Origin of the sequence: Achromobacter veterisilvae (assembly GCF_037619525.1) — a bacterium.
GTDB lineage: Bacteria > Pseudomonadota > Gammaproteobacteria > Burkholderiales > Burkholderiaceae_B > Achromobacter > Achromobacter veterisilvae.
In genome coordinates, this window is record NZ_CP148753.1 from 5,147,528 (window position 1) to 5,200,952 (window position 53,425).

Genomic DNA, 53,425 nt, shown 5'->3' on the forward strand with positions numbered 1-53,425 from the left:
CCAGTTGTTCGCGGTTGTGCACCGTGGCGCTCAGGTGGTAGCGGTCGACGATGTCCAGGTCGGACGGGTTGAAAAACCCTTCCAGCAGCAGGATCGGCCCGCCCCAGCCCGCCTCGCGGCAGCGCACGGCTTCGTCCAGGTCCAGCATCGCCAGCCCCTGCGCCTTCGAGAAGCCGGCCACCGCCTGTTCGATGCCGTGGCCGTAGGCGTTGGCCTTGATGACCGCCCAGATCGAAGGCGGCAGCCCCGACGCGGCGGCGGCGGTCTGGTCGAGATGGCGGCGCACGGCGGCAAGGTTGTGCGCGAGGGCGGAAACGGAGACGGAGGCTGAAATTGGGCGCGGCATGATGTGCAATCCTGTGGCGCTTAAGTCTAACTGATCCGCGCCCTCGCGGCATTGCGCCGCGCCAGGGAAAACGGCCGAGGCCCGTTCACCTTAAAATGGGCTGGTCAGGGTCCTTCGGGGCCGCAACCGCGCAGCCGCTTTATGTCCATCGATCACTACGAGAACTTCCCCGTCGCCTCGCTGCTGCTGCCGCGCAGGCTGCGCCGCGCCGTGACCGATATCTACCGGTTCGCCCGCGCCGCGGACGACATCGCCGACGAAGGCAGCGCCACCGACGAGGAACGGCTGAGCCAGTTGGCCGCGTTCCGCGCCGAACTGCACCGCATCGGCGCCGAGCCCGGCACGACGCCCGAGCCCGGCTCGCCCGAGCTGGCCGGCATCTTCGTGCCGCTGGCGGCCACGATCGCCCGCCACCAGTTGCCGATCACGCCCTTCTACGACCTGCTGTCCGCCTTCGAGCAGGACATCGGCGTCAAGCGCTACGAAGACTACGACACCCTGGCCGATTACTGCACCCGCTCCGCCAATCCGGTCGGCCGGCTGATGCTGCATCTGTTCGAAGCCACCAACCCGCAGAACGTGAGCGAGGCCGACGCCATCTGCACCGGCCTGCAGTTGGTGAACTTCTGGCAGGACGTGCGGGTGGACTGGCACAAGCACCGCGTCTACCTGCCGCAGGAAGACCTGCGCCGCCACGGCGTGACCGACGAGGACCTGGCCGCCTGCCGGCTGACGCCCGCGTGGCGCGACCTGATGGCGTTCGAGGTCGAGCGCGCCCGGGCGCTGCTACACTTCGGCGCTCCGCTGGCGCGCCGCCTGCCGGGCCGCATGGGCCTGGAGCTGCGCCTGGTGGTGCAAGGCGGGCTGCGCGTGCTGGAGCGTATCGAGGCGAGCGGCTACGATGTATTCATGAATCGCCCCGAATTGGGCGCCAAAGACTGGGCCATCATGTTGTGGCGCGCAATTACCTGATATGACCCCTGACGAATACTGCCAGGAAAAAGCCGCCAAAAGCGGTTCCAGCTTCTACTACGCCTTCCTGTTCCTGCCGCCCGAACGCCGGCGCGCCATCACGGCGCTGTATGCCTATTGCCGGGAGGTCGACGACGTCGTGGACGAATGCACCGACCCGTCGCTGGCCCGCGTCAAGCTGGCCTGGTGGCGCACGCAGATCGACCAGATGTACGACGGCAAGCCGGACCATCCCGTGACGCGCGCCCTGCAGCCGCACCTCGAAAGCTGTTCGATCACGCGCGAACGCCTGCAGGCCGTGGTCGACGGCATGGAAATGGACCTGGACCAGACCCGCTACCTGGACTGGCCCGGCCTGCGCAAGTATTGCTGGCACGCCGCGGGCGTGGTGGGCGAGCTGTCCGCCGGCGTCTTCGGCTACTCCGACCCCAAGACCCTGGTCTACGCGGAGAAGCTCGGCCTGGCGTTCCAGATGACGAACATCATCCGCGACGTGGGTGACGACGCCCGCCGCGGCCGCATCTACCTGCCCGTCAACGACATGCAGCAGTTCGAGGTCAAGGCCTCGGACATCCTGAACGGCGAATACTCCGACCGCTTCAGCGCGCTGATGAAGTTCCAGGCCGACCGCGCCCGCGGCCTGTACCGCGAAGCGATGAGCAATCTGCCCGAGGCCGACCGCCGTTCGCAGCGGCCCGGCCTGATGATGGCCGCCATCTATCACGCGCTGCTCGATGAGATCGAGCGCGACGACTGGCAGGTGCTGCACCAGCGGATCTCGCTCACGCCCCTGCGCAAGCTGTGGCTGGCCTGGAAGACCTGGGTGGGCGGCGGACGCGGACTCGTCCGCCGGTTGACGCGGTGAAGGCCGCGGTCGTCGGCGCGGGCTGGGCCGGCCTGGCGGCCAGCGTCGCCCTGCGCGAAGCGGGCGCCAAGGTCACGGTGTTCGAAGCCGGCCATACGCCCGGCGGGCGCGCCCGGCGCGTCTTCCACACCGAATTCGACTCGCCGCTGGACAACGGCCAGCACCTGCTGTCGGGCGCCTACACGCACACGCTGGCGCTGATGCGCCGGGTGGGCCGCAACCCGGACGCCCTGCTGATGCGCCGCCCGCTGCGGCTGGCCAGCCTGGACGGCCGCTTCCACCTGTCCGCCCCGCGCCTGCCCGCGCCGCTGCACATGGCCGTCGCCATCCTGCGCGCCCGCGGCCTGTCCTGGGCCGACCGCCTGGCCACCCTGCGCCTCATGCGCGGGCTGAAGGCCATGTCCTGGACGCCGCCGCGCGGCTGGACCGTGCAGCATCTGCTGCACTATCACGGGCAATCGGACGCGCTGGTCCGGCAGCTCTGGGAACCGCTGTGCCTGGCCGCGCTGAATACGCCGCTGGCCACCGCCAGCGCCGCGCTGTTCGCCCGCGTGCTGCGCGACAGCCTGGCGGGCAGCCGCGAGGACAGCGACCTGCTGCTGCCCTGCACCGACCTGTCGGCGCTGTGGCCGGACGCCGCCGCCCGCCAGGTCACCATGCGCTACGGCAACACGGTGCGCCAGATACGCCCGTCGGCCGAAGGCATCGACATCAACCAGGAACGCTTCGACGCGGCGGTGCTGGCGGTGCCCCCGGCCTTCGCGGCCCGGCTGCTGGACGCGCCGCTGCGCGAAGCCGGCGCCACCGGCCTGCTGGGGGCATTGAAGGCCTTCGACTACCTGCCCATCGCCACGCTCAACCTGCGCCTGGCGGAGCCCTGGCGCCTGCCCGAGCCCATGATGATGCTGCGCGAGGAGTCCGCCCGGGGCCACGTGGGCCAATGGGTGTTCGACCGCGCGCAACTGGCCGGCGACACCAAGGCGGGCGAACTGGCCGTGGTGGCCAGCGTCGCCACCGGCATCGCGGACCGCAACCGCCAGCAGACCATCGAGGCGCTGATCGACCAGGTGGCCGAACAGGCCTCGCGCCATCCCGCGCGCCTGCCTTCCATGCCGGAAGTGGCGGCGGCGGAACTGTTCATCGAAAAGCGCGCGACCTTCGCGGCGGTGCCGGGCCTGACCCGTCCGCTGAATTCCACGCCCTGGCCCACGCTGGCGCTTGCCGGCGACTGGACCGACACGGGCTACCCCGGCGTGCTGGAAGGCGCGGTGCGCAGCGGCCTGCAGGCCGCACGCGTGCTGAATCCCCGCGCGGACTGACGCGGACGGGGCGGGCATCCGCGCCCGCCGCCGTCCGCAAACCCGCGCGCAGGCGGCTCAGGCCGGGCCGCCGCCGAAAAGATCGGCCTGGCGCGGGTCCGCCGCCGCCAGGTCGTAGCCGATCTGCGCGGCCACCTCGCGCAGGATATTCTGGGCCAGGTTGAAGGCCGTGTTGGCGGCCGGCACGCCGGCGTAAATGGCGTTCTGCAGCAGCACTTCCTTGAGCTCGTCCGGCGTCAGGCGCGACGCGTCCGGCGCCGTCAGCGCGGCGCGCACATGCAGTTCGAACTCTTCCCAGCGGCCCAGCGACAGGGTCACCGCCAGCACCATCATGCGCCGCGCCTTGTGCGGCAGGCCCGGGCGGCTCCAGATGTCGTGCCAGGCGTAGCGCGTGATGAGGTTCTGGTAGTCGGCGGTGAACGTGGTGGCGCGCTCCAGCGAACGCTGCACCCACGCATCGCCCAGTACCGCGCGGCGGTTCGCCAGGCCGCGCTCGAAATCGTCTTCCCGGCTCATCTGATGGATCCCTCTTCGGTTCCTGGGGACGCGGGGAACGGGCGGGGGCCCGCTCTCCCGCGTGGATCAATTCACCGTGATGTTATTGGCTTTCACGACTTCCGCCCAGCGGACCTGCTCCGCGTCGACGAACCTGGCGAAGTCCGCGGCGCTGCTGCCCACCGGGGTCAGCCCCAGCTTGGCGAGCTTGTCGCGGGTCTCGGGGCGCGCCAGCGCCTTCTGCACCAGGTCCTGCAGCTTGGCCACCACCTCGGGATCGGCGCCGGCCGGCAGGAAAAAGCCGTTCCACTCGACCACGTCGAAGTCCTTGACGCCGCTTTCGCCCACGGTGGCCACGTCCGGCAGTTCCGGCATGCGCTTGGCCGAAGACACCGCCAGCGCCTTCAGCTTGCCGCCGCTGACGTAGTTCAGGCTGGACGCGGCATTGGCGAAATAGACATCGACCTGCCCGCCCATGACATCCACGATGGCCGGCGCGCCGCCCTTGTAGGGAACGTGCACCACGTCCACGCTCGTGTCCTTCTTGAGCAGTTCGGCGGCCATCTGCGCCAGGCTGCCGGGCCCGTACGACGCAAAGGTGTACTTGCCGGGATGGGCACGCGCGGCCTTGATGAAATCGGGCAGATTGTTGAAGGCCGAGGCGGGCGCCGCCACCAGGATGTTCGGCACGCTGACGGCCTGCGAGACCGGCACGAAATCCTTCTTCGCGTCGTAGGGCAATTTGCGCAGCACCGGATTGATGGCGAAGGCTGAGGCGTCATAGAGCACCGTGTAGCCGTCGGGTTTCGCGCGCGCCACGAAGGCCGCGCCGATGGAGCCGCTGGCGCCGCCCTTGTTCTCGATCACCACGCTCTGGCCGGCGACTTCGCCCATGCCCTGCGCGATGATGCGCGCGGCGTTGTCGGCGCCGCCTCCGGCGGAATACGGCACCACCACGGTGATGGGCTGATCGGGATAACCGGCGGCATGGGCCGCGCCCAACGCGCCGGCCAGGCCGGCGGCGGCGGCCAGCGGACGCAATGCGGCCAACGCCGTGTGACGGATGTTCTTCATCTGTGCTCCTCGTGCCTCCCCTAGGGGGATGTTGAAGTACTCATGGATCGCGGCGCGATCTGCCCGGCGGGGTCAGACGGTCGCGATGGGGTTGACCGGCGCGCCCACCAGACCGGGCACGTACATGGGCGCGGCGGTCAGGAAGAAGGCGTGGCGGCCATGCTGGCGCAGCCATCGCGCCAGCGGGGTCAGGTGCCAGAGCTCGCCCAGCGGCAAGCCCAGCTTGAAAAGGCATTGTTCGTGCAAGGGCAAGAGCGGCCCGCTGCCGGCGTCCAGGCTATGGTTGCGCAGTTCCACGGCGTGGTTGTCCGCGGCGATGGCGGCGATGCGGCTGTCCTTGATCCAGGCCAGCAGTTCCGCGTCGGCGCCATCCAGCACGCAGCAACTCGTCATGAGCCGTTCCTGTTCGTCGTCGCCCAGGGTCAGCGCCAGGTCCGCCAGCCCGGTATGCAGGCACAGCACGTCGCCCGGCCGGACCTGCACGCCGTCGGCGCGCATGACGTCCATCAGGTCGCCATAGGAGACCTTGCGGCGCGCGTCGCCAAAGCGGGCGCGCAGGTCCACCATCACGCCCCGCCCCTGGATGCCGTGGCGCGCCATCGGCGCGATGGACAGGTCGCGCGTGCCGGCAAAGCCCTCGGCCCGGGGCTCGCTGACCGCGAAGCCGTTGTAGCCCACGGGCTGCGCCTGCCCGGTGCCGTGCGCGTCGTACATCGAGCCGACGTGGCCCAGCGCATCCCACTGCGTGGAGTACTGGGGCGAGAGCGTGACGCGGTCGTCGCTGATGACGTCGGTGGCGCCCGGCACATCGCGCGCGAGCGGATACCGGTACACGGGCACGCCGTTCTTCTCGGCCGGCTGGATCACCGGCCCCTTGCGGCGCGGATTGAGCACGGGGACCCGTGGCACGGTCAGCGGCAGGCTGAGCGAAAACGAAAGCCCGGTCCGGATTTCGGCGGCGGCGGCCAGCCGCGCAGGACTGTCCAGGTGATTGAGCGTCCCGAGCTGGTCGTCATGCCCGAAATCGCCCCAGTTCGATCCGTCGGGGCGGCGGAGGTAGCGCTGCGCTTGACTCATGATTCTTGTCTCCTCGCCCGATTCCGGGCGATTCTTGTCATCGTTGTCGATGCCTATTGCACCACGGCGGACAACATCAATTGCTCCACTTCATCCGAGGTGTACCCAAGGGTGGACAGTATGTTCCGGCTGTGTTCGCCCTTCCCCGGCGCGCCGCGGCCCAGGGCCGCGCCGCCGGGCGCCGGGTCCGCGGCCGCCGGGCCGAAATGCGCCCATTGCGCCAGGCCCAGGTAGCCGCCGGCGTTTTCGTTGCGATACGGTTTGATGAACCCCATGGCTTCCACCTGCGGATGCTCGAACATGTCCTCGACCGGCCTGACCTCCGCGCAGGGCACGCTCTGGCCGAAACGTTCGGCCCACTCGCGCGCCGAGGCGCGCGCCAGCGCCTGGCGCACCAGCGGCACCAGCACCGCCGCCTGCTCCGCGCGCTTTTTCACCGTGTCGTAGTCGGGGTCGTCGGCCAGGCCGGGCAGGTCCAGATGGCCGCACAATGCGCGCCAGAAATGCGGCGTGTTGGCGGACAGGTAGAGATGGCCTTCCCGGGTGGGGTGGATGCCGGTGATGCCGCCTGAACGCATGTCGCGCTCGACGCGGCGGGGCTCGCCCTCGGCCCAGACCAGGCGGGCCGACTGCATGGCCAGCGCGCTGCCCAGCAGCGATACCTCGATGGCCTGTCCCCGCCCCGTCTTCTCGCGCCTGTAGAGCGCGGCCGAGACACTGTTGGAGATCAGCGAGGCGCCGTAATAGTCCACCACCGACCCATACAGCACTTCCGGCGGGCCGCCGGGCTTGGCCTGCGAGGCGCACATGCCCGTCATGGATTGCAGCACCTGGTCGTAGCCGGCATGGCCGGCCATGGGGCCGGCCGCGCCGTAGCCCGTCATCGCGCAATAGACCAGGCGCGGATTGATCCGCGAGAGCGTGGCGAAGTCGATCCGCAGGCGTTCCGGCACGCCCGGCCTGAAATTGTGGACCAGCACGTCGGCCTCGCGCACCAGCCTGACCAGGACTTCGTAGCCGGCCGCTTCCTTCAGGTTCAGGCACAGGCCGCGCTTGTTGCGGTTGATGCCCAGAAACGCGCGGCTCTCGGCGGCCAGGGTCGACGGATACTTGCGCAGATTGTCGCCCTCGGGGGGTTCGACCTTGATCACGTCCGCGCCCATGTCGCCCAGCAAGGTGCAGCCGTACGGGCCCGCGATGTAGGCGCTCAGGTCCAGGACCTTGATGCCTTCCAGCGGAAGTTGAGCGGGAGTTTCATGTTCCATCGTGACTATCACTCGAAAATAACGTTGGGCCGCGCCGCGCTCGGCATCGGCCCGGTTCAGGCGGGCCGGCCCGCGGCCAGCAATACGTCCTGCGCGCGGCGCACGAAAGGCGCATCGATCATCTTCCCGTCCAGCAGGAATGCGCCCACCCCGTCCTGTTCGCGGCTGGCGGCCACGATCCGCTGCGCCGCCTCGACCTCTTCGGCGCTAAAACCGAATACCTCGTTGGCGATGGCGACCTGACTGGGATGCACGCAGGATTTGCCCAGGAAGCCCAAGGACCGCGCCAGTTGCGCTTCGGCGCGAAACCCCTCGGCGTCGCGCACCCGGGCATAGGCGGCATCCATGGCGTACTTGCCGGCGCAGCCTGCGCCCAGCCGCAAGGCCAGCATCACGGCGCGCAGGGTCTCGGACTGGTAGCGGTCGATGCCCAGCGGCTCGAACAGATCGGCCAGCCCCAATTGCAGGCCCGCCACGCGCGGGTGCGCGCCCGCCAGTTCCGGCGCGCGGGCCAGCGCCAGCGGCGTTTCCACGGTGACCAGGAACTCGCCCTGGAAGCCGGCCGCGATGGCCTGGACGGCGGCGGCGTGCAGCCCGGCGGCGCTCTCGACCTTGGGCAGGTTCAGCACATCGACGGGCAGGCGGCCCAGCGCGGCCAGGTCGCCCGCAAAGTACGGGGTATCGGCCGCATTCACGCGCACGATAATTTTCTTGTGATGTCGGGCTTGCGCGGCGGCAAAGGCCGGCGAGGCGAGCCACTCTGCCAGGCCTTCCCGCGCGGCTTGCTTGCGTGCCGGCGCGACGGCGTCCTCCAAATCGAAGGACAGCGCATCCGCCTGGCTGGCGAAGGCCTTCTCGAATAATTCCGGGCGCGATGCCGGCACAAAAAGCTTGCTTCTCATTGATGTCTCCTGAACGCATTGTGATCCCGCCGGATCGCGTCAGGGGAAAGCCGGGATATGATAAGAAGATAGAATATCTATCATCATGAACACCGACTTCCTGCGCACGCTGGCCGCCGTGGCCCAGCACGGCTCCATGGCCGAGGCCGCCCGCCGCCTCGGGCTCACGCATGGCGCCGTCGCGCAGCAGGTGCGCAAGCTGGAACAGGAACTCGGGGTGCCGCTGGTCGCGCGCGCCGGCCGCACGGTGCACCTGACCGCCAAGGCGATCGAACTGATCGGACCGATGCGCGAGGTCCTGGAGCGCATCGAGAAGATCCGCTATCTGGCCAGGTCCGATGAAATGATGGGCGAGCTTCGGCTGGGCGCCGGCAACACGGCGCTGAACTCCATGGTGCCGGCCATCCTGGAACACCTGGTCAGGCGCCATCCGCTGATCAGCGTGGAAATCCAGCCCGGACACTCGGCGCGCTTCTATCCCGCCATCGAAAGCGGCGAACTCGACGCCGCCATCGCGCTGGAGGCGCCCTATCCCCTCTCCAAGAGCCTGGGCTGGCAGTTGCTGCGCGAGGAACCCTATGTGCTGGCGGCGGCTCCGCGCCACGCGGGCCGGCACCCGCACAACCTGCTGACCGCGGAGCCGTTCATCCGCTACCAGCGCAACGACTGGAGCGGGCGCCACGTCGAAGACTATCTGCGGCGCGCCGGCATCACGCCGCGCGAACGCTTCGAACTGAACGCGATCGAGTCGATCGCGGTCATGGTGAGCCGGGACCTCGGCGTCGCCATCCTGCCCCGCTCGACCAACGGCGCGATTGAACGCCTGGGCCTGCTGACGCTGCCGCTGCCGGCCCACTGCGAACCCCGCCGTTTCGGCCTGATCTGGTCGCGCGTGTCGCCGCGGCTGGCGCTGATCCAGGCCTTTCGCGACATCGCCGTCGTGGAATACGCCAAGGCGCAGGCGGCGCTCGAGCGTCCCTCGCGCTAGCGTCCCGTCCGGAAGACCTGGCGTCCAGGGGCCGGCCTCAATATACTTGTATTGTCATCAATACAACATATCAGGAGACAAATCATGCAGGGACTGCATCGCATCGGCGCGGGCTTCGCGCTGTGGGGCGCGCTGGCATTGCCGCTGGCCCCCGCCCTGGCGCAGAGTGACGCCATCAAGCTGGTCGTGGGCGCGCCGCCGGGCGGCACCACCGATACCGTGGCGCGCAGCATCGCCCAGCACATATCGCAGGACCTCTCCCGCACCGTGCTGGTCGAGAACAAGCCGGGCGCCGGTGGCAACATCGCCGCCGACTACGTGGCCAAGAGCAAGGCCGACGGCAGCACCCTGCTGGTCACGTTCACCAGCTTTTCCATCAACGCCTCCCTGTACCGCAGCCTGCCGTTCGACCCGGTGCGCGATTTCACGCCCATCAGCATGCTGGCCAACGTACCCAGCGTACTGGTCGTGCGCAAGGACTTCCCCGCCCGGTCCATGCCGGAGTTCGTGTCGGCGGTGAAGGCCAGCCCCGGCAAGTACACCATGGCGCTGGGCGCGATCGGTTCGTCGTTGCACATGGCCGGCGAACGCATGAAGATGATGGCGGGCCTGGACATCCTGAACGTGCCGTACAAGGGCACGGCCCCCGCCATCACCGACCTGCTGGGCGGCCAGGTGGACATGATGTTCGCCAGTTCGCTCAATGCCCTGCCGCATATCAAGAGCGGCGCGCTGCGGGCGCTGGGTGTCACCAGCCCGCAGGCGCTGCCCCAGTTTCCCGGCGTGCCGCCCATAGGCGATACCATCACGGGCTTCGAATCCAACGCGTGGTTCGCCCTGTTCGGTCCGGCCAGGCTGCCGCCCAAGACGCTCGCGGCGCTCAATGCCGCGGCGCGCAAGGCGGTCGATACGCCCGAGTTCCGCCAATTGCTCGAGCGCGAAGCCGCCAGCGCGGTCAGCAGCAGCCCGCAGGAACTGGATGCCTTCGTGCGCAAAGACATCGAACGCTACGCCGAGACCGTCAAGTTCACCGGCGCCACGGTCGATTGATTTTTCCCCTGACTGGAGCCCCCGCCGTGTCCGAAAGCCCGCTGCCTCTTTATCACAAGGTGTATCTGCTGCTGAAGCAACGCTTGCAGGCGGGCGGATTCGCCGAGGACACGGCCATGCCGGGCGAAAACGCCCTGGCGGCCGAATACGGCGTATCGCGCCTGACGATACGGCGTTCGCTCGATCTGCTGGAATCCGACGGCCTGATCCGGCGCCGCCAGGGGCGCGGCACCTATGCCGCCGGCCAGGCGCAGTTGTCGGCCCCGCAGAACGGTTCCGACATCGATTCCCTGATGGCCCACCTCGCCCGCATGGGCATGCACACCCAGGTGCGCCTGCTGGAACTCGATACCGCGCCGGCGCCCCCGCTGGTGGCGGCGCGCCTCGAAGTGGCTGCCGGCGCCCCGGTGCAGCGCGCGGTGCGGGTGCGCAGCCACGAGGGCCAGCCCTTCTCGCACCTGACCACCTTCGTGCCCGGCGACATCGGCCGGCGCATACGCCGCAAAGACCTCGGATCGAAACCGCTGCTGGCCATTTTCCGCGACCTGGGCTTGCGGGTGGCGCGTGCCGAGCAATCGATTTCGGCGGTGCTTGCCGAACCCGGCGTCGCCGAGCTGCTCGACGTGCCGGTGGGTTCGGCCCTGCTCAGCCTGCACCGCGTCGTGCGCGATGACTCGGACCGCCCGGTCGAATGGCTGCATGCCCTGTACCGGCCCGACCGCTATGAATACCGCATGAACATGCAGGCCCACGACACGTCCGGCCAACCCACCTGGCTGCCCGCCGCCTGCCCGGCGCCGGCCCGCAAGCCCGCCGGCGGCTAGCGCAGCAGGCTGGCGGTGGCCAGGCCCGCCGCCGTCAGCGCGAGCGAACCCGCCAGGCTGAAGCCGGCGTAGCTCAGCGCCGAGCCATAGGCGCCGCGCTCCAGCATGGACACCGTTTCCGCCGAGAACGTCGAAAACGTGGTCAAGCCGCCCAAAAAGCCCGTGACCGCGCCCAGCCGCACCCAGGCCGGCCACTCGGGATGCCCGGCCACGAGCGCCAGCACCAGCCCCACCAGGTAGCCGCCGGCCAGGTTCACCGCGAAGGTGCCCCAGGGCCAGGCCTCCACATTCAGCCACAGGCCGACCAGCCAGCGGGCCCAGGCGCCGAACATGGCGCCCAGGCCCACGGCCAGGAAGTTCAGGGGAATCAGGGTTTGATAGACGGACATCGGGTACTAGGCCGCGTTGTGCTGCCTCAGACGGAAGGAAAAGACCAGCAGCAGTATGCCGAAGAACACGGCATAGATGCCGATGACCCAGACCAGCGCCAGCGCGCCCGCGCCGGGCTGCATGATGAGCATGCCGCCGAACAGCACGGATACCAGCCCCGACAGGCCGAGCAGCCATTCGTTGCGGATTTCCTTGCGGAAGCGGATGGCGGCGATGATCTGGAACACGCCCGACACCAGCGCCCAGATCGCGATGATGTAGAGCAGGATCAGGGCCGTCAGGCCCGGCCAGAGAAAAGTGACGATGCCGGCCGCGATCCCCAGCAGGCCCACGACGATGAGCGCCCACAGCGGCTTGCCGCCGTCCCGGATGCGCACGCCGGCGACCAGCGCCAGCACGCCATCGGCCAGCGCGAAGGCGCCCCACACCAGCACCAGGGCGGACAACGTGATGGCTGGCATGAACATGGCCATGAGGCCGAACAGGATGGCGACGACGCCGCGCAATGCCACCCACCCCCAATGACGACCGATGCGATCCGCGACTTGCTGTTCGAGCATGACGACCTCCGGTGTTTGTAACGGGTGGCCTATCTTATCGCCGCCGGCGCGCGCGCGCCACGCCGGCCTGCCCCGCCCCCGGGGAGCGGCCCCGAAATGGATTGAAATTTCCTTGTGCGCCCGGCGGCGGCATTTATAAGAGTCATTCTCATTAAATGTTAGAATCCGCGGGCTTTCACCCGATACTCAATGGACAGTCAACCCACCCCTCGCCGCCGGGCCTACTGGCTCAAGACGCTGCACCAATGGCACTGGATCAGTTCGGCGCTGTGCCTGTTGGGGATGCTGCTGTTCGCGGTGACGGGGCTGACCCTGAACAACGCCTCGCACATCGAGGCCAAGGCGGTGGTGACCAGCCGCCAGGTCCAGTTGCCCGCCGCCGAGCTGGCGCAATTGTCCCCGCCGCCCGCGCAGAAAAAGGCGCCGCTGCCCGCCGCCGTGGCGCGCTGGCTGGACGACACGCTGGACGCCGCTTCCGCCGGCAGGGCGGCCGAATGGTCCCCCGACGAGATCTACCTGTCGCTGCCGCGCGCCGGCGGCGACGCCTGGCTGTCCATCGACCTGGCCAGCGGCGACGTCGAATACGAACGCACCGACCGCGGCTGGATCTCGTACCTGAACGATCTGCACAAGGGCCGCAACACCGGCCTGGCCTGGAGCTGGTTCCTGGACATCTTCGCCGCCGCCTGTCTGGTCTTTTCGCTGACCGGGCTGGTGCTGCTGAAGATGCACGCGGGCAATCGCAGCGCGACCTGGCCGATGGTCGGGCTCGGCGTCGTGATCCCGGTCGTGCTGGCCCTGCTCTTCATTCACTGATTCCATCGATCCGCCCTGGAGACCTCCATGCGCAAGCTATTGTTGTCGGCCCTGCTGGCCGGCCTGATCGCCCGAACGGCCCACGCGGCCGACATCGGCCTGTCCATCGAGGTGCCGCGCCTGGACGTCGCGGAATACCACCGCCCCTACGTGGCGATCTGGATCGAGAACCCCGACCAGAGCGTCGCCGCCGACCTGGCGGTCTGGTACGACGTGGCCAAGAAGAACAACGAAGGCACCGAGTGGCTCAAGGACATGCGCCAATGGTGGCGCCGCAGCGGCCGCAACCAGCAGTTCCCGGTGGACGGCGTGAGCGGCGCGACCAAGCCCGTGGGCAAGCACGCGCTGAGCTTCGACGCGGCCAGCAAGCCCCTGTCGCAGCTCAAGCCCGGCCAGTACGCCGTGGTGGTGGAGGCGGCGCGCGAAGTCGGCGGCCGCGAGCTGCTGCGCATCCCCTTCCAATGGCCGCCGCAGAAGGCCGAGCAATTGACCGCCCGCGGCGAACACGAACTGGGCGCCATCGCGCTCGACCTGAAACCCTGATGCCCTCAAGGAGCGCAACGATGAAATCCGCCGCCAAACTGGCCGCCGCCCTGGCGCTTTGCCTGCCCTTTGCCGCCCACGCGCATGACGTCTGGATCGTGCCGTCCTCGACGGTGCTGTCCGGCACCGATAGCTGGGTCACGGTCGACGCCGCCGTCGGCAACGACAAGTTCTATTTCAACCACGCCCCGCTGCGCCTGGACGGCCTGGCCGTAACGGCGCCGGACGGCAATCCCGCCGAAGCCGAAAACCTCAACCGCGGCAAGCTGCGCAGCACCTTCGACCTGCAGCTCAAGCAGAGCGGCACCTACCGCGTGGCCGTCGTCAACGACGGCGTGTTCGCGCGCTGGAAGGAAGACGGCAAGAACAAGCGCTACTTCGGCAAGGCCGAAGGCCTGGCGCAGGCCGTGCCCGCCAAGGCCGACGAACTGGAAATCTCCCAGAGCCTGGGCCGCGTCGAGACCTTCGTGACCGCCGGCAAGCCGACGGCCGTCAAGCCGGTCGGCCGCGGCCTGGAACTGGCCCCCGTCACCCACCCGAACGACCTGTTCACCGACGAGCCCGCCACCTTCCAGATGCTGCTGGACGGCAAGCCCGCCGCCGAGCTGGAAGTCAACGTCGTTCCCGGCGGCAGCCGCTATCGCGACAAGGTCGGCGAAATCAAGCTGAAGACCGACAAGGACGGCAAGTTCTCGGTGAAGTGGCCGCAACCCGGCCTGTACTGGATCGAGGCCGGCATGGAAGATGCCAAGGTCAGCGTGCCGCAGGCCAAGAAGCGCCGCCTGTCCTACGCGGGCACGGTCGAAGTGCTGCAACCCTAAGCCGCTCCCGGCCGGATGGCGAATCCCCCTTCCTACGCCCCGCGCGGCGCGGCAGTTCCCGCGCCCCGCGTCGCCTATGGCGCCATGCCGGCCCGGCCGGCGGCGCTGGCCGGCGCCACCATGGGCACCACCTGGTCGGCGCGCATGGCCCTGCCCGCCGGGCGCGCGGAAGCGGCCGCGCGGCAGGCCATCCAGGCCGCGCTGGACGAAGTAGTCGCCCAGATGAGCACCTGGGAAGCGGACTCCGACATCACGCGCTACAACCGGGCCGGCCCCGGCTGGCAAACGCTTCCCGCCGCATTCTTCCACGTGCTGGGCCACGCGCTGGCGCTGGCCGAGGATACCGGTGGCGCCTACGACCCCACCGTCGGCCCGCTGGTGAACGCCTGGGGCTTCGGCCCGCATCAGCGCGCGTTCGAGCCGCCCTCGCCCGCCGCCATCGAGGCCGCGCGCGAGCGCTGCGGCTGGCGCCGCTTGCGGCTCGACGCCGGGAGGCAGGCGGTGTGGCAGGAAGGCGGCACCTATCTGGATCTGTCCTCCATCGCAAAGGGCTACGGCGTGGACCGCGCCGCGATGGCGCTCGACGCGCTGGGCATCGCGGACTACCTGGTGGAAGTGGGCGGCGAACTGCGCGCGCGCGGCAGGCGGCCCGACGGCCAGCCCTGGCGCGTCGCCGTCGAAGTGCCCGACGCCAGCGACGGCCATGCGCTGACGCTGCCGCTGGAAGCATGCAGTATCGCCACCTCGGGCGATTACCGGCGCCACGCGGGCAGCGGCGCCGAACGCTACGCCCACACCATCGACCCACGCAGCGGCCGGCCGGTGCGCAACAACCTCGCCTCGGTCACCGTGCTGCATCCGGGCTGCATGCAGGCCGACGCGCTGGCGACGGCGCTGACGGTGCTGGGTCCGGACGAGGGGCTGGCCTATGCCTGCCGCCACGATCTGGCCGCGCTCTTCATCCTGCGCGAACCCGAGGCCTACCGCGCCGTCGCCACCCCGGCGTTCGAGGCGCGGGCCTTCCCCCGCTGAAACCATGGCTCCGACCCGGCTGATCGCGGCGGCGTGCGTGGTGGGGCTGTGGCTGCTGCTGTGCCTGTGGGCGCGGCGCCGCGCCATGCGCCAGGAAACGCAGCACGCGCTGGCGCGGCAGGCGCTGGACGCCCCCATTCCCGAAGACACCTTGCTGGTCGCCTACGCGACCCAGACGGGCTACGCCGAGTCGCTGGCGGCGCAGACCGCCGAATCCCTGCGCGCGGGCGGACTGACGGTGCGCGTCGCCGCGTTCGACCAACTGGACGCGGCGCGCCTGGCCGGCTATCGCCGCATGCTGTTCGTGGTCAGCACCTATGGCGAAGGCGATCCGCCCGACGCCGCCGCGGCCTTCGCCGACCAGATGCTGCCGGGCGCGCCCGCGCTGGGCGGCGCGCAATACGCGGTGCTGGCGCTGGGCGACAGCGAATACGCGCAGTTCTGCGGCTTCGGCCATCGCCTGGACGAATGGCTGCACGCCCAGGGCGCCGCGCCGCTGTTCGACCTGGTGGAGGTCGACAACGGCGATCCGGCCGCCTTGCGGCACTGGCAGCATCACCTGGGGCTGCTGGCCGGACGCAGCGACCTGCCCGATTGGCAGGCGCCCGCGTACCAGTCCTGGCGCCTGGCCTCCCGCGAGCGGCTCAATCCGGGCAGCCAGGGCGGCCCCTGCTACCTCCTGACGCTGACGCCGCCGGCCGGCGCGGACGGCGGCTGGCAGGCCGGCGACATCGCCGAGATCGGCCCGCGGCGCGAAGCCGGCGGCCCGCTGCACGCCCACCGCGAATACTCCATCGCCTCGCTGCCCGAGGACGGCGCCATCCAATTGCTCGTGCGCCAGATGCGCGGCGCGGACGGCGCCCTGGGCGTGGGCAGCGGCTGGCTGACCCACATCGCCCAGCCCGGCGACCCGATAGACCTGCGCGTGCGCGTCAACCGCAATTTCCACGCGCCGGCCGACGCCCGGCCGCTGATCCTGGTGGGCAACGGCACGGGCCTGGCCGGCCTGCGCGCCCTGATCAAGGCGCGCCGCGCCGCCGGCCACCGGCGCAACTGGCTGGTCTTCGGCGAGCGCAACGCCGCGCACGACTGGTTCTGCCGGGAAGACATCGCCGCCTGGCGCGGCGACGGCACCCTGGAACGCGTGGACGCGGTCTTCTCGCGCGACCAGGCCGAGCGCCGCTACGTGCAGCACCGCTTGCGCGAACAGGCCGACGCCGTGCGCGCCTGGGTGGACGATGGCGCCGCCATCTACGTCTGCGGCAGCCTCCAGGGCATGGCCGGCGGCGTGGACGCCGCCCTGCAGGACATCCTGGGCGACGCGCGGCTGCAGGCCATGCAGCGCGACGGCCGCTACCGGCGCGACGTGTACTGAGCGCGCGGCGTCACTGCAGCTTGATCTGAGCGCGGTCGATCACCGTCTTCCAGCGGTCGCGCTCGGCGCGGATCTGCTCGCCGAATTCGGCGGGCGTGTTGCCCAGCGGAAACGCGCCCGTCTCTTCCATCTTGGCCGCGGTCGCCGGATCGCGCACCGCCTGGGCGAAGGCCTGGGCCAGCTTGTCGCGCACATCGGCCGGCAGGCCCGCCGGACCCACCACGCCGTACCACGCCGTCACGTCGTAGTCCTTGTAGCCCTGCTCGGCGAACGTCGGCACGTCCGGCAGGCGCGGGTTGCGCTCGGTGCCGGTGATCGCCAGGGCGCGCAGGTGATTGCTCTTCAGGTAGGGCAGCGAAGACGGGAAGTTGTCGAAGATCACCGGCACCACGCCGCCCACCGTGTCGGTCAGCGCGGGCGCCGAGCCCCGGTACGAAATGCTGTTCATCTTGCCGCCGATGATCTGCAGGAACCAGATCATGCCCAGGTCGTTCACGCCGCCCGCGCCCGCGTTGGCGTAGCCGTCCTTGTTCGGATTGGCGCGCACGTGCTCCACGAAGTCGGCCAGATTCCTGGCGGGGAACTGCGGATTCACGCTCAGGATGTTGGGGCTGGTGACCAGGTTGCTGACGGGCGTGAAATCCTTGACCGGATCGTAGGCCAGGTTGGGAAACAGGTGCGGCGCCGTGCCGTGCGTGCTGACGGTGGCCAACCCCACGGTGTAGCCGTCGGGCTTGGCGCGGGCCGTCGCCGTCATGCCGATCGTGCCCGAGGCGCCGGTGCGGTTCTCGACCACGATCTGCTGGCCCAGGATCTCGCCGGCCTTCGCCGCGGCCAGCCGGCCGACGATGTCGGTCGGGCCGCCCGCGGGGAACGGCACGATCAGGGTGATGGGATGGTCGGGAAAGGCCGCCTGCGCGGCGGGCAGCACGGCGGCCAGCGCCAGGGCGATGCAGGTTTTGCGCATCATGGTGTTTGTCTCCTGTAGGGATGGGGTATGTTTTATCGGGCGACGCCGGACGCCATCGTTTCGCGCCGCAGGATCTTGCCGGGGCGCGGCATGCCCGCGACGGCCGGGTGGACCTGGCTGCCGTTGACCAGCACGTGCTCCACGCCGGCCGACGCCAGGGTCGGCGCTTCCCAGGTGGCGCGGTCCTCGACCGTGTCGGCGTCGAACACCACGATGTCCGCCCAGGCGCCCTCCACGAGCCGGCCTCGTCCGGACAGGCCGAACACGCGCGCCGGCAAGGCGGTCATCTTGGCGACCGCCGCCTCCAGCGTCATCAACTGGGCTTCGCGCACGTAGCGGCCCAGCACGCGCGTGAAGCTGCCCCACAGGCGGGGATGCGGATGCGCGTCGTTGGGCAGCCCGTCCGAGCCGACCATGCAGCGCTCGTGCTGGAAAATCCGCTGGACCTCGGCCTCGTCCATGGCGAAATAGATGGCGCCCGCGGGACACAGGCGGCGCGCCGCCGTGGTCTTGTCGCAGCCCCAGCGCGCGGCGATGTCGCTCAGGTATTCGCCGCCGCATTCGGGATGCGGCGTGGACCAGGTGATGCGGATATCGTCGATGGTCTCGGCGCGCTCCGGGATCAGGATGGTGGAACTGCCCGGGTACGGGTAGATGTCCAGCGCAACGTCCACGCCCTCGCCGCGGGCGCGGTCGATGTTGGCCAGCGTGGCGCGGCTCTTGCCCCAGTTGCGCGGCAACATGCATTTGTGGTGCGACAGCACGGTCGCGCAGCCGGTATTGCGGCCGACGGACAGCACTTCGTCGACCGCGGCCTCGACTTCGTCGCCTTCGTTGCGGATATGGCTGGTGTGCATCGCGCCGCGCGCCGCCGCCACGCGCGCCAGCCCTTCCAGCTCCGGCGGCCGGGCCGCCCCGCCCGGCTGGTACGCCAGGCCGGTGCTGAACCCCACCGCGCCCGCGGCCAGGGCGTCGTCCAGCATGCGCTGCATGGCGTCCTGCTCCTGGGCCGTGGGCTGGGCGGCCGGATCGCGCATGGCGGCCAGGCGCAGGTTGGCATGCCCCACCAGCGCCGCCACGTTGATCATGGGCCGCTGGCCGCGCAGCGCGCCGAAATAGGCGTCCATGTCGGCGAAGAGGGGCGTTTCCCCCAGCAGGGCCAGCGCCGCGGCGGTGTTGCCGGGCAGCGGCGCGGGCGCGCCGCTGACGCCGCAATTGCCCACCACGACCGAGGTAATGCCCTGGCTGGTCTTCCATTCCAGGCCGGGCCGTTCCACGAACATCAGATCGTCGTGGCCGTGCACGTCGATGAAGCCGGGGGCCACGATTTTGCCCCGGGCATCCACGCGCCGCCCGGCCGCCACGCCCGCCAGGTCGCCGATGGCGGCGATGCGCTCGCCCGCCACGCCCACGTCGGCGCGCCGCCGCGGGCCGCCCAGGCCGTCGATGACCCAGCCGCCTTCGATGATGAGGTCCAGAGTGTCCATGTCCTTCCGCCTTGATTGGGCCCCGGAACGTTGCGCCGGGGCCGCTGGATGCCGAAAGGGCGTAGTATCGTCGGCCGGATCAATCTGGGAAAATCGTTTTTGTTGATCCATCTATCGTGATTTGAAATGAATCGCCTGCCCAAGCACGTCACCCTCAAGCACCTGACCGCCTTCGTCGCGGTGGCGCAGGAATCCAGCTTCACGCATGCGGCCAAGCGCCTGTTCCAGACGCAGTCGTCGGTGACCGGCCTGGTCCGGCAGCTTGAAGAAGCGCTGGCCACCCAACTGTTCGCGCGCACCAGCCGGCGCGTATTGCTGACGGCCGCGGGCGAGGAGTTCCTGCCCCGCGTGATGCGCCTGCTGGCGGACTTCGACGGCGCGATCGAGGACGTGGTGCGCTTCGGCGCGCTGGAACGCGGGCGCGTGGGCGTGGCGGCGGCGCCGTCGGCCATCACGCAGATCATCGCGCCCGCCGCCGCGGCCTACGCCGCCCAGTATCCCGGGGTGCGCCTGTACCTCGGCGACGACAACTCCGGCCGCATCCAGCGCAAGGTCGCGGCGCGCGAAGTGGACTTCGGCCTGACCAGCCGCTGGGCGGACGCGCCGGGGCTACAGTTCGACGCCCTGCTGGAAGACCGCTTCGGCGTGCTGTACCGGGAAGACGACGCCAGCCTGCGCGCCGCGCGCGACGGCACGATGCGCTGGTCCGAGCTGGCCGGACACAAACTGGTGGGGGTGGTGGACGAAACCGGCATCATGGCGCTGCTGCGCGCCCGGGCGGACCTCCCGATCGAGGCCGCCGCGCCCTTCTACGAAGCTTCCAGCACCACCTCGCAGGCGGCGCTGGTGAAGGCGGGGCTGGGCGTGGCGCTGCTGCCGGCGCTGGCCGCCCAGCGGGTGCTGGAGCCCGGGCTCGCCTATGCGCTATTGGCGCGCCCGACCGTCTTGCGCACGGTCTGCATCATCCGGCACAAGGAGTATCCCCTGAGCCCGGCCGCCGAGGCGCTGATCGCCGCGATCCGGGATTATCTGCGCACGGCGGAACTGCCGGCGGGCTGCAAGCGGGTTGCGGGCGGGCGCCAGAAGAGCTAGGGGCGGTCGTTGATTGAAAGTGGGTGTCTGACACCCGGGAAGACGGACGCCAGTCTGCGAGGCCATCTCGTACGGGTGTCAGACACCTTTTCCATGTACCGTGCACCGTGTCTGACACCCGTACGAGACGCACGCCATCTTGCCTCGGCGCCTCCGGGTGTCTGACACCCCCAAGCACCGTGTCTGACACCCCCGATATCAGACACCCGGCATTCGCAACTTCTCATCCAACGCAGCCAGGCCGGCAGCAAACACGCCCTTGCCCACCGCGTCCGCCACCTCGCTCAGTTCCGCGCCCTCGACGCGAAAATCCGCCCACCATTGCACCAGCGTGTGGCCGCTTTCGGTGACGGGATGCAGCGACACGCCGGCGACGTAGTCGCGCATGGGCAGGTCGGTCTCGATGATGGAATAGCGCAGCGCCGTGCCGGGATCGTCCAGCATCAGCAGGCGTTCGCGGACGAAGCCGGAAGGCTTGAGCGTCAGGTGCCGCACCGACCCCACGGCGTCGTGCCGCCCGCCCTCTTCCAGCCGGCTCTGCGCGATGCCGGGATGCCAGCCGGCCAGGCCGTCGAAGTCCCGGAACCGGGCCCAGACCGCTTGAAGCGGGGCGTGGACGATGGCGCTGACGTGTACGGTGTGCGGCATACGGACTCCTGCGGGCGCGCGGCCCTGGAAAGGGGAAACAGCGGAAAACGGATTCAGAAGGTCAGGTTCTTGAACTCTCGGGTGGCCGCGGTCAGGGCCTGTTCGGTGGGCAGGCGCTCCATCGAGCTGGCGCCGTAGAAGCCGTGGCAGTGCTTGCAGGCGCGCAGCACGTGCGCGGCGTCCTCGGGCGTGGCGATGGGGCCGCCGTGGCACAGCACGATGACGTCCGGGCGCACGGCCAGCGCGGCCTCGGCGATGCGGTCGATGGCGGCCACGCAGTCGTCCAGCGTCAGCGCGGTCTCGGCGCCGATCGAGCCGCCGGTGGTCAGGCCCATGTGGGCGACGATGATGTCCGCACCCGCCTTCGCCATGGCCGCGGCGTCGTCCTCGTTGAACACGTAGGGCGTGGTCAGCATGCCCTTCTTGTGCGCCAGGCGGATCATGTCCACTTCCAGCGCGTAGCCCATGCCGGTCTCTTCCAGGTTGGCGCGGAAGGTGCCGTCGATGAGGCCCACGGTCGGGAAGTTCTGCACGCCGGCAAAGCCCTGGCGCTTCAGGTCGTCCAGGAACAGGTCGAAATCGCAGAACGGATCGGTGCCGTTCACGCCGGCCAGCACGGGGGTCTTCTTCACCACCGGCAGGACTTCGCGGCCCATGTCCACCACGATCTCGTTGGCGTTGCCATAGGCCAGCAGGCCGGCCAGCGAACCGCGGCCCGCCATGCGGTAGCGGCCGGAGTTGTAGATCACGATCAGGTCGATGCCGCCCGCTTCCTCGCACTTGGCCGACAGGCCCGTGCCCGCGCCGCCGCCCACGATGGGCGTGCGCGCGCGCACCATGGCGCGGAACTTGTCCAGTAGCTCGTTGCGGTCAAAACGCGGCATGGCGGCAATCCTCAGTGTGTGGCGATTTCAAGATAATGTTCGACCGCGGTCTGGGCGAACAGCGGGTCGTTGATGTGGCAAGGCACGCGCACCAGGCGGCGGTCGGCCGTCTGCACCAGGTTCGCCTCCAGCGCGCCGAACAGCGCGGCGTCGGCCTCCGGGTCCCAGAATGCCTGCCCCGGCGCGTCCAGCGCGGACACGCCGCCCTCGGGTATCAGGAAGCGCACCGGGCCCTGGCAGCGGTTCAGCCTGGCGGCGATCCACTCGCCCTGCCGGGCGTTCTCTTCCGCGGTGGTGCGCATCAGCGTCACCTGCGGGTTATGGGGGTAGAACTTGCGGCCCCGGTAGCGTTCCGGGACGGTGTCCATGGCGCCGAAGTTCACCATGTCCAGCGCGCCGCAGGAACCCACGTAGGGCGCGCCCGTGCGGGCCACGGCGCCGAAGCGGTCTTCGGTGCAGGCCAGCACGCCGCCGAAAAGAAAGTCGCAGACCTCGGTGGTGGTCAGGTCCAGCACCCCGGCCAGCAAGCGGCTGTCCAGCAGCTTTTCCATCGACTGCCCGCCCGTGCCCGTGGCGTGGAACACCAGGCAGTCGTAACGTGGCTCCAGCAGCGGCGCCACCTGCTGCACGCAGGCGGTGGTGACCCCGAACATGGTGATCCCCACGGCGGGCCGGCCGTCGTCCGCGACGGCGCTGGCCGCCTGCCGGAAGGCCCCGCCGATGGCGCCGGCGGCGTTGGCCAGCACCCGGCGGGAAATGCGGTTCAGGCCCGCGACGTCGGTCACGGAATACATCATGGCGATATCCGACGGGCCGACGTAGGGCGCGACATTGCCCGAGGCCATCGTGGACACCATCAGCTTGGGCGTGCCGATGGGCAGCGCGCGCATGGCGGGAGTGATCAGGGCAGTGCCGCCCGAGCCGCCCAGGCCCAGCAAGGCGCCGATGGCGGGGTTGCCGGCGGCATAGCGTTCGAAGGCCTGCGCCATCGCGGCGATGGCCGTGCCGCGGTCGCCGGTGAAAACGGCCTCGGCGCCTTCGGGATGGCACGCGGCCACCTCGCGCGCCTGCACCTGGGCCGCGCTGGCGGCGCCGGACGTGGACACGTCCACGGACACCGCGTCCAGCCCGTCCCGCTTGAGCAGGCCCACCACGTACTCGGCTTCCTGGCCCTTGGTGTCGTAGGTGGCGGCCACGTAGACCCGCCGGTTCGAATGCGTCATGACTCCTCCGCGGGCGGCTACACTCGGTGCGCGCCTCGATATGTGGGGCCGCAAGGCCTGTAGAATCTAGAAATGAGACGAAAGAATCATACTGAGACACCTGTCTCACGTCAAACCCGATCCCCCGCCAAGGACGCCCCGGCGAACGCCGGCGCGGCGCGGCTCATCGCGCCCGCCAGCCCCCAGGCCGCGGCCAGCGGCGAACCGCCGCACGGGCCGCGGGCGCGCATGCGCAAGACCCTGCTGGACGCGGCGCAGCGGCTGATGGCGCAGGGCATCACGCCCTCGGTCGCCGAACTCGCCGAACACGCCCGGGTCTCGCGCGCCACCGCCTACCGCTACTTCCCCAGCCAGAGCGCGCTGATCGCGGCCGTGGTGGACGAAAGCCTGGGGCCCATCCTGGCCTGGGACTCGGCCGCGCCAGACGCCGCCGCGCGGGTCGACGAACTGCTGCGCTTCGCCTATCCCCGGCTCGAATCGCACGAAGCCCCGCTGCGCGCGGCCATCATGGTGTCCCTGCAGCAGCACGCCGAAGCCAGCGCCGGCAAGGCGGGCGCCGAACCGCGGCTGGTGCGCGGCCACCGGGTCGACATCCTGAAGCGCGCCATCGCGCCGCTGGCCGCCGACCTCACGCCCGCGCAGCAGGACCGCGTGGCCCAGGCCCTGTCGCTGGTCTACGGCACCGAGGTATTCCTGGTCTTGAAGGACATCTGGAAGCTGGAACTGCCCGAACTCACCGAGGTGGTGCGCTGGACGGCCAGCGCCATCATCAAGCAGGCGCTGGCGGAGGCCGGCCCCGCGAAGGAATAGCCTGGAACGCCCATCCGGCGGCGCCCCGCTATTGGCCTGATTTGCGGTGGCTGCGGAAAAGCAGGTGCGTGGAAGCCAGGTGGAAGCGCATTGCGATCTGGGCGCACTCGGCGTCGCGCGCGCGCAGCGCCGCGATGATCTGGCGGTGATGCTCCACGCTGCGCAGCATGTCGTCCTTGGTGTAGAAGTAGAACGAACCGATGATGATGGGCATGTCGAGCAGGCTTTCCACCATGGAGCGCACGCGGGCGGATTGCGCGGCCTCGAGCAAGGCGTGGTGGAACTGGTTATTGAAGTGCTGCACGCGCGCGACGCTGTCGTCGGCGTCGTCGTTGATCGCGTCGAGCATGCACTGGTTGATGCGCTCGAGTTCGAGTATCTGCTCCGGGCTTGCCCGTTCGGCCGCCGCCTTGGCGGAATAGGGTTCGAGCAGCATGCGCAGCTCGAACGCTTCATCGATGTCCCGGTCTTGCCAACCCAGCACCACCGCGCCGCGCCGGCCCTCGTGCTTGACCAGGCCGTCCGTCACCAGGCGCTCGATTGCGCTGCGCACCGGCGTGCGGCTGACGGAAAGCTCGGCGGCGATGTGCTCTTCGCGCAGCCGTTCGCCCGGCATGAAAGAGCCCGCCATCAGCCGGCGGCGCAACTCTCCATATACGTAATCGCGGGCGCTTGACATGATGGCGCGTGACTCCAGACCAGGGTTCTCGAACTATACCGGAAGCGTATCCCGGGAATCGACGGCGGCGGCGTCAACGCTGGCGTTGCGCGAGCCGTTCCAGGAACCGCGGCCACACCTCCGGATTCAGCAGCCGGGATGGACGGCGGCCGGCCAGCATCTCGGCGATCTGGGTGGCGGACCCTTGCGCCACCTTGCGCCGGCCTTCGTGCGTGACGCCGCCGGTGTGGTAGGCCGCCACCACGTCGGAACGCAGCAGCAGGCCGTTCCCGGGCGATGGAGGCTCCTGGCTCCAGACGTCCAGGCCGGCGCCCGCCAGCCGCCCCGCCTGCAAGGCGGAAAGCAGCGCCCCCTCGTCATGAATGCCGCCGCGGGCGGTCGAGATAAACAGCGCGCCGGGCTTCATCCCGCCGAAGGCCTCGGCCCCCAGCATGCCGCGCGTATCGTCGTTCAACGGACAGTGCAGGCTCACCACATCGGCCGCTTCGAGCAGCGCCGCGAAGCCGGCCGGTTCGGCTCCCCGGCTGCGGATTTCCTCGGGCGACAGCAGCGGATCGAATGCCATGACCCGCATGCCGAAGCCCGCGGCCGCGCGGGCCACCCTGCGCCCGATTTCGCCGATGCCCACGAGACCCAGCACGCGCCCCTCGATCTCGCGGCCCATCAGGGCCTCCCGGGACGCGGCGGTTCCCGATTGCAGCGCGGCCTGGGATTCACGCAGGCGCTTGACCAGCGATAGCAGCAAGGCGAAGGTCATTTCCGCCACTGACGCGGCATTGGCGCCGGCCTGATTCACGACAGCCACCCCGGCCCGGGTGCAGGCCGCGACGTCCACGGTGTCGTAGCCCGCGCCGCCCGAGGAAACGCAAAGCAGTTCCGGGCACTGGGCCAGCAGGCTTTCCGACACCCACCAGCGCGCGGGGACTTCATCCTTGGCCGCGCTGACGTGATAGGCCTGCGCGCCGGCCAGCCCCGACGCGGTGACCGCGCCGCCGCGCGCAGGCAGGACCTCGAGACTCAAGGCTTCGTCGCGCTCGATGCTCGCGTCGAACACCGGATCGATCCAGAGATCCAGCCGGACGACGCGCATCCTGTCCAAGGACCGCGCCGCCGGGCTCATGCCTTCGCCTCTACGCAGCCCAGGAGCTTGAGCCTGGCGTCGACCCAGGACGTGTCCAGCGTGCCCGCCGCGATATCGGCCAGCATTTTCGTTTCCAGCTCATGCTTGGACGAAGCCGCCAGGTAAAGCGCTTCCGTTTGCTCGAACGGGATCGACAACAGGCCGTCTTCGTCTCCCAGGATCAGATCCCCCGGCGCGATCGTCATGCCGTCCAGGGCGATGACGCAATTGATCTCGCCGGGCCCGTCCTTATAGGGCCCCCGGTGGGTCACGCCGGCCGCATAGACGGGAAACGAGCCGCGGCGGATCGCGCCGCAGTCGCGGATCGCGCCGTTGATCACGATGCCCGCGATGCCGCGCGATTGCGCATAGCTGGTCATGATTTCGCCGATGATGGCGTTGGTCAGATCGCCGCCCGCATCCACCACGATCACATCGCCGGGCCGCGCCAGATCCAGCGCCTTGTGCACCAGCAGATTGTCGCCAGGGCGGGTGCGCACGGTCAGCGCCGGGCCGGCAAGCGGACGGCCATCGTGCATGGGCTGCAAACGCGCGCCGCCGGCCGTCATGCGCGACATGCAGTCGCTGATGTTGGCGACCGGAACGCCGCTGAACTTGTCCACGGTTTCCTTGCTCACCGCGCGCGTGCGCGTATGGATCTCAAAGCCGATCATCTTTGCTCCTGGGGGAAATAGCGATTCTTGCCATTACTGCTTGGGAATACCGGCTTCCTGCACGACCTTGCCGAAGATGTCGTGGTCCGATCGGTGCTGCCGCGCCAGGTCGTCCGGCGTGCCCTTGAGCACGCTATAGCCCGCGTCTTCCAGCTTCTTCACCAATTCGGGCTGGGATTGGACCTCCTGCAACGCCTGGTTCAGCGCGGCGACCACGTCATCCGGCGTCTTCGCAGGCGCCATCAAGCCCCACCAGATCGACTGGTCGATCGTCGGGAATCCGTTTTCCGCGAACGTCGGAACGTCGGGCAAGGCGGGCGACCGCCCCTTCGCGACCACGGCAAGCGCGCGGACCTTGCCGCCGCGGATCTGCGGCAACAGCGAAGCGACGGAACCCACATACATGTCGATGCGGCCGCTGGCCAGGTCCGGGAACGCCTGGCCCCAGCCCCGGTAAGGCACGTGCATCAACTCGATGTTCGCCGCCTTGCGCCAGAGGTAGCCGGTCAGATCGCCCGTGCCGCCGATGCCGGGAATCCCCAGCGAAACCAGGCCGGGACGCGCCTGCGCGGCCTTGACCACGTCGCCGATCGTCTTATAGGGGGAGTCGGGCAGAACCACGAAAACGCTTGGCGACGTCGCCACGGGGCCGACCGGCTTGAAATCCTTGAACGTGTCGTAGCTGAGCTTGTTGTAGAGCCACGGATTCAGCACGATGTTGTCGGTCTGGGCCATCACCAGCGTGTGTCCGTCCGGCCGGGCGCGGGCGGTGGCATCCAGCGCCAGGTTGCCGCCCGCGCCAGGCTTGTTCTCCACCACGATATTCCAGCCCTTGTCCTGGCCGATCGCGCTTCCGATCATGCGTGTCAGCGTGTCGGTGCCGCCCCCGGGCGGGAAAGGTGAAATGAGCGTGATGGGCGCGTTGCCCATATCGGCCGCGTTGGCGGCGGCGCAGCCCAGCACGAGCGTGGCGGCCAGAAGGGTCTTCAAGCGTTTCATTGTCTTCCTCACACAGTTGGTTTTGTTTGGTTCGATACGCAATTCAATGCGCCGTGGCGCGGCGCGCGCGCTCAGTGCTGGCGCGCCAATGGCGTCAGCCAGGCCAGGCGCGCCTCGACGGAATCCGGCAGGTTGAAATCTCCGTCCGCCCGCGCCGCCTCGATGCCCCGGCTGGTCCGGTCGAAAAGCCGCTCCACGCCATCGAGAACCAGGGGCTCCAGTCCCGCCTGGACCAGTTGCTCCCGGGCCTCCCGGACTTCGGCCAGCCGGCGCTGGGCATGCAGCACGTGCGAACGCACGAACGAATCGATGAATGCCGTCAGCGGCGTCCGGTCGATGTCCGCCAGCACTTCGTAAAGGGAGGCCCGCAGGCCCATGGACTCGGCCGCGACCAGGCATTCGACGGCCAGGCTTTCCATGCCCTTCGTCATTACGCTGCGCAGCAGTTTCAGGCGCACGGCATCGCCCGCCGCCCCAGGTATGGCACGCGCTGGCGCCCCGCCGCTCTCGGCAAGCCGCAGCACCGCGTCCGTGCCGGTCCCCGCGCAGAGCAATGGCGTGCGCTCCGCCAGCAGGGCAATGGCCCCCATGATCGCGACGTCGGTAAAACCGATGTTCCGCTCGGCCGCCGCGGCGGCGGCGGCCTGCATATCGGACGCGCTGGCCGTGGTGAAGTCGGCGTAGACCGCGTCCTGGCGCATATGCGGAAAGCTCCGCTGCGCCACCTCGCGCGCCGCGTGGCCATAGACGGCCGACACGACGATATCCGCCTCGCGCAGCCAGGGGCCGGGCTCCGCGTGCAGTCCGGCGCCATGGCGCCGGGCCCGCCCGGCCATTTCCTCGTCCTGCCGCAGTTCGCAGATCCCGATCACGGCATGCCCGGCGGCGTCCCATGCCTGTGCATAGCAGGATCCGACCTCGCCGCAGCCCAACAGCGCAATTTTCATTTCTATAAATACATAAAAAATACAATGACGTGTTTATAGAACGAAAATACCTCGTAAATTATCAGTATTAACCCTTGGTTTTAAGAAAATTTAGTACATTAAAAAAACAAAATTAGCGGAAACGAGCTCCCCGCCAGGAATTCGCGCGCAAAAAAAACTCCTCGAATTTCGAGGAGTTTTCGGCGCAGCGCCGCTTGACGGGTTAGGTGCGCTCGAGGACAGCGCGAGATACTCTGAAGAAAAACCCGGCGCCCAGGCGGCCGCAGAGACTGTTTTCCGGCCGCTGCCAGGCACTGTCTGTCCACGGCCGCATGGGTTCCGCGCGCTGCGCGTCGGTGTTCTGGCTCAAGAACTCTCGCGCTGCACCCATCCTACTGCAAGGTTCGGGTGAAGACGAACTGCCCGTCCTGCCAGTCCACCGGCACCACGTCGCGCGGGCCGAAGCGGCCTTCCAGGATCAGCCGCGCCACCGGGTTCTCGATCTGCTGCTGGATCGCGCGCTTCAACGGGCGCGCGCCGAACACCGGATCGAAGCCGGAGCGCGCCAGCTCCGCCAGCGCGGGCTCGCTCACTTCCAGGCGCATCTCCTGCCGTTCCAGGCGTTCGCCAAGGCGGCGCAACTGGATGCGGGCGATCGACTCGATGTGCTGCGCTTCCAGGCCATGGAACACGACGACCTCGTCGATGCGGTTCAGGAACTCGGGGCGCAGCGTCTGCTTCAGCTCGTCCCAGACCACTTCCTTGATCACTTCGTACGGCTTGCCGGCCAGGGTCTGGATATGGTGCGAACCCAGGTTGGAGGTCATCACGATGACCGTGTTGCGGAAGTCCACCGTGCGGCCCTGGCCGTCGGTCAGGCGGCCGTCGTCCAGCACTTGCAGCAGCACGTTGAACACGTCCGGGTGCGCCTTTTCCACTTCGTCCAGCAACACCACGCTGTACGGCTTGCGGCGCACGGCCTCGGTGAGGTAGCCGCCCTCTTCGTAGCCCACGTATCCCGGCGGCGCGCCGATCAGCCGCGCCACGGAGTGCTTCTCCATGAATTCGCTCATGTCGATGCGGATCATGTGCTCTTCGGAGTCGAACAGGAACTCGGCCAGCGCGCGCGTCAGCTCGGTCTTGCCCACGCCGGTGGGGCCCAGGAACAGGAACGATCCATATGGCCGCGACGGGTCCGCCAGCCCGGCGCGCGAACGCCGGATCGCGTCGGACACGAGGCGCACGGCTTCGTCCTGGCCCACCACGCGCTTGTGCAGGTATTCCTCCATGTGCAGCAGCTTTTCGCGTTCGCCCTGCATCATCTTGGACACCGGAATGCCGGTGGCGCGCGACACGACCTCGGCGATTTCCTCGGCGCCGACACGGGTGCGCAACAGGCGCGGACGACCCTCGCCGCCTTCGGCTTCATCGGCCGCCTCGGCGGCGCCCACTTCGGCCGCCTTCAGGCGCGCCTCCAGGTCGGGCAGCTTGCCGTACTGCAACTCCGCCAGCTTGTCGAACTGGCCCTTGCGCTGCAGTTCCGCCATCTCGGCGCGCACGCTGTCGATCTCTTCCTTGATGGCCTGCGTGCCCTGGACGGCGGCCTTTTCCGCCTTCCAGATTTCCTCGAAGTCGTTGTACTCGCGCTGCAGCTTTTCCAGTTCGTCCTCGATCACGCCCAGGCGGCGCTTCGAGGCATCGTCGGTTTCCTTCTTGACGGCCTCGCGCTCGATCTTCAACTGGATGATGCGGCGGTCCAGCTTGTCCATCACTTCCGGCTTGGAGTCGATCTCCATGCGGATGCGCGCGCCGGCCTCGTCGATCAGGTCGATGGCCTTGTCGGGCAGGAAGCGGTCGGTGATGTAGCGGTGCGACAGTTCGGCCGCGGCCACGATGGCCGGGTCGGTGATCTCGACTCCGTGGTGGATTTCATAGCGTTCCTGCAGGCCGCGCAGGATGGCGATGGTGGATTCCACGTCGGGTTCGTCGACCAGCACCTTCTGGAAGCGGCGCTCCAGCGCGGCGTCTTTCTCGATGTACTTGCGGTATTCGTCCAGCGTGGTCGCGCCGATGCAGTGCAGCTCGCCGCGCGCCAGCGCCGGCTTGAGCATGTTGCCCGCGTCCATCGCGCCTTCGGCCTTGCCCGCGCCGACCATGGTGTGCAGTTCGTCGATGAAGACAATGTTGCTGCCGTCGTCCTGGGCCAGCTCTTTCAGCACGGCTTTCAGGCGTTCTTCGAATTCGCCGCGGAACTTGGCGCCGGCCAGCAGCGCGGCCAGGTCCAACGACAGCACGCGCTTGCCGCGCAGGGTTTCGGGCACTTCGTCGTTGACGATGCGCTGCGCCAGGCCTTCGACGATGGCGGTCTTGCCCACGCCGGGTTCGCCGATCAGCACCGGGTTGTTCTTGGTGCGACGCTGCAGGATCTGGATGGTGCGGCGGATTTCGTCGTCGCGGCCGATGACCGGGTCGAGCTTGCCCTGGCGGGCGCGCTCGGTCAGGTCCATGGTGTACTTGGACAGCGCTTCGCGGTTGGATTCGCCTTCGGCGCCGGAAACGTTCTCGCCGCCGCGGACGGCGTCGATCGCGGCCTCCAGGGCCTTCTTCTGCAGGCCCGCTTCGCGCAGGATGCGGCCGGCTTCGCCCTTGTCGTCGGCCAGCGCCAGCAGGAACAGTTCGCTGGCGATATAGGTGTCGCCGCGGCGCGCGGCTTCCTTGTCGGTGCGCGTGAGCACGCCTTGCAGGTCGCGGCCGACCTGGACGTTGTCCTCGCCCTGCACCTGCGGCAGGGATTTCAGGGCGCTTTCAAGGGCCGGCTGCAGCCGATTGACCGCCACGCCGGCGCGCGCCAGCAGGCTGCCCGCGCCGCTGTCGGAATCCGACAGCAAGGCGGAAAGCACGTGGACGGGCTCGATGTAGGGGTGATCGTTGCGGGCGGCCAGACTCTGAGCGTCGGCCAGGGCTTGCTGGAACTTGGTAGTCAGTTTGTCGAATCGCATAATGGTCATTTGGCTTGTTGGAGAGCCTGACCGATACGTGCCGGCGGGCTCGATAAGCTGAATATGCGGCCGGATGAGAAAATTTCAACACCCTGCCCGCGCCATGGTTTTTTCGACGTGCAGCAACAATCCGACTTATGAGCATATACGTTTTTGTCTACGGCACGCTACGCGCGGGCGAAATCAATGACCTGGCGCAAGCCGCGGCCCGGCGGCGGCTCCCGGCGGCCCGCTACGTCGGCCCCGCCAGCGTGCCGGGCCGCCTGGTGGATTTCGGCGACTGGCCCGGGCTGATCCCGGTCGAGGACGGCCGGCGCGTGCGGGGCGACGTTTTCCAGGTGGAACCGGCCCTGGTCGCCCTGATGGATGAAATCGAGGAATACGCCCCCGGGAAGCCCTGCTGCTTCGTCCGGCGGGAGGTCGCCGCGCGCCTGGAATCCCCGCCGGACGCCCCGGCGCGGGACCCGGCGGCGGCCCGGTACCTGGCTTGCCAGTACTATCCGATAGATCCGTCCCTGCGCGGCGCGGCGGTGGACATCGCCGCCGACGACTGGGTCTGTTACCGGCGCGCCCGCCCGGTCCCGGAAGGCCGGTAAGACGCCCGTAGTAACAACGGACTACAATGGAATTTATCTTCACGCGTTACACCCATTCCGGCCCTGGTCCGAGCAATGGGCACTATAAAGGTCATCGTATGCAAAAACGGGTCCCCGTTGCCCCTGATGCCGCCCACTGTTCCACATGCATGCTGGGGCATGTGTGCGTGCCCGTCGGCATGGCAGCCGCCGAAGTGGAAAAGCTGGACGAACTGGTCAAAGAACGCGTGCGCCTTGAAAAAGGCAAGCCGCTCTATTCGCTGAACCACCCGCTCGACGCGGTCTACAGCGTGCGTTTCGGCAGCCTCAAAACGCAGTTGGAAGACGCCACCGGCCAGATCCAGGTCACCGGCTTTCATCTGCCCGGCGAGATCGTCGGCATGGACGGCATGCTCGACGGCAAGCACGTCTCGACCGCCGTGGCGCTGGAAGATTCCGAGGTCTGCGTCATCCGCCTGGCCGACATCGACCGCGTGGCGACGCACCTGCCGTCCCTGCAGCAGCAGTTCCGCCGCCTGATGAGCCGCGAGATCAACCGCTCGCACCAGATGCTGGCGTCGCTGGGCTCGATGCGGTCCGAACAGCGCCTGGCCGCGTTCCTGCTCAACCTGTCGCAGCGCTATGCGTCGCTGGGCTATTCGTCCACCGAATTCGTGCTGCGCATGAGCCGCGAAGAAATCGGCAATTATCTCGGCCTGACCCTGGAAACGGTCAGCCGGCTGTTCTCGCGCTTCGCGCGCGACGGCCTGATCAAGATCAACCAGCGCGAAGTACGCATCCTGGACCTGCCCGCGCTCAAGCAGTTGCTGGGCCAAGAAGGCTGCTGAACGCCCGCCGCGCCATGCGCCGCGCGCCCGCTCCTCTCACGCGCCGGGCATGGCCGGGCCGCGCCGCCGGCGCGGCGCGCGGCATCGCCGCGGCGCTCGCCCTGGCAGCCTCGCTGGCGCCCCTTGCGGCGAGCGCCCAGACGCCCCTGCCCGACCCGTACGACTACGACGAAACCGTGCCCGCGCCCAAGCGCGCGGCGCCGCTGCGCTGGCAGGCCGTGGAACTCGGCAGGCCGGGGCACCGGTACAAGATGCCGGTCTACGCCAACCGCAAGCTCGACCGCGACGATCTGCGCGACGTCCGGCAGGTCATCGTCGTGATCCATGGCGTCAAGCGCGACGCCGACCGCTACTATGAAACCGTCGACGAACTGCTCGCGCGCAATCCCGCCCGCGCGCGCGACACGCTGATCCTGGCGCCGCGCTACTCCGGCTCGATCGACTCGGGTTTCGGCGGCATGGCGGCCTGGCGCAAGGCCAGTTGGGAAGACGGCGAAGACAGCGTGCAGGCCGCCGGGCGGCCCGCGCCGGTCAGCGCGTTCCAGGTGCTCGACGACCTGCTGCGCAGCCTGGACGACCGCAAGCGCCTGCCCGCCCTGGCGGGCATCGCGCTGGCCGGGCATTCGGCAGGCGCGCAACTGGTGCAGCGCTACGCGGTGCTGAACAACGTCGACGGCCCGCTGCGGCGCGACGGCCTGGCGCTGCGCTACGTGATCGCCAATCCCTCGTCCTACCTCTACCTGACCAACGAGCGCCCGCGCGCCGACGGCAAGGGCTATGCGCCCTACGAACGCGGCATCTGCCCGACGTACAACCAGTACAAGTACGGCACGGACAAGCTCCCGTCCTACGCCCGCGAGACCGACGAATCCCGGCTCTTCGTGCGCTACGCGGCCCGCGACGTCACCTACCTGCTGGGCGGCGCGGACAACAATCCCGAACACCGCCTGCTGGACAAGACCTGCGGCGCGGAAGCCCAGGGCGCCACCCGGCTCGCCCGGGGCGTGGGCTACGCGCAGTATGAATACGCGCTGGCCGCCCGCGGCGCCAAGCCCGTGGCGCTGCACCGGCGCGCCTACGAAGTGGCCGGCGTCGGGCACGACAACAAGGGCATGTTCGGCTCGGTCTGCGGCGCGCGCGCGCTGCTGGGCGAAGACGCCCAGGCGGCCGATGGCGCGGCGCCTTGCGAGGCTATCGCGCCGCGTGCCAGATAAGGCTCCGCGCCCGCCGCGGCGCGGAACGTCCTGACAGAAAACTGAAAAACGGACACGATTCCAGGACGTGCATTTCCGCGCCGGCAGGCGCAACATAACGGCTAGCGTGATCCCTCCGCGGCGGGTCCGTCCAGGCGGCGCGGCGCCGGCCGCGGTCGCGTGTCCGGCGCCCCCGACAGACGCAACTGGAGGACAGATATGACGCAAGCGTATCTCGACATGCCCGACGCCAAGCGCCGCATCAAGGCGATCTTCGTCGGATCCATGGGCAACCTGGTGGAGTGGTATGACTTCTACGCCTATACCGCCTTCGCGCTCTACTTCGCCCCCGCCTTCTTCCCTTCCCACGATCCCGTCGTACAGCAGTTGAACGCCGCCACGCTCTTCGCGGCGGGCTTCATCGTGCGCCCGCTGGGCGGCTGGCTGTTCGGGCACCTGGCGGACCGGCACGGGCGGCGGCTGTCGCTGATGGTCTCCGTCGGGATGATGTGCGTGGGCTCTTTGATCATCGCCGTCACGCCGACCTACGCCACGATCGGCCTGGCCGCGCCGGCCCTGCTGGCCCTGGCCCGCGTGGTCGAAGGCCTGAGCCTGGGCGGGGAATACGGCGCCAGCGCCACCTACCTGACCGAGATCGCCGACCCCGAGCATCGCGGCTTCTATTCCAGCTTCCAGTACGTCACCCTGATCGGCGGCCAGCTCAGCGCGATCCTGGTGCTGCTGCTGTTGCAGAACGTCTTCCTCACGCACGAACAGCTCCTGGCCTGGGGCTGGCGCATCCCTTTCGTGATCGGCGCCATGCTCGCGATCATCACCGCGGTGATGCGCCGCGACATGCCCGAGACCGATTCGTACAAGGAAGCCCAGAAGGCGGCCAAGCCGCAGACCAGTTCGCTGCGCGGCCTGCTGCAGTATCCGCGCGAGGTGGCGATCGTCGTGGGGCTGACCGCCGGCGGCACCGCGGCCTTCTATACCTTCACGACCTACATGCAGACCTTCGTGCGCCAGACCGCGGGCTTCACGGACATCGTCACCACCTACATCATCGCCGGCTCGCTGATCTTCGCGCTGATCCTGCAGCCGGTGTACGGCGCGCTGTCCGACCGGATCGGACGCAAGCCCCTGCTGATCTTCTTCGGCGTGGCGGGCGCCGCGCTCACCGTGCCCATCCTGATGGCGCTGTCGCACACGCGCTCGCCCTTCATCGCCTTCCTGCTGATCTGCGGGGCCTGGGTGTTCACCGCGGGCTATACGTCCATCAACGCCGTGGTGAAGGCGGAACTGTTCCCCACCAACGTCCGCGCCACCGGCGTGGCCGTGCCGTATGCCGTGACGGTATCCATCTTCGGCGGCACGGCGCCGGCCATCGCCCTGTTCTTCAAGCAGCAGGGGCACGAGGAATGGTTCTATTACTACCTGGCGGGCGTCATCTTCCTGTCCCTGCTGGTGTACGCCAGCATGCGCGACACCAAGCACGTGTCCGCCATGCACCGGCACGCCTGAACGCCGCCCGAGCCTGCTCCTAGCGCCGCGCCCCCGTCAGCGGGCGCGGCGCGGGCGGCGGCGCGGGTTCGATAGGCGCGGCCAGCGGCGCCTGGATTTCCAGCGCGGACGCGGCCTGCGCGACGCAGGGCAGGATCCAGCCTTCTTCCTTTTCGTCGGGCGACAGGCCCGGCCGCTCGATGCCGTAAACGACGGCCCCTTCCAGCATCAGGCACATGCAGGCGCGGCAGGTGCCGTTGCGGCACGAGCTGGGCAGCCTGACGCCCGCCGCCTGCGCCGCCAGCAGCACGGACGTGCCGGCCGGCGCGTCGAAGCGCAGGCCGGCGGGCCGCACCAGGACCGGGAAGGAGGCGGACATGATGGAAGGACCGGGCGCGCGCGCCTCAGCCCGCGCCGTCCTGCCAGTCGAGCTTCCAGGCGCCGGACAGCACGTTCTGCATCCACAGCACGCAGGTCAGGGTCTTGGCGTCGGTGACTTCGCCCTTGCGGCAGGCGTCGACCAGCTCTTCGGGCCGCGCGCTGGCCACGTCCAGGAACTCGTCCAGGTCCAGTTGGCGGGGCCCGGCGCGCAGGCCGCGCGCGAAAAAGATGTGGATGATCTCCGTGGAATAGGCGATGGCCAGGTGCAAGGCCCCGGCATGCGCCCACTGGGCGGCCGTATAGCCCGTTTCTTCGAGCAGTTCGCGCTTGCCGCAGACCAGCGGGTCTTCGCCGGGGTCCAGCTTGCCCGCCGGGAACTCGGTCATGACGCGCCCGATGGGGTAGCGGTACTGGCGTTCGAGCAGGACGCGGCCGTCGTCCAGCAGCGGAATCACCACCACGGCGCCCGGATGCACCACGTATTCCCGTATCGCCGTATTGCCGTTGGGCAGGCTCACCGTATCGCGGCGGATCTTCAGGAAGCTGCCATCGTAGGGCGCCTCGCTGGCGACCAGTTTTTCGACGAGATGGGAATCGGGTTTGAGCGTCATGACGGGATCCTGGACCAGACGGAGCGCGGCGGCGGCGTGGGGCCGCGCGGAGCAATGCAGCTTACCACCGCCTCATGACGCCTCAGCCGAACTTGCGGCGGGCATCCAGCGCCAGGCCGGCGCCGATGCTGCCGAACAGGTCCCCCTCCACGCTGCGCGCGTGCGGCACCAGCGCCGACACCGCCTCGCGCAGCCGCGGCACCCGGCTGGAGCCGCCCGTGAAGAACACGGTGTCCACGTCCGCCGTGGCCACGCCGGCGTCGCGCAGCAGCGCGCCCACCGAGGCCTCGACCCGCTCGATCAACCGGCCCACGCAGGCGTCGAACGACGGCCGCGTCACGTCCACGCCCAGGTCCGGCGCGATGCGGGACAGGTCGATCCGCGCGGCCGGCGTTTCGGACAGGGCGATCTTGGCTTCTTCCACCTGCACCGCCACCCAGTGGCCGGCGCGCTGCTTGACGAGGTTGAGCAGCAGGTCGATTTTCTCGCGGTCGCCGGCCTCGGCCCGGATGAAGGCGAAGTGCTCGGCCGCCTTGCGGGTATAGGCCTGGTTGATGGTGTGCCAGCAGGCCAGGTTGCCGTACTGCGTGGACGGCACGTCCTTGCCGCTGCGCAACTGGCTGCCGAGCCCGAGCAGGGGCATCACGTGCCCCAGGCTGAGCTGCTTGTCGAAATCCACCCCGCCGATGTGCACGCCGCCATAGGCCAGGATGTCCTCGCGCCGGTCGGCCTTCGCGGCCCGGCCGGGCCCCAGGCGGATCAGCGAAAAGTCCGAGGTGCCGCCTCCGATGTCGATGACCAGCACCAGTTCTTCGCGGTCGATCTGCGATTCATAGTCGAAGGCCGCGGCCAGCGGTTCGAACTGGAACTCGATGTCGGTGAAGCCGACGCTGCGGGCGATCTCGCCCAGCGTCTCCTGCGCCGTCCGGTCGGCGGCGGGATTGTCGTCCACGAAGAACACCGGCCGGCCCAGCACCGCGCGGGTGAAGCCGCGGCCCGCCGCGGTCTCGGCGCGCCGCTTCAGTTCGGCGATGAACCGCGTCAGCAGGACGCGGAACGGGATCGAACGGCCCTGGACTTCCGTCGAGCCGTCGATGAGCGAACTGCCCAGCAGGCTTTTCATCGAGCGCATCAGGCGCCCGTCGTAGCCCGCCAGGTAATCGGAGATGGCGGCGCGGCCATAGCTGACCTCGGCGTCCTCGTCGTGGAAGAAAATGGCCGAGGGCAAGGTGGCCTTGCCGTCCTCCAGCGTGAGGAGCGCGGGTTGGCCGGCGCGGCTCCAGCCTACGGTGGAGTTGGACGTGCCGAAATCGACGCCGCATGCGGTGGAAATCATGGAAAACTCTGGGACGGAAAGCAAAACGGCGCACAAGTGTACCCGCTTCGGCCCCAGCCCCCCGCCTACCCCGCCGGCCGCGCCAGCGCCTTCGCGGTGAAGGCCAGGGTCAGGGCCGCGACCGCCAGCCCGGCCGCGAAGCCGCCTCCGTAGCCCGCGTACGCCGCCAGGCCCGTCATCAGCGACGACGTCAGGATCTCGCCCAGGTCCCGCGCGCTCTGGACGGCCGTCATGTCGGTTCCCGCCTGCGCGCCGCGGCGCGCGAAACGCATGGCCAGCGTCATCAGGGCGACGGACGCCGCCCCCGCCCCGAAGGAACCCAGGGCCTGCGAGGCATAGGCCAGGCCCGCCTGCCGCGGCGCCCAGCCCTGGGCCTGCGCCAGCCAGCCCAGCGCCGCCGCGCCGGAAGCCGCCAGGCCCAGTCCCAGCGCCGCGCGCGCGCCCAGCTTGCCGATCAGCCAGGCGCCCCCGCCGCAACCCAGCAGCACGGTGACGACGCCGCCCGCCATGCCGATGCGGCCCACGTCCTCGACCCGCCAGCCGGCGTCCACCAGGAACAGCTTGGACAGGCCGTAGCCCGCCACGGCCGTCATAGCCGACAGGAACGCCGCCACCGCCAGCGCCCAGGCGCCCGGCCGGCGGATGAATCCCGACAGCGTGGCCCGCGGCCGGGCGGATGGCGCGGCAGCGTCCGTCTCGCGCCACGTCGCGGCCAGGAACAGGCTGAGCGCCACCGCGGCGGCCAGCGCGGCGACGGCGGCCGGCTGGCCGATGTAGCCCGTCATGATCAGGCAGCCCGGGCCGCCGAAAAAGAAGCCCATCATCGTGCCGCCCACCTGCGCGGCATTGGCGCGCGCCAGGGCCTGGCCCTCGAAACGCTCCGCGGCCAGGCCGTCGGTGGCGATGTCCTGCGTGGCGCTGGCCAGCGACGCCACCGCCATCAGGGCCACCACCCAGGCCGCGCTGGCCGAGGAGATGCCCAGCAGCGCCACGCCCGACAGGCAGGCCAGGACCGCCGCCTGCATCGGAACGATCCAGCTTCGCCGCCGCCCCATGGCCGGATTCCAGCGGTTGTCCACCGCCGGCGCCCACAGGAACTTCAGCACCCACGGCAGGCCCACCAGCGGCAGCCAGGCCAGCGCCTGCAGGTCCGCGCCGTCGCGGCGCAGCAGCGTGGGCAGGGCCTCCATCGCCACGCCCAGCGGAATGCCCTGCGAAAAATACAGGGCGGCCACCATCAGGAACAAGCGCCCGTTTGCCTTGCGATCCATCTTCACGATTCCCTTTGCGGTTGGGCCGCGACGCGGCGGTGTTCGCTGCCGAGGCCCGGCGTCACGAACAGGATTTTCCCGGGACAGGCGATGTGCAGGCGATGCCACACGCCGCGCGGCACCACGGTACAGCGCCGGCTGTCCAGCAGCACGTCGGTTTCGGCGCCGCCCTCGTCGGCGAGCGTCAGCACCACGCGGCCTTCCAGCACGCACAGCATTTCCTCGCCGGCCGGATGGCGTTCCCACATGTCGCCATGCACGTCGGCGTCGCTGGCCACGGCCTTGACGCCGACCAGCCAGCCTTCGCCGGGCGACAGGCGGCGGCGCTTGCCGATGTCGCGCATGGCGCCGTCGTCGCCCAGCGCCACGAAATGATCGAGCCAGTCGAAGACCGGCGTTGCGGAAAAGGCCTCTGCCTTCATCGGATTACCTCCATGGGGTGCTGGCGGGCGGCGCGCCGGGCGCGCCCGCCGGTGTCGGTCAGTACTGCGCGCGCAGCGTCAGCATGACGTTGCGGGGTTCGCCGTAGCGGTTGTTCCAGGACGTGCCGGACAGGCTCTGGTAGTAGCGGCGGTCGAACAGGTTGTTCACGTTCAGCGCCGCGGTCAGGTGCTTGTCCAGCCGGTACGCCATGCGCAGATCCACCAGGGTGTAGCCGCCCTGGCGCAGCGTGACGGGGCCCGACACGGTCGAATACCCGGACTGCATCTGCACGCCGCCGCCCACGCTCAGCCGCCGCTCCATGACGGGCAGCGCATAGTTCGTCCACAGGCGGAAGATGTGCTTGGGCGTGAAGCTGGCGAACGGCTGCCCGTTGGAGACGGAGTCGGACAGGTATTTGCTGGTGTTGAAGGTGTAGCCCGCGGCCACCGTCCAATGGGGCGTTACCTGCCCGCTGGCCTCGGCCTCGAAGCCGCGGCTGCGGACTTCGCCGCCCGAGATGTAGTAGCAGTTGTTGCCCACGCAAGGCCAGTCCGGATCCTGCTGCGCGCGGTTCTTCTGCTGGATCTGGAACACCGCCAGCGACACGTTCAGCGCGCCGTCCGCCAGCGCGCCCTTCACGCCGGCTTCATAGTTGGTGCCGGTGACCGGGTCCAGGGGCTTGCCTTCGCGGGTCAACTGGCTTTGCGGCTGGAATACCTGCGCATAGCTGCCGTAGAGCGACCATTGCCTGTCCAGGTCGACGATCAGTCCGCCGTAGGGCGTGAACTCGGGATCGATTCGCTGGCGCGCGCCCGGGGCGCTCTGGTTCCACCAGCTCATGCGTCCACCCAGCACCAGGGTCGCCGGATCGGCCAGCGAAAAACGGCCCATGGCGTAGACGCCCTGCTGCTTCAGGCGCGTTTCGCCGGGCGAGGTATACGGCCCCACGCCGGGCTCCGGCACGCTGCGCGGATCCCAGTCGAACACGTTCACCGGCACGTTCAGCGCCGGGGTCAGCATGCCCGTGTACTGCTCGGAGGTGGTGCGCTGCGCATTGCCGCCCAGCAGCAGCTCATGGCGGCGGCCGAACAGCAGCACGGGCCCGCTCACATAGGCGTCCACGCTGGCCTGCGTGTTGTCGAACTTGTAGGCGCCGCCCATCAGCCGCGAACCCAGGCCCGTTTCGCGGTCGATCGCGCCGTACGCGCCGGCGTACTTCAGGTTGCTGTCGGCCGTCAGGTAATTGGCGCTGATCTTGGCCGTCCAGCCTTCGCCGAAGCCGTGTTCCAGGTCGGCGAACACCCGGGTCGTGTCCCAGTTGAAGCGGTCCCAGGCGGCGTCCAGGTAGGTCGAGCGCGACAGCCCGATGTCGCCGCCGTCCTTGTAGCGCGGCACGCCCGCCATGTTGGTGGTGGAGCGGATGCGCTGGTATTGCAGTCCGGCGGACAGCACCGTCCGCGGCCCCAGGTCCACTTCGCCGATGCCGTAGAACAGCGCCGACTGCTGGTCCGCCACGTCGTAGAAATAGCCGCGGTCCTCGACCGCGCCGACGATGCGCCCGCGCACGCTGCCGCTGGCGTTCAAGGGGCCGCCCAGGTCCGCCTCGGCGCGGTAGCGGTCCCAACTGCCCGCGCTGACCGTGCCGTTGAACGCGAACTCGCGCTGCGGCCGCTTGCGCACGAGGTTCACGGTGGCCGCCGGGTTGCCCGAACCGTGCAGCAGGCCGTTGGCGCCCCGCAGGATCTCCACGCGCTCGTACACCGCCATGTCCTGGGGCGAGGCGGCCATATTGCCCATCAGCACCGGCACGCCGTCCTGCTCGAAAGAATCGACCTTGAAGCCGCGCGAGTAATACGCCGTGGTCAGCAACTGGTAGGGCTGCACCGTGATGCCGGTGGCGTGCTGCATGACCTCGTCCAGGCTTTGCAGGTTCTGTTCCCGCATCCGCTCCAGCCCGATCACGGTGACCGATTGCGGGATCTCGCGCACCGTCAGCGGCAGCTTGCCCAGCGTCGCCGTGTCCGGCGCGATGCCCTCGCCGCTGACCGTCACCGCCGGCAGCGATTGCGCGTCCTGCGCCAGCGCCGGTCCCGCCGTCACCGCCAGCCACAGCGGCCATTGCAATGCGCGCGCCGCGCCCGCCCCCGTCTTGAATTTTTTCCGCACCGCTATCCCTCTTTGTTTGTTACTGAGAATTATTCTCAAATAATTCTAGAGAGGAAGGGAAGCGCCCGCTGGCGATTGCGGAAGTCTTGCTGGCGATTGCGGGAGTTTCGCCGCGCAAGCGGCGGCGCGCGGGGATTCAGCCGCGCGGCGCGACGCTGCTGGGCAGCAGGCCATAGCGGCGCTGGAAGGCCTTGGTGAAATGCGAGTCGGTGTATCCGCAAGCGTAGGCGGCTTCCGACACCGACAGCGCGCCCGCCGCCAACAGCGCATGGGCCTGCTCCATCCGGCGTTCGCGCACGTAGGCGTAGACGCTCATTCCGAACAGCTTGCGAAAACCCGTGGTGAGCTTGTTGACGTTGACGCCCGCCCGCCGCGCCAGTTCCGGCAGCGACGGCGGATCCTGCAGGTTCGCGGCGGCCAGGTCGCGCGCATGGTGCAGGCGCTCGACGTCGCCGCGCGACAGGCCGTGGCCCGGCGCCTGGCACGCCGCCGGCTGCAGCGCGCCGAAAGCCAGCGCCGTCAGCTCCAGCGCCTTGCCCGACAGGTACATGCGCTTGAGCGCCCCCTGCACCGGGCAGGCCAGCATCTGGTTGCCCAGGGCCTGCATCGCGGGGGCCACTCGCAGGTTGGCATCGGCATAGGGCTGGCGGCCTCCGGGCGCGCGCAGCAGCGCGGCCAGTTCCGCCGGCTCCATCGCCAGCGTGTCGCGCAGGTGCTCCAGGCCGGTGCGCAAGGAAACGAAGCGCAGGGCCTCGTGCGCGCCGAATTCGTGTTCCATGCCCATGGCGTCCTGGCACAGGCTCATGTGCAGCAGCGGGCCGCTGACCCGCGTGGCCGGCGCGCCGCGCACGCTATAGCGCAGCTCGCCGTCCAGCACCAGCACCAGCTTCAGCCCGGGCTCGAGGCGTTCGTGGACCCGCTCTTCCCGGCCGAAGCGCAGCGTGCCGCCCGCCAGCGACATCGCGGGCATGGCGGCCGATACGGTCCAGTCGGGTTCGGGGGAGATGGCGGTCACGGTCGCGGTCCCGCGGCGGGATCGGGTTTGTTGATGAGATTGAATATTATTACCGTTCAGCCAAAACGGGAAGCCGGCCCCGCGCCGGCGGTGAGCGCCCTACTGCTGCTGGCGGCGCTGCTCCAGTTCCTTCAGGCATTGCGCCACCCCGGCCTGCATCTGCGCGTTCGACACGGCGGCGCGGTCCGAGACTTCGCGGCAGCGCACGTATTCGGCCTGGCTCTCCGGCGTATCGCGGATGACCGCCGGCGCGGAGCCGGCCTCGGGCGTGACCGTCATGCGCAGCGTGGAGGGCGGCGAGAGGCTGCCGTCCTTGGAGCGCACGCTGGGGTACTGGTATTCCTGCGTGATGGGCGCGGCGTTCTGCGCCTGCGCGACGCCGGCCGCGCACAGGGCGGCAAGCAGGAACGCGGAGATACGGTATTTCTTCATGGCGACCTCTCTTCGATGGGCAAGCGCGCCGCGGACAGGAGCCGATGGCCGCCCGGCCCGGCGCGCGCCGCACTATCGTATCCTCGCCCGCCGGCCCGCGGCGTGCCAAGACGCTACACAATCCGCCAGAGTTGTTTCCCGCGGTTTCGCGCAGGGGCCGCTTCAGGATTTGCCGGCGGATTTGCCCGCGGACTGGCGCAGCGGCGCCAGCAGCGAAGACAGGCCGTTGTGGTCCAGTTCGTGCATCAGGGCCAGCAGGCGGCCCAGCTCGCCCGGCGGGAAGCCTTTGCGCGCGAACCAGGCCAGGTACGGCCCGGGCAGATCGGCGATCAGGCGGCCCTGGTACTTGCCGAAGGGCATGGTGCGCGTGACCAGCTGGGAAAGCAGTTCGGGATCCATGGCGCTCACCGCGGTGCCGCGCCGCCGAAAGCGATGTCGGCGGCGGGAATGGCGGCGATCTTCACGCCGAAACTGGAGATGGACGACAAGGTGGCGTTGTGGTGCGCGTCGATCACGATCAAGGCGGAATCCATGGCGTTCCCGGAAGTGGCAGGTGCCGACCAGTCTACCGCCAAATCAGGCAGGCGCCAGTGCGGCTCAGCCGCACTCCGCTCCGGTCTCGGCGGGCGGCCAGGTGTGGGCGTACATCCAGAAATGGCGCGGCTCGCCGCGCACTACCCGGTACGCGTGCAACAGCCCTTCGCGGCGGAAACCGCAGCGTTCCAGCACGCCCGCCGAAGCCGTGTTGGAGTCCAACACGGTGGCCTGGATGCGCGCGAAGCCCAGCGTCTCGAGCGCCCAGCCCGTCAAGGCCGCGCAGGCTTGGGTGGCGAGGCCCCGGCGCCAGTATGCCGGGTCGATGTCGTAGGCGATCTCGGCCCGGCGCTGCGGCAGCGCGATCTCGTTCAGGCCGATGGTGCCGACGAGCCGGCCGTCCGGGCCGGCGATGGCGAGCCGCATGCTGTGGGACCGGTCGGGCCGCGCATAGGCCCGGATCAGGCCCGCCAGGGTCTGCGGCCCGTCCAGTCTCCAACTGGTGTGGCGCGTCACATCCTCCCGCCGCAGGTATGCGTACCAATCGGCGGCGTCGTCCTCGCGCATGGCGCGCAGGCGCAGGCCGGGCGCGCCCAGGGCGGGATAATCCCGGGGCCAGTCGGCGCAGGCCGGCGGCATCGCGGGCCGCAGCGGAAGAGACGGCATCGTTCAGCCGGCGCGCACGATGCGCGGTTCGCACCGCACCGGGAAGTTCACCGAATTGGCGATGAAGCAGAAATGGTGCGCCCGCTCGTGCAGTTCGGCGGCCAGCCCCGCGTCGTCGCCGGCGAGGATGGTCACCTCGGGCCGCAGCGTGACCTGGGCGAACGCCCCGCCCCGCTCGCGGTCTTCGACCATCACGCCTTCGGCCTCGTCCCGGTAGGCCACCACGGTCACGCCTTCGGCCGAACAGAAATGCAGGTACCAGAGCTTGTGGCAGGCGGACAGCGACGCCACCAGCATGTCCTCGGGATTCCAGCGCGCCGCATCGCCGCGGAACGCGGGATCGGACGAACCCGGCACGTCGGGCTTGCCTTCCGCCCGTATCAGGTGATCGCGGGAATACGCCTTGTAGCTGGACGTGCCGGTGCCGGTATTGCCGGTCCAGTCCACGGTGACGCGGTAGCGATGTTCGCCGTTCATGGGATTCGTCCTGTTCGGATCGTCATGGCGCCGGGCGGCCCGGCAAGGAAAAACGCCAAGCGTAGCGCATGCGCGCCGACGGAAGAAGACCGACCGCCTTACATCCCGTTTCAGCACGGGCACGTTACTGTCCGTATCGTGAATGCGTTTGCCTCACAGGAGCTCGCCATGCTGAAGACCACCCTGACCTGCGCCCTGACGCTCGCCCTGCTGGCCGGTTGCGCGCCTTCCCAGACCGTCTCCGGCCGCGGCGCGCCCGCCGACGGCCACACGGCCCGCAATTCGCTGGATTGGGCCGGCAGCTATGACGGCACCCTCCCGTGCGCGGACTGCCCCGGCATCCGCACCCGGCTGACCTTGACGCAGGACGGCCGCTACGAAAGACAGACCCAGTACCTGGACCGCCAGCCGCAGCCCGAAGTCGTGACGGGCGACTTCAGTTGGGAGTCCGACGGCAGCACCATCCGGCTGGACGCCTCGGGCGACAGCCAGCGCTATTTCGTGGGCGAAAACCAGGTGACCATGCTGTACCGCGACGGCACGCGCCCCACGGGCCCGCTGGCCCCGCACTACATCCTGCGCCGCGCGCAATAGCGCGCCGGGGCGTCGCGCAAAACGCGCGCTTCCGGCTATGCTTGCCGCAACGTCCGCGCCCGGCGGCGCGGCCCCTCCCGCCAAGGAAACCATGAAGACCGACCACGAGCTGCTCTCCGCCTTCGCCCCGACGGGCACGTTGCGCGCCTCCATCAATCTGGGCAATCCCATCCTGGCCAATACCGACGCCGCCACCGGCCGGCCCGGCGGCGTCTCGGTGGACCTGGCCACGGAACTGGCCCGGCGCCTGCAGGTGGAGCTGGAACTGGTGGTGTTCAAGTCCGCCGGCGAATCCGTCAACGCGGTGGCCGCCGAGCAGGCGGACGTGGGCTTTTTCGCCATCGATCCGCTGCGCGGCGAGCAGATCGCCTTTACCGCGCCCTATGTGGTCATCGAAGGCGCGTACCTGGTGCGGCAGGATTCCCCGATCACCGCCATGGACGAGGTGGACCGCCAGGGACGGCGCGTCGCGGTCGGCAAGGGCAGCGCCTACGACCTGTACCTGACGCGCGAACTCAAGCAGGCGGAGATCTTCCGCGCGCCGACCTCGCCCGCCGTGGTCGACACGTTCCTGCGCGAAAACCTGGAAGTCGCCGCCGGCGTGAAGCAGCAGCTCCAGGCCGATGCGCAGCGCCTGGGCGGCCTGCGCCTGCTGGACGGCCATTTCATGCTGATCCGCCAGGCCATGGGCGTGCCCAAGAGCCGCGGCGACAAGGCCAGCGCCTACCTGGGCGCCTTCGTCGAGGCCATGAAGAAATCGGGATTCGTGGCCGAAGCGCTGGCGCGCCACGGCATCCAGGGCGCGGCCGTGGCGCCGCTGGAAACCGCGCCCGGCGCCTGAGCGCGCGGCGGGCTAGGCGCCGTCCCGCAGCATTTCCCGCAGGCGGAACTTCTGCACCTTCCCCGTCGGCGTGCTGGGCAGGCTGTCGCGCACCTCCAGCCGCTCCGGGATGTATTGCAGCGCCACGCCTTGGCCTTTCAGGAAATCCACCAGCTCCGGCAGCGCCAGCGCGCCGCCGGGCTTGAGCGTGACCACGGCGCAGGCCCGCTCGCCCAGGCGCTCGTCCGGATACGCCACGATCGCCGCCTGGCCCACGGCCGGATGCCGATACAGCAGGGACTCGATTTCCACCACGGGGATGTTCTCGCCGCCGCGGATGATCACGTCCTTGCTGCGGCCCGTGATGCGCAGATAGCCCTGGCCGTCGATGCGCGCCATGTCGCCGGTGTCGAACCAGCCTTCGTCGTCGGTAGCGTTCAACTGGGGCCGCTTCAGGTAGCCGCCGAAGTTGGAGCACGAACGCAGCCAGAGATTGCCCACCTCGCCGGCGGACAGCGCCGCGCCGGAAGCATCCACCACCTTGATCTCGACCCCGGGCAGCGGGCAGCCGTCGCTGGTGTAGGCGCGGACGTCGTCGTCTTCCGGCCGGGTCAGCGTGACCGCGCCGTTCTCCGTCATGCCCCACGCCGAAACGATCTTCGCGCCCAGCACCTGGCGGGCCTGCTCCACCAGCGGCCCCGGGATCGGCGCGCCCGCGCACAGGAAGGTGCGCAGCGTGGGCACGCCCTGCCCCGACTGCGCGACCTCGCGCGCCAGGTCCGTCAGGAACGGCGTGGACGCCATGCTGAACGTCGCGCCGTGCTCGCGGATCAGCCCGGCCGCGACGGCGGGATTCCAGATGTCCAGCGTCACCGCCCCGCAACCCAGGTAGAGCGGCATCATCAGCCCGTACATGAAGCCGGTCTGGTGCGCCATCGGCGACCCCATCAGCACCACGTCGTCCGCGCCCAGCCCCAGGCGGTCGGCGTAGGCGGCGATGTTGGAGAACGTGGTGTTGGCCGTGTGCATCACGCCCTTCGGTTCGCCGGTGGTGCCCGAGGTGTAGATCAATTGCGTCACGTCGTCCGGCCCTGGACGCGAACGGCCGAGGATGTCGCGGGCGTCGGGCTCGGCCTCCCAGCGGGGGTCGGACAGCAGGGCCTCGAAACTGTCGGGGCCGGCGCCGCCCACCGCGATCACGCGCTCCAGCCGGGGCAAATCGGCGCGCAGGCCTTCGGCCATCGCCGGATAGTCGAAGCCGCGGAACCGCTGCGGCACGATGAAGACGCGCGCCTCGCCGTGGCGCAGCATGAACGACAGCTCGCGCTGCCGGAAGATGTGCATCAGCGGGTTCATCACCGCGCCGATGCGCGAGCAGGCCAGGTAGGTGACGACGAACTGCCAGCCGTTGGGCAACTGGCAGGCCACCACGTCGCCCGCGCCGATGCCCAGCCGCGCCAGCCCCACCGCCACCCGGTCGGCCATGGCGGCCAACTGGCGGTAGGTGAAGCGCCTGACTTCGGCGCTGTCGGTGTGCACGGCCGTCAGCGCCAGCTTGTCGGGATGCGAGGCCGCGCCCCTGTCCAGGAAGTCGTTGATGGTCAGGTCCCGCCACCAGCCGCGCGCAACGCTCTCCTGCCGTCTCGGTGCAATCAGTACAGCATCGAATTCCATGTCGTCTCTCCGATGTTATCCGCGCCGGGCCGGCATCAGGCCGGCACCGCCTCGCGCCCGGCCCGGGTGCGCGCGATGATGGTCTTCATGATCTGCGCCGTGCCGTCTCCGATCTGGAAGCCCAGCACATCGCGCAGGCGCTGCTCCATGACGCCGCGGTCATAGCCGCCATGGCCGAACGTCAGCAGGCACTGGTGCACCACGTCGTACGCCAGCTTCGGCCCCCACCACTTGCACATGGCGGCCTGCGCGCCGTGCGGCAACTGGCGGTCCTTCAGCCACAGGGTCTGCAGGCACAGCAGGCGCGCGGCCTCGACCTGGGTTTCGCCTTCGGCCAGCGGATGCGACACGCCCTGGAACGCCGACAGGGGCTTGCCGAAGGCCTCGCGCTGCGCCGCGTGCGCCCAGGTCTCGTCCAGCGCGGCCCGCGCCACCGCCAGCACCTGCAGGCCGATCAGCGCGCGCGAATAGTCGAAGCCCTGCATGACCTGGACGAAGCCCTCGCCCTCCCGCCCCAGCAGGTGGTCGGCCGGCACGCGCACGTTCTCGAAAAACAGCGAACCGCGCCCGATGGCCCGCTGCCCGTGGCAGTCGTAGCGGTTGCGTGTGATGCCCGGCAAGTCCAGGGGCACGAGCAGGGCGGTGACGCCGCGCGCGCCGGACTCCACGGTGCCGCTGCGGCCGAACACCACGGCGGCGTCCGCCTGGTCGGCGGCGGAAATCGACGCCTTCTCGCCGTTGAGCACATAGTGGTCGCCGGCGCGCTCCACCCTCAGGCGCAGGTTGGCCGCGTCGGAGCCGCCGCGCGGCTCGGTCAGCGCGATGGCCAGCAGCGCCTCTCCACGCGTCAGCCGGGCCAGCCACGGCCGCGCCACGTCGGGCCTGCCGTGCTGCGCCAGGATCTGGCCGTTCAGGGACGCCAGCAGATTGATGTACGACAGGCTGAGATCGGCGCGCGCGATCTGCTCGTGAATCACGCCGGCGGCCAGGCTGCCCAGCCCCTGTCCGCCGCAGTCCTCGGGCAGCTCGGGCGCGATGAAGCCCAGGCCGCCCATCTCGCGCATCAGCCCGCGGTCCAGCGTCCGCGTCGCGTCGCGTTCGAGAAAGCCCGGCGCCACGCGCCCGGCCGCGAAACGCCCGGCGTGCTCCGACAGCGCGGCCAGGTCCTCGTCGATATAGGGATTCATCTTGTCTCCTGCGGCTCGCCGGACGTGGCGGCGGGCTCGTGCGTGGGCATGGCGCTACCTGGCGTGGCGGCGGAAATCGGGCTTGCGCTTCTCCTGGAAGGCCCGGACGCCTTCGCGCGATTCCTCCGTGTCGTAGTACAGCTTCAGCGCGTACATTCCCATGCCCGCGATGCCCGCCTGGTGCGCCGTGTCCATGTTGAAAGAGCGCTTGGCGATCGCGATGGCGGTGGGGCTTTTCTCCATGATCTCGTCGCACCATTTCTGCACTTCGGCATCGAGCTGGTCCGGCGGCACCACCGCGTTGACCAGGCCCATGGCCAGCGCCTCGGCGGCGGAATAGCGGCGGCACAGGTACCAGATCTCGCGGGCCTTTTTCTCGCCCACCACGCGCGCCAGGAAGGCCGTGCCGTAGCCGGGATCCACCGAGCCCACCTTCGGCCCCACCTGGCCGAACACGGCCCGTTCGGAGGCGATCGTGAAATCGCAGATGGTGCACAGCACGTTGCCGCCGCCGATCGCATACCCCTGCACCCGCGCGATCACGGGCTTGGGCACGTCGCGGATGGCGCTGTGCAGTTCTTCCATCGGCAGCCCGATGGTGCCGCGCCCGTCGTACTGCCCGGCATGGGCGGACTGGTCGCCCCCGGTGCAGAAGGCCTTTTCGCCGGCGCCCGCCAGCACGATCGCGCCGACCTCCGGCGCGTAGCCCGCGCGGTTGAGCGCATGGATGAGTTCATCGCAGGTGCGCCCGCGGAACGCGTTCATCTTGTCCGGCCGGTTGATGGTGATCCAGGCCGCGCCATTGCGGACTTCGTAGAGGATGTCTTCGTAGTTCATGGGAGATTCCAGGGAAGAAAGGAAACGGCCCGCTCAGCCGTTCATGGTCAGGCCGCCCGAGACGCTCAGCACCTGCCCGGTGACATAGGCGGCGTCGTCGCTGGCGAAGAACAGGATCGCGCCGGGCAGGTCTTCGGGCTGGCCGATGCGGCCAAGCGGAATGGCCCGGGTGAAGGCCTCGACCAGCTTTTCGGGATTGCCCGCGCCCTCCTTGTAGCTGGCGAACAGCGCGGTGTCCGTCGGCCCCGGGCACACCACGTTCACGGTGATGCCGTGCCGCGCATGCTCGCGCGCGATGGTCTTGGAAAACGCCACCAGCCCGCCCTTGCAGGCGGCGTAGACGGCCTCGCCCGAGGAGCCGGCCCGCGCCGCGTCCGACGCGATGTTGACGATACGCCCCGACTTGCGCGCCGCCATGCCGGGCAGCACCGCGTGATGCATGTGCAGCGCCCCCACCAGATTGACGGCGATGAGCTTGTCCCACTCGGCGGGCTCGGTCTTCGTGAAGGGCTTGAAGATGTCCCAGCCCGCGTTGTTCACCAGCACGTCGACCGGGCCCAGTCCGGATTCGACCGCCGCCACGGCGGCGTCGACCTCCTCGCGGCGCGTGATGTCGCAGCGCAGGGCCAGCGCCCGGCCGCCCTCGGCTTCGATGCCGGCGGCGACGGCGGCGGCCGCTTCCGGATCCAGGTCCAGCACGCCGACCGCCGCGCCTTCCCGGGCGAGGCGCCGGCAGGCCGCTCCGCCGATGCCGCCGCCGCCGCCCGTCACGATCGCCGTCCTGCCGCTCAGTCTCTGCATGATTTCCTCTGCCTAGGTTGCAGGCTTGGTATCCTTACCCGGCGGGCGGGATACGCCACCAAAATACGTAAATATGTTTACCTATATTAGCGACCGCCGCCACGGATAATCAAGCCAAAAACACGAAGCAGGCCCTATGGAAAACCCTAGAAAAAATACTGAAATAGCGCGAATGGAGCTTGCCAACCGGCTTTTTTTCAGGTTGTATCAATGCGCAAACATGCTGCATAAAACCGGAAGCCGCGCGGTGGAGCACCTGGGCTTGACGACGCAGCAGTGGGCCGTGCTGGGCGCGCTGTCGCGGCCCGAGGCGCAGGCAGGAATCAGCGTGGGCGACCTGGCCCGCTACCTGATGGTCAGCCGGCAGAGCCTGTCGGGCCTGCTCGGCCGGATGGAGCGCGACGGCCACATCGCGAGCGCGCCGGACGGGCGGGACCGCCGCTCGCGCCTGGTCACCATGACCGAGTCCGGCCGCAAGGTATGGACCCACGACGCGCTGCCGCGCATCCACGAATACTACGAAGGCGCGCTGGACGAGTTCTCGATGGGAGACCTCAGCCACACGCTGCACTACCTGCTGAAGCTGCTGGAGAACATGCAGCGCCTGGACGACGCCGCGCCGCGCGGCGAGGAAGAATAGGCTTGCGGCGCGCCGGAATACGGACGGATAAGCCCACAAACCGCGCCAGAAGGCCTACGCGATCTACAACCTCATGGCGCGCTACGACGTCAGTTCACGACTGTGAGCCCAGGCGAACCTCAACAGTCTTTTCGACAAGAAGTACTACCTGGGTGGCGTGATGAACCAGATCTACCACGGCGAACCGCGGAGCGTGTTCGTCAACCTGACGGCGAAGGTCTGAGCCGAGGGGACGTCGTGGATGGCAATGACGGATTGAGGATCGAGCAACTATCGATCCTTCAAGGCAATGAGAACGTCTCTGTGGACTTCGATGACTTTCTTCGCCGCCAACGCAACCTGCTTCTTATCCTCGACAGTCAATATCGGCGGCACAGTACGAGCGGGATGGATCTTCTCCCGCTTGACTAGCTTGCAGCCATACAGTTTTTCACCATAAGAAACGCTCATATATGCCTCCCATCCCCGAATGGCTGAGGGGGTGTTTCATAACCATACAACGCTACTTCAACAGGAAGGGACGCGTCAGTTTCCCAGCAGTTATGATGCAGACCGTTTCCCTCGTGCTGCCAAGGTTCCACGCATGCCCGCCCTTCCCCGCCGTCTTCTCGCCGTTCTGTTGATCTCCGCCAGCGCCAGCGCGGCCGCGGCCGAAACGGCCGGCGGCTGCGTCGCCGAGGTCGAGGCCGAACGGGCGAGCATCGCGCGCGCGCAAGACGTGCAGCGCACGCGCGAATTGTCGAACGACCTGCAACTGGACCGCGCGCTGTGCCAGGGCCGGCTGGACCTGCTGGACGCCCGGTTCGCGCTGGCCGACCGGTTCGAGGCGTGCCGCCGCGATGGCGTGGCGTTTCCGGAAAAGGCGGCCCGCGCCATGACGGAGGCGTCCGACGAACTGACGGACCTGAAGGCCGCGTGGATCCGGACCTGCGGCCCGCACATGAAGGATTGAGCGGGGCGCGGCGCCGGCTGGCCGTGTCAGCGCCGCTTCATTTCCTTCGGCGCCCGGTTGCCGAACCGCAGCGGATCGCCATGCGCCGAGGTGAACCCGTACAGCTCGGGACTGGCAGGCCCCTCTTCCCACATAGCCGGGCCGTCCGCCCAGATCAACAGGCTGGCGCCGTAACGCGACGAGAACGTGAGCTGCGTGCCCGGCTCCATCACGACGAAGTCCCCGGCCCTGGCGTGCGACACCGCGTCCTTCGCCGTAAGCGTCAGGTCGCCGCCCAGCACATACATATCGACCAGCGCCGTCAAGCGGTGCGCGGGCACCGTGGTGCCCGGCAACAGCATAAGCTGGGTCACCCGGCGCATATGGGGCGTATGGGCATAGTCGTACACCAGGCGCCGCGTCAGCCCCGCCACGCGGGTTCCGGTTACGGTGACCGAGGCCAGCGCGATGTTCAGGTCCGGCAGATGTTCCGGAAACTGATTGTCGAATTCGGCATGGCGATTGCCGGCGTGCAGCGAATGCTGGACATCGGGACCGTAGGCCACCGGCCCTTCCATGCGGCCTACCGACAGGGTGGGCTGGTAGGCGATGGCGTCGTGCGTGGACCCCGTGAAATTGATCCCGAGTTCGCCCGCCACGGTGGTGCCCTGGTAGTCGGTCAAGCCCCCCGCCAGGAAGTAGCTGAACGCCGGCCCCAGATGCTGATGCACGCCGGTCCGCGTCAAGGTGTCGAAAGACATGAAACCGAACGAATGGCCCGTGCGGTCGTCCCTGCGCACGATCTTCTGCGCCAGCCCGGTCTTGCCCACGCCTTGCCAGGGCCGGTCCGAAACATCGAATACGTATACGCCCGGTTCGCGCTGGCCGCGTGCCGGCGCTTTTGCCACAGGGGATGTGTCCACGGCAGTCTCCTCGTCTTGTCTAAAAACCGATATATTATCAATTGATAATATATCGGCACAGTCTTTTCCGCTACAGTGGCACGGGCGCCTCCCCCTCCCGTTTGGCGCTCGCATAGAATCTCCGCTTGCAAACGTGTCCGCAACGCCTCCATGCACTTCAAAGAACTCGCCGCCTATCGGGTACGCCGCATCGCCGAATCCATTCTGGGAATGGCGGAGGAACTGTTCGCGCGGCATCTGGGCATACGCGCCCTGGAATGGCGCGTGCTGGTGAAGCTGGCGGAGACGCCCGGCAGCATTTCGACCGAGATCGGCCGCGACATGCTGCTGACGCCCGTGCAGACCGGACGCTGCCTGCAAAG

At 69.0% G+C, this 53,425-nt stretch carries 59 protein-coding genes (2 of these 59 cut by a window edge); 22 read left to right on the forward strand and 37 right to left on the reverse strand.

Translation table 11 applies throughout. The annotated features are described in order from the left end of the window. Positions 1 to 346, reverse strand: the 5' end (the start) of a protein-coding gene (gene alr, locus WHX56_RS23815; RefSeq protein WP_129239362.1) for an alanine racemase. It extends 782 nt beyond the left edge of the window; only the first 346 of its 1,128 coding nucleotides appear in the window; its start codon is at positions 344 to 346; its stop codon lies off the left edge, out of view. A gap of 141 nt (positions 347 to 487) precedes the next feature. Between alr and hpnC the strand changes: the two genes are divergently transcribed. The 3 genes from hpnC to hpnE are packed head-to-tail and all read left to right on the forward strand — an operon-like array spanning position 488 to position 3,502. Beyond that, on the forward strand, positions 488 to 1,318 hold the full coding sequence (hpnC, locus tag WHX56_RS23820; protein ID WP_129239361.1) for a squalene synthase HpnC: 831 nt from the start codon (positions 488 to 490) through the stop codon (positions 1,316 to 1,318). 1 nt (position 1,319) lies between these two features. Beyond that, positions 1,320 to 2,183 carry a presqualene diphosphate synthase HpnD gene (gene hpnD / locus WHX56_RS23825; protein ID WP_129239360.1) on the forward strand — a complete coding sequence of 288 codons (864 nt, stop codon included), beginning with the start codon at positions 1,320 to 1,322 and terminating at the stop codon, positions 2,181 to 2,183. Continuing rightward, positions 2,180 to 3,502, forward strand: a complete 1,323-nt coding sequence (hpnE, locus tag WHX56_RS23830) for a hydroxysqualene dehydroxylase HpnE (RefSeq protein WP_129239359.1) — start codon at positions 2,180 to 2,182, stop codon at positions 3,500 to 3,502. Before hpnD ends, hpnE begins: the two co-directional genes overlap by 4 nt. Before the next feature lie 57 nt (positions 3,503 to 3,559). Here the strand turns inward: hpnE and WHX56_RS23835 are convergent, their stop codons facing one another. From WHX56_RS23835 to WHX56_RS23855, 5 genes are all read right to left on the reverse strand, one after another. Beyond that, positions 3,560 to 4,018, reverse strand: a complete 459-nt coding sequence (locus tag WHX56_RS23835; protein WP_129239358.1) for a carboxymuconolactone decarboxylase family protein — start codon at positions 4,016 to 4,018, stop codon at positions 3,560 to 3,562. Between the two features lie 66 nt (positions 4,019 to 4,084). Continuing rightward, on the reverse strand, positions 4,085 to 5,071 hold the full coding sequence (locus tag WHX56_RS23840; protein ID WP_338879174.1) for a tripartite tricarboxylate transporter substrate binding protein: 987 nt from the start codon (positions 5,069 to 5,071) through the stop codon (positions 4,085 to 4,087). Positions 5,072 to 5,143: 72 nt separating this feature from the next. After that, positions 5,144 to 6,148: a cyclase family protein gene (locus WHX56_RS23845; protein WP_338879175.1), complete on the reverse strand. Its 1,005-nt coding sequence runs from the start codon at positions 6,146 to 6,148 to the stop codon at positions 5,144 to 5,146. Between the two features lie 53 nt (positions 6,149 to 6,201). Beyond that, positions 6,202 to 7,413: a CoA transferase gene (locus WHX56_RS23850; protein ID WP_338879176.1), complete on the reverse strand. Its 1,212-nt coding sequence runs from the start codon at positions 7,411 to 7,413 to the stop codon at positions 6,202 to 6,204. Positions 7,414 to 7,469: 56 nt separating this feature from the next. Then, positions 7,470 to 8,315, reverse strand: a complete 846-nt coding sequence (locus tag WHX56_RS23855; protein ID WP_338879177.1) for a CoA ester lyase — start codon at positions 8,313 to 8,315, stop codon at positions 7,470 to 7,472. An 85-nt stretch (positions 8,316 to 8,400) separates the two neighbouring features. Here WHX56_RS23855 and WHX56_RS23860 point away from each other — a divergent pair, with 85 nt between their 5' ends. The 3 genes from WHX56_RS23860 to WHX56_RS23870 all read left to right on the forward strand — a co-directional run bounded on the left by WHX56_RS23860 (position 8,401) and on the right by WHX56_RS23870 (position 11,177). Next, positions 8,401 to 9,303 (forward strand): LysR family transcriptional regulator, encoded by a 903-nt coding sequence (locus WHX56_RS23860; protein WP_338879178.1) that lies wholly within the window; start codon positions 8,401 to 8,403, stop codon positions 9,301 to 9,303. An 84-nt stretch (positions 9,304 to 9,387) separates the two neighbouring features. Beyond that, positions 9,388 to 10,353, forward strand: a complete 966-nt coding sequence (locus tag WHX56_RS23865; RefSeq protein WP_338879179.1) for a tripartite tricarboxylate transporter substrate binding protein — start codon at positions 9,388 to 9,390, stop codon at positions 10,351 to 10,353. Positions 10,354 to 10,379: 26 nt separating this feature from the next. After that, complete coding sequence (locus WHX56_RS23870) at positions 10,380 to 11,177, forward strand: GntR family transcriptional regulator (RefSeq protein WP_338879180.1); 798 nt, start codon at positions 10,380 to 10,382, stop codon at positions 11,175 to 11,177. Here the strand turns inward: WHX56_RS23870 and crcB are convergent. After that, entirely contained in the window at positions 11,174 to 11,566 is a 393-nt protein-coding gene (gene crcB / locus WHX56_RS23875) for a fluoride efflux transporter CrcB (RefSeq protein ID WP_129239350.1), read from the reverse strand. The genes WHX56_RS23870 and crcB overlap by 4 nt on opposite strands. 6 nt (positions 11,567 to 11,572) lie before the next feature. Continuing rightward, entirely contained in the window at positions 11,573 to 12,127 is a 555-nt protein-coding gene (locus tag WHX56_RS23880; RefSeq protein WP_129239349.1) for an HdeD family acid-resistance protein, read from the reverse strand. Between the two features lie 189 nt (positions 12,128 to 12,316). Here WHX56_RS23880 and WHX56_RS23885 point away from each other — a divergent pair, with 189 nt between their 5' ends. The 5 genes from WHX56_RS23885 to WHX56_RS23905 are packed head-to-tail and all read left to right on the forward strand — an operon-like array spanning position 12,317 to position 16,714. After that, positions 12,317 to 12,943 (forward strand): PepSY-associated TM helix domain-containing protein, encoded by a 627-nt coding sequence (locus tag WHX56_RS23885; protein WP_129239348.1) that lies wholly within the window; start codon positions 12,317 to 12,319, stop codon positions 12,941 to 12,943. Between the two features lie 27 nt (positions 12,944 to 12,970). Further along, positions 12,971 to 13,486, forward strand: a complete 516-nt coding sequence (locus tag WHX56_RS23890) for a DUF2271 domain-containing protein (RefSeq protein WP_129239347.1) — start codon at positions 12,971 to 12,973, stop codon at positions 13,484 to 13,486. Positions 13,487 to 13,506: 20 nt separating this feature from the next. Beyond that, positions 13,507 to 14,307, forward strand: a complete 801-nt coding sequence (locus tag WHX56_RS23895; protein ID WP_129239346.1) for a DUF4198 domain-containing protein — start codon at positions 13,507 to 13,509, stop codon at positions 14,305 to 14,307. A 15-nt stretch (positions 14,308 to 14,322) separates the two neighbouring features. Then, entirely contained in the window at positions 14,323 to 15,339 is a 1,017-nt protein-coding gene (locus tag WHX56_RS23900; protein ID WP_338879181.1) for an FAD:protein FMN transferase, read from the forward strand. Positions 15,340 to 15,343: 4 nt separating this feature from the next. After that, positions 15,344 to 16,714 carry a sulfite reductase subunit alpha gene (locus WHX56_RS23905; RefSeq protein ID WP_338879182.1) on the forward strand — a complete coding sequence of 457 codons (1,371 nt, stop codon included), beginning with the start codon at positions 15,344 to 15,346 and terminating at the stop codon, positions 16,712 to 16,714. A gap of 10 nt (positions 16,715 to 16,724) precedes the next feature. Here WHX56_RS23905 and WHX56_RS23910 read toward each other — a convergent pair whose 3' ends face one another. Both WHX56_RS23910 and WHX56_RS23915 read right to left on the reverse strand, forming a co-directional pair. Then, complete coding sequence (locus tag WHX56_RS23910; RefSeq protein WP_165360066.1) at positions 16,725 to 17,684, reverse strand: tripartite tricarboxylate transporter substrate binding protein BugE; 960 nt, start codon at positions 17,682 to 17,684, stop codon at positions 16,725 to 16,727. A gap of 32 nt (positions 17,685 to 17,716) precedes the next feature. Further along, the gene (locus tag WHX56_RS23915) at positions 17,717 to 19,171 is read right to left on the reverse strand and encodes a D-aminoacylase (RefSeq protein WP_338879183.1); all 1,455 of its coding nucleotides are present in this window, start codon (positions 19,169 to 19,171) and stop codon (positions 17,717 to 17,719) included. A 126-nt stretch (positions 19,172 to 19,297) separates the two neighbouring features. Between WHX56_RS23915 and WHX56_RS23920 the strand changes: the two genes are divergently transcribed. Then, positions 19,298 to 20,263, forward strand: coding sequence for a LysR family transcriptional regulator (locus tag WHX56_RS23920; RefSeq protein WP_338879184.1), 966 nt, complete (start codon positions 19,298 to 19,300; stop codon positions 20,261 to 20,263). A 198-nt stretch (positions 20,264 to 20,461) separates the two neighbouring features. Here WHX56_RS23920 and WHX56_RS23925 read toward each other — a convergent pair whose 3' ends face one another. The 3 genes from WHX56_RS23925 to WHX56_RS23935 are packed head-to-tail and all read right to left on the reverse strand — an operon-like array spanning position 20,462 to position 23,018. After that, positions 20,462 to 20,911: an SRPBCC family protein gene (locus WHX56_RS23925; protein ID WP_338879185.1), complete on the reverse strand. Its 450-nt coding sequence runs from the start codon at positions 20,909 to 20,911 to the stop codon at positions 20,462 to 20,464. Between the two features lie 53 nt (positions 20,912 to 20,964). Beyond that, positions 20,965 to 21,795, reverse strand: a complete 831-nt coding sequence (locus WHX56_RS23930; RefSeq protein ID WP_287755043.1) for a phosphoenolpyruvate hydrolase family protein — start codon at positions 21,793 to 21,795, stop codon at positions 20,965 to 20,967. 11 nt (positions 21,796 to 21,806) lie between these two features. Next, the gene (locus WHX56_RS23935) at positions 21,807 to 23,018 is read right to left on the reverse strand and encodes a Tm-1-like ATP-binding domain-containing protein (protein WP_287755041.1); all 1,212 of its coding nucleotides are present in this window, start codon (positions 23,016 to 23,018) and stop codon (positions 21,807 to 21,809) included. A 228-nt stretch (positions 23,019 to 23,246) separates the two neighbouring features. Between WHX56_RS23935 and WHX56_RS23940 the strand changes: the two genes are divergently transcribed. Beyond that, positions 23,247 to 23,828, forward strand: a complete 582-nt coding sequence (locus tag WHX56_RS23940) for a TetR/AcrR family transcriptional regulator (RefSeq protein WP_287755040.1) — start codon at positions 23,247 to 23,249, stop codon at positions 23,826 to 23,828. 28 nt (positions 23,829 to 23,856) lie between these two features. Here WHX56_RS23940 and WHX56_RS23945 read toward each other — a convergent pair whose 3' ends face one another. From WHX56_RS23945 to clpB, 6 genes are all read right to left on the reverse strand, one after another. Continuing rightward, a complete protein-coding gene (locus tag WHX56_RS23945; RefSeq protein WP_287755039.1) occupies positions 23,857 to 24,507 on the reverse strand; it encodes a GntR family transcriptional regulator in 651 nt (216 codons plus the stop codon). A 73-nt stretch (positions 24,508 to 24,580) separates the two neighbouring features. Continuing rightward, a complete protein-coding gene (locus WHX56_RS23950; RefSeq protein WP_338881829.1) occupies positions 24,581 to 25,597 on the reverse strand; it encodes a hydroxyacid dehydrogenase in 1,017 nt (338 codons plus the stop codon). A gap of 26 nt (positions 25,598 to 25,623) precedes the next feature. Then, the gene (locus WHX56_RS23955) at positions 25,624 to 26,301 is read right to left on the reverse strand and encodes an RraA family protein (RefSeq protein WP_287755038.1); all 678 of its coding nucleotides are present in this window, start codon (positions 26,299 to 26,301) and stop codon (positions 25,624 to 25,626) included. A gap of 33 nt (positions 26,302 to 26,334) precedes the next feature. Then, positions 26,335 to 27,300, reverse strand: a complete 966-nt coding sequence (locus tag WHX56_RS23960) for a Bug family tripartite tricarboxylate transporter substrate binding protein (protein ID WP_129239335.1) — start codon at positions 27,298 to 27,300, stop codon at positions 26,335 to 26,337. Positions 27,301 to 27,371: 71 nt separating this feature from the next. Beyond that, positions 27,372 to 28,247, reverse strand: coding sequence for an NAD(P)-dependent oxidoreductase (locus WHX56_RS23965; protein ID WP_338879186.1), 876 nt, complete (start codon positions 28,245 to 28,247; stop codon positions 27,372 to 27,374). Positions 28,248 to 28,618: 371 nt separating this feature from the next. Then, positions 28,619 to 31,225 (reverse strand): ATP-dependent chaperone ClpB, encoded by a 2,607-nt coding sequence (gene clpB / locus WHX56_RS23970; protein WP_129239523.1) that lies wholly within the window; start codon positions 31,223 to 31,225, stop codon positions 28,619 to 28,621. A 137-nt stretch (positions 31,226 to 31,362) separates the two neighbouring features. On the opposite strand from clpB, the gene WHX56_RS23975 reads away from it, so the two are divergent. The 4 genes from WHX56_RS23975 to WHX56_RS23990 all read left to right on the forward strand — a co-directional run bounded on the left by WHX56_RS23975 (position 31,363) and on the right by WHX56_RS23990 (position 35,365). Then, positions 31,363 to 31,821, forward strand: coding sequence for a gamma-glutamylcyclotransferase family protein (locus WHX56_RS23975; protein WP_287751437.1), 459 nt, complete (start codon positions 31,363 to 31,365; stop codon positions 31,819 to 31,821). A gap of 98 nt (positions 31,822 to 31,919) precedes the next feature. Further along, a complete protein-coding gene (locus WHX56_RS23980) occupies positions 31,920 to 32,648 on the forward strand; it encodes a helix-turn-helix domain-containing protein (protein WP_129239332.1) in 729 nt (242 codons plus the stop codon). Between the two features lie 14 nt (positions 32,649 to 32,662). After that, positions 32,663 to 33,862, forward strand: a complete 1,200-nt coding sequence (locus tag WHX56_RS23985) for a hypothetical protein (protein WP_338879187.1) — start codon at positions 32,663 to 32,665, stop codon at positions 33,860 to 33,862. A gap of 198 nt (positions 33,863 to 34,060) precedes the next feature. After that, on the forward strand, positions 34,061 to 35,365 hold the full coding sequence (locus tag WHX56_RS23990) for an MFS transporter (protein ID WP_129239331.1): 1,305 nt from the start codon (positions 34,061 to 34,063) through the stop codon (positions 35,363 to 35,365). 19 nt (positions 35,366 to 35,384) lie between these two features. On the opposite strand, the gene WHX56_RS23995 is transcribed toward WHX56_RS23990, so the two are convergent. From WHX56_RS23995 to WHX56_RS24050, 12 genes are all read right to left on the reverse strand, one after another. Beyond that, positions 35,385 to 35,726 carry a 2Fe-2S iron-sulfur cluster-binding protein gene (locus tag WHX56_RS23995; protein ID WP_422393671.1) on the reverse strand — a complete coding sequence of 114 codons (342 nt, stop codon included), beginning with the start codon at positions 35,724 to 35,726 and terminating at the stop codon, positions 35,385 to 35,387. 22 nt (positions 35,727 to 35,748) lie between these two features. Continuing rightward, positions 35,749 to 36,336 (reverse strand): NUDIX hydrolase, encoded by a 588-nt coding sequence (locus WHX56_RS24000; protein WP_338879188.1) that lies wholly within the window; start codon positions 36,334 to 36,336, stop codon positions 35,749 to 35,751. 82 nt (positions 36,337 to 36,418) lie between these two features. Further along, positions 36,419 to 37,672 (reverse strand): Hsp70 family protein, encoded by a 1,254-nt coding sequence (locus tag WHX56_RS24005; protein ID WP_287751737.1) that lies wholly within the window; start codon positions 37,670 to 37,672, stop codon positions 36,419 to 36,421. A 65-nt stretch (positions 37,673 to 37,737) separates the two neighbouring features. Next, positions 37,738 to 38,943, reverse strand: coding sequence for a RhtX/FptX family siderophore transporter (locus WHX56_RS24010; protein ID WP_338879189.1), 1,206 nt, complete (start codon positions 38,941 to 38,943; stop codon positions 37,738 to 37,740). Positions 38,944 to 38,945: 2 nt separating this feature from the next. Then, on the reverse strand, positions 38,946 to 39,365 hold the full coding sequence (locus tag WHX56_RS24015) for a cupin (RefSeq protein WP_338879190.1): 420 nt from the start codon (positions 39,363 to 39,365) through the stop codon (positions 38,946 to 38,948). A gap of 58 nt (positions 39,366 to 39,423) precedes the next feature. Next, positions 39,424 to 41,490, reverse strand: coding sequence for a TonB-dependent siderophore receptor (locus tag WHX56_RS24020; RefSeq protein WP_338879191.1), 2,067 nt, complete (start codon positions 41,488 to 41,490; stop codon positions 39,424 to 39,426). Between the two features lie 178 nt (positions 41,491 to 41,668). Continuing rightward, positions 41,669 to 42,547: a helix-turn-helix transcriptional regulator gene (locus tag WHX56_RS24025; RefSeq protein WP_244234949.1), complete on the reverse strand. Its 879-nt coding sequence runs from the start codon at positions 42,545 to 42,547 to the stop codon at positions 41,669 to 41,671. Between the two features lie 99 nt (positions 42,548 to 42,646). Then, entirely contained in the window at positions 42,647 to 42,979 is a 333-nt protein-coding gene (locus tag WHX56_RS24030) for a hypothetical protein (protein ID WP_287751744.1), read from the reverse strand. Between the two features lie 162 nt (positions 42,980 to 43,141). Next, on the reverse strand, positions 43,142 to 43,378 hold the full coding sequence (locus WHX56_RS24035) for a DUF3820 family protein (RefSeq protein WP_338879192.1): 237 nt from the start codon (positions 43,376 to 43,378) through the stop codon (positions 43,142 to 43,144). A gap of 5 nt (positions 43,379 to 43,383) precedes the next feature. Further along, positions 43,384 to 43,512, reverse strand: coding sequence for a hypothetical protein (locus tag WHX56_RS24040; RefSeq protein ID WP_279636174.1), 129 nt, complete (start codon positions 43,510 to 43,512; stop codon positions 43,384 to 43,386). A 64-nt stretch (positions 43,513 to 43,576) separates the two neighbouring features. Further along, positions 43,577 to 44,179 carry a GNAT family N-acetyltransferase gene (locus tag WHX56_RS24045; RefSeq protein ID WP_338879193.1) on the reverse strand — a complete coding sequence of 201 codons (603 nt, stop codon included), beginning with the start codon at positions 44,177 to 44,179 and terminating at the stop codon, positions 43,577 to 43,579. Between the two features lie 3 nt (positions 44,180 to 44,182). After that, a complete protein-coding gene (locus WHX56_RS24050; protein ID WP_338879194.1) occupies positions 44,183 to 44,656 on the reverse strand; it encodes an OsmC family protein in 474 nt (157 codons plus the stop codon). 168 nt (positions 44,657 to 44,824) lie between these two features. On the opposite strand from WHX56_RS24050, the gene WHX56_RS24055 reads away from it, so the two are divergent. Together WHX56_RS24055 and WHX56_RS24060 are read left to right on the forward strand one after the other, a co-directional pair. Further along, the gene (locus WHX56_RS24055) at positions 44,825 to 45,250 is read left to right on the forward strand and encodes a copper resistance protein NlpE (RefSeq protein ID WP_129239320.1); all 426 of its coding nucleotides are present in this window, start codon (positions 44,825 to 44,827) and stop codon (positions 45,248 to 45,250) included. 91 nt (positions 45,251 to 45,341) lie between these two features. After that, positions 45,342 to 46,091 (forward strand): ABC transporter substrate-binding protein, encoded by a 750-nt coding sequence (locus WHX56_RS24060; protein WP_338879195.1) that lies wholly within the window; start codon positions 45,342 to 45,344, stop codon positions 46,089 to 46,091. A 12-nt stretch (positions 46,092 to 46,103) separates the two neighbouring features. On the opposite strand, the gene aliA is transcribed toward WHX56_RS24060, so the two are convergent. Genes aliA through badH form a run of 4 tightly spaced genes read right to left on the reverse strand, consistent with a single transcriptional unit; the run spans position 46,104 to position 50,569 of the window. Further along, positions 46,104 to 47,744, reverse strand: a complete 1,641-nt coding sequence (gene aliA / locus WHX56_RS24065; protein ID WP_338879196.1) for a cyclohexanecarboxylate-CoA ligase — start codon at positions 47,742 to 47,744, stop codon at positions 46,104 to 46,106. Between the two features lie 35 nt (positions 47,745 to 47,779). After that, complete coding sequence (gene aliB, locus WHX56_RS24070; protein ID WP_338879197.1) at positions 47,780 to 48,931, reverse strand: cyclohexanecarboxyl-CoA dehydrogenase; 1,152 nt, start codon at positions 48,929 to 48,931, stop codon at positions 47,780 to 47,782. A 54-nt stretch (positions 48,932 to 48,985) separates the two neighbouring features. Continuing rightward, on the reverse strand, positions 48,986 to 49,768 hold the full coding sequence (badI, locus tag WHX56_RS24075; protein WP_129239316.1) for a 2-ketocyclohexanecarboxyl-CoA hydrolase: 783 nt from the start codon (positions 49,766 to 49,768) through the stop codon (positions 48,986 to 48,988). 33 nt (positions 49,769 to 49,801) lie between these two features. Next, complete coding sequence (gene badH, locus WHX56_RS24080; RefSeq protein WP_129239315.1) at positions 49,802 to 50,569, reverse strand: 2-hydroxycyclohexanecarboxyl-CoA dehydrogenase; 768 nt, start codon at positions 50,567 to 50,569, stop codon at positions 49,802 to 49,804. 172 nt (positions 50,570 to 50,741) lie between these two features. Here badH and WHX56_RS24085 point away from each other — a divergent pair, with 172 nt between their 5' ends. Next, a complete protein-coding gene (locus tag WHX56_RS24085) occupies positions 50,742 to 51,209 on the forward strand; it encodes a MarR family winged helix-turn-helix transcriptional regulator (RefSeq protein WP_129239314.1) in 468 nt (155 codons plus the stop codon). 270 nt (positions 51,210 to 51,479) lie between these two features. On the opposite strand, the gene WHX56_RS24090 is transcribed toward WHX56_RS24085, so the two are convergent. Then, positions 51,480 to 51,659, reverse strand: a complete 180-nt coding sequence (locus WHX56_RS24090; RefSeq protein WP_338879198.1) for a hypothetical protein — start codon at positions 51,657 to 51,659, stop codon at positions 51,480 to 51,482. Between the two features lie 133 nt (positions 51,660 to 51,792). Here WHX56_RS24090 and WHX56_RS24095 point away from each other — a divergent pair, with 133 nt between their 5' ends. Further along, positions 51,793 to 52,161, forward strand: coding sequence for a hypothetical protein (locus WHX56_RS24095; protein WP_129239311.1), 369 nt, complete (start codon positions 51,793 to 51,795; stop codon positions 52,159 to 52,161). Positions 52,162 to 52,187: 26 nt separating this feature from the next. On the opposite strand, the gene WHX56_RS24100 is transcribed toward WHX56_RS24095, so the two are convergent. Further along, entirely contained in the window at positions 52,188 to 53,063 is an 876-nt protein-coding gene (locus WHX56_RS24100; RefSeq protein WP_338879199.1) for a cupin domain-containing protein, read from the reverse strand. Between the two features lie 150 nt (positions 53,064 to 53,213). On the opposite strand from WHX56_RS24100, the gene WHX56_RS24105 reads away from it, so the two are divergent. Then, a protein-coding gene (locus WHX56_RS24105) for a MarR family winged helix-turn-helix transcriptional regulator (RefSeq protein ID WP_129239309.1) crosses the window boundary here: on the forward strand, positions 53,214 to 53,425 show its 5' end (the start). Its footprint extends 274 nt past the window's final position; the window shows 212 of its 486 coding nt (coding positions 1-212); the start codon lies at positions 53,214 to 53,216; its stop codon lies beyond the right edge, outside the window.

Bases quoted from the DNA above. Each gene is read 5' to 3' on its own strand.
- WHX56_RS23985 (WP_338879187.1), top strand. From the start codon at position 32,663: ATGCGCCGCGCGCCCGCTCCTCTCACGCGCCGGGCATGGCCGGGCCGC.
- WHX56_RS24090 (WP_338879198.1), bottom strand. From the start codon at position 51,659: ATGAGCGTTTCTTATGGTGAAAAACTGTATGGCTGCAAGCTAGTCAAG.
- WHX56_RS24015 (WP_338879190.1), bottom strand. From the start codon at position 39,365: ATGAAGGCAGAGGCCTTTTCCGCAACGCCGGTCTTCGACTGGCTCGAT.
- WHX56_RS24005 (WP_287751737.1), bottom strand. From the start codon at position 37,672: ATGATTTCCACCGCATGCGGCGTCGATTTCGGCACGTCCAACTCCACC.
- WHX56_RS23975 (WP_287751437.1), top strand. From the start codon at position 31,363: ATGAGCATATACGTTTTTGTCTACGGCACGCTACGCGCGGGCGAAATC.
- hpnD (WP_129239360.1), top strand. From the start codon at position 1,320: ATGACCCCTGACGAATACTGCCAGGAAAAAGCCGCCAAAAGCGGTTCC.
- WHX56_RS23940 (WP_287755040.1), top strand. From the start codon at position 23,247: ATGCGCAAGACCCTGCTGGACGCGGCGCAGCGGCTGATGGCGCAGGGC.
- WHX56_RS24045 (WP_338879193.1), bottom strand. From the start codon at position 44,179: ATGCCGTCTCTTCCGCTGCGGCCCGCGATGCCGCCGGCCTGCGCCGAC.
- WHX56_RS24040 (WP_279636174.1), bottom strand. From the start codon at position 43,512: ATGGATTCCGCCTTGATCGTGATCGACGCGCACCACAACGCCACCTTG.
- WHX56_RS23990 (WP_129239331.1), top strand. From the start codon at position 34,061: ATGACGCAAGCGTATCTCGACATGCCCGACGCCAAGCGCCGCATCAAG.
- WHX56_RS23920 (WP_338879184.1), top strand. From the start codon at position 19,298: ATGAATCGCCTGCCCAAGCACGTCACCCTCAAGCACCTGACCGCCTTC.
- aliB (WP_338879197.1), bottom strand. From the start codon at position 48,931: ATGAATCCCTATATCGACGAGGACCTGGCCGCGCTGTCGGAGCACGCC.
- clpB (WP_129239523.1), bottom strand. From the start codon at position 31,225: ATGCGATTCGACAAACTGACTACCAAGTTCCAGCAAGCCCTGGCCGAC.
- WHX56_RS24055 (WP_129239320.1), top strand. From the start codon at position 44,825: ATGCTGAAGACCACCCTGACCTGCGCCCTGACGCTCGCCCTGCTGGCC.
- WHX56_RS23835 (WP_129239358.1), bottom strand. From the start codon at position 4,018: ATGAGCCGGGAAGACGATTTCGAGCGCGGCCTGGCGAACCGCCGCGCG.
- crcB (WP_129239350.1), bottom strand. From the start codon at position 11,566: ATGTCCGTCTATCAAACCCTGATTCCCCTGAACTTCCTGGCCGTGGGC.
- WHX56_RS23935 (WP_287755041.1), bottom strand. From the start codon at position 23,018: ATGACGCATTCGAACCGGCGGGTCTACGTGGCCGCCACCTACGACACC.
- WHX56_RS23860 (WP_338879178.1), top strand. From the start codon at position 8,401: ATGAACACCGACTTCCTGCGCACGCTGGCCGCCGTGGCCCAGCACGGC.
- WHX56_RS24030 (WP_287751744.1), bottom strand. From the start codon at position 42,979: ATGAAGAAATACCGTATCTCCGCGTTCCTGCTTGCCGCCCTGTGCGCG.
- WHX56_RS24035 (WP_338879192.1), bottom strand. From the start codon at position 43,378: ATGGATCCCGAACTGCTTTCCCAGCTGGTCACGCGCACCATGCCCTTC.
- WHX56_RS23955 (WP_287755038.1), bottom strand. From the start codon at position 26,301: ATGATCGGCTTTGAGATCCATACGCGCACGCGCGCGGTGAGCAAGGAA.
- WHX56_RS23885 (WP_129239348.1), top strand. From the start codon at position 12,317: ATGGACAGTCAACCCACCCCTCGCCGCCGGGCCTACTGGCTCAAGACG.
- aliA (WP_338879196.1), bottom strand. From the start codon at position 47,744: ATGGAATTCGATGCTGTACTGATTGCACCGAGACGGCAGGAGAGCGTT.
- badI (WP_129239316.1), bottom strand. From the start codon at position 49,768: ATGAACTACGAAGACATCCTCTACGAAGTCCGCAATGGCGCGGCCTGG.
- WHX56_RS23850 (WP_338879176.1), bottom strand. From the start codon at position 7,413: ATGGAACATGAAACTCCCGCTCAACTTCCGCTGGAAGGCATCAAGGTC.
- WHX56_RS23895 (WP_129239346.1), top strand. From the start codon at position 13,507: ATGAAATCCGCCGCCAAACTGGCCGCCGCCCTGGCGCTTTGCCTGCCC.
- WHX56_RS24050 (WP_338879194.1), bottom strand. From the start codon at position 44,656: ATGAACGGCGAACATCGCTACCGCGTCACCGTGGACTGGACCGGCAAT.
- WHX56_RS23880 (WP_129239349.1), bottom strand. From the start codon at position 12,127: ATGCTCGAACAGCAAGTCGCGGATCGCATCGGTCGTCATTGGGGGTGG.
- WHX56_RS23855 (WP_338879177.1), bottom strand. From the start codon at position 8,315: ATGAGAAGCAAGCTTTTTGTGCCGGCATCGCGCCCGGAATTATTCGAG.
- WHX56_RS23865 (WP_338879179.1), top strand. From the start codon at position 9,388: ATGCAGGGACTGCATCGCATCGGCGCGGGCTTCGCGCTGTGGGGCGCG.
- WHX56_RS23845 (WP_338879175.1), bottom strand. From the start codon at position 6,148: ATGAGTCAAGCGCAGCGCTACCTCCGCCGCCCCGACGGATCGAACTGG.
- WHX56_RS23925 (WP_338879185.1), bottom strand. From the start codon at position 20,911: ATGCCGCACACCGTACACGTCAGCGCCATCGTCCACGCCCCGCTTCAA.
- WHX56_RS24095 (WP_129239311.1), top strand. From the start codon at position 51,793: ATGCCCGCCCTTCCCCGCCGTCTTCTCGCCGTTCTGTTGATCTCCGCC.
- WHX56_RS23910 (WP_165360066.1), bottom strand. From the start codon at position 17,684: ATGATGCGCAAAACCTGCATCGCCCTGGCGCTGGCCGCCGTGCTGCCC.
- WHX56_RS23980 (WP_129239332.1), top strand. From the start codon at position 31,920: ATGCAAAAACGGGTCCCCGTTGCCCCTGATGCCGCCCACTGTTCCACA.
- WHX56_RS23930 (WP_287755043.1), bottom strand. From the start codon at position 21,795: ATGCCGCGTTTTGACCGCAACGAGCTACTGGACAAGTTCCGCGCCATG.
- WHX56_RS24000 (WP_338879188.1), bottom strand. From the start codon at position 36,336: ATGACGCTCAAACCCGATTCCCATCTCGTCGAAAAACTGGTCGCCAGC.
- WHX56_RS23960 (WP_129239335.1), bottom strand. From the start codon at position 27,300: ATGAAACGCTTGAAGACCCTTCTGGCCGCCACGCTCGTGCTGGGCTGC.
- WHX56_RS23945 (WP_287755039.1), bottom strand. From the start codon at position 24,507: ATGTCAAGCGCCCGCGATTACGTATATGGAGAGTTGCGCCGCCGGCTG.
- WHX56_RS24010 (WP_338879189.1), bottom strand. From the start codon at position 38,943: ATGGATCGCAAGGCAAACGGGCGCTTGTTCCTGATGGTGGCCGCCCTG.
- WHX56_RS24060 (WP_338879195.1), top strand. From the start codon at position 45,342: ATGAAGACCGACCACGAGCTGCTCTCCGCCTTCGCCCCGACGGGCACG.
- WHX56_RS23900 (WP_338879181.1), top strand. From the start codon at position 14,323: ATGGCGAATCCCCCTTCCTACGCCCCGCGCGGCGCGGCAGTTCCCGCG.
- WHX56_RS23950 (WP_338881829.1), bottom strand. From the start codon at position 25,597: ATGCGCGTCGTCCGGCTGGATCTCTGGATCGATCCGGTGTTCGACGCG.
- hpnC (WP_129239361.1), top strand. From the start codon at position 488: ATGTCCATCGATCACTACGAGAACTTCCCCGTCGCCTCGCTGCTGCTG.
- WHX56_RS23965 (WP_338879186.1), bottom strand. From the start codon at position 28,247: ATGAAAATTGCGCTGTTGGGCTGCGGCGAGGTCGGATCCTGCTATGCA.
- WHX56_RS24085 (WP_129239314.1), top strand. From the start codon at position 50,742: ATGGAGCTTGCCAACCGGCTTTTTTTCAGGTTGTATCAATGCGCAAAC.
- WHX56_RS23905 (WP_338879182.1), top strand. From the start codon at position 15,344: ATGGCTCCGACCCGGCTGATCGCGGCGGCGTGCGTGGTGGGGCTGTGG.
- WHX56_RS23915 (WP_338879183.1), bottom strand. From the start codon at position 19,171: ATGGACACTCTGGACCTCATCATCGAAGGCGGCTGGGTCATCGACGGC.
- badH (WP_129239315.1), bottom strand. From the start codon at position 50,569: ATGCAGAGACTGAGCGGCAGGACGGCGATCGTGACGGGCGGCGGCGGC.
- WHX56_RS23840 (WP_338879174.1), bottom strand. From the start codon at position 5,071: ATGAAGAACATCCGTCACACGGCGTTGGCCGCATTGCGTCCGCTGGCC.
- WHX56_RS23890 (WP_129239347.1), top strand. From the start codon at position 12,971: ATGCGCAAGCTATTGTTGTCGGCCCTGCTGGCCGGCCTGATCGCCCGA.